This is a genomic window from Clostridium sp. cel8 (genome assembly GCF_014050525.1).
Classification (GTDB): Bacteria; Bacillota; Clostridia; order Clostridiales; family Clostridiaceae; genus Clostridium_B.
In genome coordinates, this window is sequence record NZ_JACGAG010000001.1 from 245,515 (window position 1) to 303,185 (window position 57,671).

Here is a 57,671-nt window from a genome sequence, read left to right on the forward strand (position 1 = left end):
CCCTATCTCCTGTAACTATATAAACCTCTATATCTTTATCTTCAGCATATACAGCTAATGTTCCCATTATGTCATCAGCTTCAAAACCATCAACTTCAAATATATTTATACACATAAGCTTTAAAATTTCTTTTAGTGTAGAAAACTGCTCTGCAAGTTCAGATGGCATTTTCTTCCTTCCCGCTTTATAAGCTCCATATTTTTTATGTCTAAAAGTAGGTACACTTCTATCAAATGTACAAACTATGTAATCAGGAGTTATTTCTTCTTTTACCTTTAAAAGCATATTTATAAAGCCATAAATCGCATTTGTATGAAGTCCCTCACTATTTGTAAGATCTGGTAGCGCATAAAATGCCCTATTCATTAAACTATGTCCATCTAATATCAATAATTTTTTATTAGTCATTTAACTACTCCTTTTTTTTCAATGCTTTAACTAATAATATTCTATCACAATACCTTTTTTCATTGTAATGCAGTATATTTTGTTATATACTATATTTACACAATTTACACAATTTTATTATATTTAATTTGGTTTAATACTATAATCAATTCATTTAATACCAATACTTCTCATTTTCGCTACAATTACACATTTTAAAAATTAAAATTAAAGTACTAAAATTACTATAAGTAAAGGTGGTAATTTTATGATTTTAAGTTACAATTATTATAATAATATACCAATATTTAAATGCAATCTATGTGGAAAATGCTCTGGTATTATTGAATCAACTTCATATACAAATATCAAAAATCGAGGATGTTGTTGGTATTTTCCCGAATACAGATTAATAGACATAAAAAATATTGTAGACTGTGGAAAGGAAAACTTTATTCATTATTTATCTTAACTTTCAAATTCTAAAATAGAAAATTACTCTATAAGAGTATTTGGAACTTTCTTTAAAGATAAATATAACAAATTTATGAAAAGTGCTAAAAAGTCTAGTGATTTTAACTTATCACTATTTTTTAAGTTGTGTCCATTCTTAGGTGAAAAAGGATGTACTCTTAATTTTACTTTAAGACCTCATCCATGCAATTTATATCTATGCAGAACTATAATCGCATACTGTGGTGAATCATATAGTTTTTATTCAAGAGAGAGAAAAGACTATTATGCATACTGTAATTATATAAATGAATGTCTAAAACAGGACCTTATAGAAAACAAAGTTAATCTATCTACAAATTTGTACAAGTCAATTGATATAATAAAAAAATCAAATATACCTAAATTCTTTCAAAGAAAATTAAAACCTATACATTTCTCTTACTCACACAATTGATATTTTAAACTTTTCTTAATTTTCTATTGAGATAGCCATGTATATTTGATAAAATTAACGTGGTTACTAAATGTTTATACCTATATTGGGATTATTTTAGTCCCAGCGGGATAACTATTAGGTTATATGCAAATTATTTATAAAATAATTATAAATCAAGAAAGGGAGATAAAATATGATTTATTCAACAGAAGTAGACAGAATGTGCTGCGTAGCTAAAGGGCCAAATCACGGGCCAGCTCCAATTCCAGAAGAAGGAAAATGGGTACAAGCTAAGGAAATAAAAGATATATCAGGATTAACTCATGGTGTAGGTTGGTGTGCACCTCAGCAGGGAGCATGTAAATTAACCTTAAATGTTAAAGACGGTGTTATTCAAGAAGCTTTAGTTGAAACTATAGGATGTTCTGGAATGACTCACTCAGCTGCCATGGCATCTGAAATACTTCCTGGTAAAACTATACTTGAAGCTTTAAATACTGACTTAGTATGTGATGCTATAAATGTTGCTATGAGAGAATTATTTTTACAAATAGTATACGGAAGATCCCAGACTGCATTTTCAGAAGGTGGACTTCCAATAGGAGCAGGACTTGAAGACTTGGGAAAAGGTCTTAGAAGCCAAGTTGGTACTATGTATGGTACAAATAAAAAAGGAACAAGATACCTTGAAATGGCAGAAGGATATGTAAACCATATAGCTCTTGATAAAAATAACGAAGTAATAGGCTACGAATTTATAAACCTTGGAAAAATGATGGATTTCATAAAAGACGGTATGGATCCTAAAGATGCAATGAAAAAAGCTACAGGTACTTATGGAAGATATGACGAAGCTGCAAAAATTATAGATCCAAGACAAGAATAGAGTATAGGAGGAGAAGATTGTTATGGCATTATTTGAAGGTTATGAAAGAAGAATAGATCAAATCATACCTGTACTTAAAAAATATGGTATGAATTCAATAGAGGAAGCTAAGGCAGTTTGCGATGAAAAAGGTGTAGACGCTTATAAAATAGTTAAAAATGTTCAACCTATCTGTTTTGAAAATGCTTGTTGGGCATATACTGTAGGTGCTGCAATAGCTATAAAAAAAGGCTGCACAAAGGCTTCAGATGCTGCAAAAGCTATTGGAGAGGGTTTACAATCATTTTGTATTCCTGGTTCTGTTGCAGATGAAAGAAAAGTAGGACTTGGTCATGGAAATCTTGCATCAATGCTTTTAAGAGAAGAAACTAAATGCTTTGCATTTCTTGCCGGTCATGAATCTTTCGCTGCTGCTGAAGGTGCAATAGGCCTTGCTAATTCAGCAAATAAAGTAAGAAAAGAGCCATTGAGAGTTATATTAAACGGACTTGGAAAAGATGCCGCTTTTATAATTTCAAGAATAAATGGTTTTACTTATGTTCAAACAAAATTTGACTACCATACAGGAAAATTAAACATAGTAAAAGAAACTGCATACTCAGATGGAGAAAGAGCAAAAGTAAGATGTTATGGTGCTGATGACGTTAGAGAAGGTGTTGCTATAATGCACAAGGAAGGCGTTGACGTATCAATAACAGGAAATTCTACTAATCCAACAAGATTTCAACATCCAGTTGCAGGAACATATAAAAAAGAATGTATTGAACAGGGAAAGAAGTACTTCTCAGTTGCATCTGGTGGTGGCACAGGTAGAACTCTTCATCCAGACAATATGGCAGCAGGCCCTGCTTCTTATGGAATGACTGATACCATGGGAAGAATGCATTCAGACGCTCAATTTGCAGGATCTTCATCAGTTCCAGCTCATGTAGAAATGATGGGACTTATCGGTATGGGAAATAATCCAATGGTAGGTGCATCTGTTGCAGTTGCAGTTGCAGTAGAAGAAGCAATGAATAAATAATAGTTTAAACATAATAAAAGGAGTCCTATATTTACTTATAGAACTCCTTTTTTATTATTAAACTGTACATAATTGTGCTAATGGCACAACTTTTCCCATATATAATCTGTAAGGATGCATTTGATATGACTTTTCAATAATTTCATCATCAATAAACTTCTTTCTATTTACATAGTCCTCAAAATCATATGCACATATAACAGAAGATTTACTATTTGCTATAATGCTTGTAATACTAAAGTCAACATCTAAGAAATCATTTTTTGATGTCATAGATATAAAATTACTTACATCTATTATAAATCTAAGTCCACTATATCCACTTTTAATAGCTTTACATTGATACTGATTTAATATTCTTTGAATTCCATCTCTGCCTAATGACTTGTATAAATCAACTATTTTATTAAAATTTTGAATACACATACTGTTCTTATCATTTATATTTGTGCCATTTTTAATATAATTATATAAATTATCTCCTATAAGTAAAATAACAAATTCTCCACCTTTTAATCCTGAATTTATATAATTATTCATATTTATACATAGATGATTGTATCCAAAGTAATAAAATGCAGAATGAAACCCAAAAATATCCTTAATTTTCATAATTATTATCCTCACAATTAAATTTATTATTTATATTCTATTAATATTCAAATACTCCTTCTAATATTATTTATTTTTTGTTATTTATATATATTATATATCTTTCTTCTCAATTTTTATATATTAAATCCATCTTTTATACTTATAATAAATATTATACTATAATGTACCATTAATTTCCATATAAAAATCAATAAAATACATATATTTATCATATTCTCATAAAATATAAAATTTTCTCTTGACTCAAAATATCCTATATGATATTATAGTTTATGTCGTTAGTTACTTGTAAATAGCGTATTTTATATGCCGATGTGATGGAATTGGCAGACTTGCTTGACTCAAAATCAAGTGTCTTCGGGCGTGTCGGTTCGAATCCGACCATCGGCACCAAAACTAGAGTTGAAGTTTTGCTTCATCTCTAGTTTTTTATTACATTTTAAACTCTATAGAAAAAGTTCACTAAAATTTATTAAATTTATTGAAACCTATCTATATTTCATTTACAAACTTATTTATATGTAGTAAAATTGGACATAAAGAAGAATATATTTTGTAGGGGTGCTTTTTTAAAGCTGAGAGGACTTATGTTCAACCCTTTGAACCTGATCCAGATAAAGCTGGCGTAGGAAACATACTATTCTTTAGAAATTTAATCTTTAAGAATTTAAGGTATGTTGTTTATTTAAATCAGCATACCTTTATTTTTATTTTATTATGTTTATTATGAACCTAATTTACTATGATTAAAAATTAAAAATCATGCATAAATAAAAAGGAGGAATTCAAACCTATGAATTCAAATTTAGAAAAAACTTCAGATATACTTACAAAAGTAAGACAATCATCTCCTCTAGTACACTGCATTACAAACTATGTCACAGTAAATGACTGTGCAAACATACTACTCTCTTATGGAGCCTCACCTGCAATGTGTGAAGCCTACGACGAGGTATTCGATTTTGCAAAGATTTCAAATGCACTTTATATAAATTTAGGAACACTAAACAGAGAACAAGAATCCTCAATAATACTTGCAGCAGAATCTGCTAAAATACACAATATACCAGTAATATTGGATCCTGTTGGCTCTCCTGCTATCCCAAAAAGACTAAGTGTAATAAAGAGAATAATGGAAGTTGGAAAAATTGACATCATAAAAGGAAATATAGGTGAAATAAATTTTCTGGCAGGAAAACCTTCAAATGTAAAAGGAGTAGATTCCCTAGATAACACAACAAGTGCACTGGAAAGCTGCCTTATTGTTGCAAATAAATACAACTGTACTGTAGCAGCTACAGGAGTAGAAGACTTTATAACAGATGGTAAACGCAGTGCCATAATAAAGAATGGTACAAGTATGCTTACAAAAGTAACTGGTGCAGGTTGTATGCTTGGAGCCTTATGTGCTGCAACAGCTGGAGTAGAAAAAGATAAGTTTATATCAACTGTGTGTGCAGTTCTTTCCATGAACATAGCTGGAGAAGAAGCCTTTAAATTCGCAAAGTCACCTGGAAGCTTTAGAGTGAAATTAATTGACTCAATATATGAACTAACTGAAGAAAAATTGAAAAAAGGTGGAAAAGTATTATGGAAATAGATTATAGTTTATACCTTGTAACAGATAGGAGATTTATAAGAGATAAGCCCTTAAAACAAGCTGTAGAGGAAGCAATTATAGGTGGCGTAACTCTAGTTCAAATAAGAGAAAAGACTGCAACTACAAGAGAATTTTATAAAATTGCACTTGAAGTTAGAAGCGTTACATCTAAATACAAAGTTCCCTTAATTATAAATGACAGACTTGATATAGCTCAGGCAATCAATGCAGATGGTGTCCATTTAGGGCAAAGTGATATGCCTCTCTATGAAGCTAGAAAAATACTTGGAAAAGATAAAATAATAGGCATATCCGTTGGAAACGTTGAAGAAGCTATATCTGCCCAAAAAGGTGGTGCAGATTATTTAGGAATAGGAACGATATTTAATACTGGAACAAAGAAAGACATAGATATGCCTATAGGAATAGATGGCCTGCAAAAGATATATAGTAGTATAAACATACCTGCAGTTGCCATTGGAGGAATAAACCAAAATAATTTCAAAGATGTACTTTCAACTGGAGTTGATGGAATATCAGTTATTTCGGCTATACTTGGAAAAGACAATATAACAAAAGCCGCAAGAAACCTCAAAATAAATTGATAATAGAGAGGTCTGTCATCTCTCACTGACAGATCTCTTTTTTTCATCATCATCTAAATTTTTATCTTCAAAACTTCCCTTTAGACACTCTTCTATTACATCTTTAGTTAATACAAATTTATTTTCCAATTTAAACTCCCCTTTCATAACAAACATATATCATTTTTTATACTAACTTTAATATACTATGCCTCATAGCATACTATTATTCCATAAATATAAAATTAGTCATGTTTTAATATATTCATCTATCCCCATAGATGTTAAAACTTTTATCTATAAATAATATTATTATAATTGTGCCGTTAATTTTACTATATTCACTATAACTTCAACTGCCTTTTCCATGGCAAACACAGGAATAAACTCATATCTTCCATGGAAATTTGAACCTCCAGTAAATATATTTGGAGTAGGAAGACCCATAAAAGAAAGCCTTGCACCATCTGTTCCACCTCTTATAGGCAATACCTTTGGCTCTACATCCGCCATAGATATAGCTTTTTTAGCCATATCTACTATATACTTAACTGGCTCTATCTTCTCTTTCATATTATTGTACTGATCATTTATATTAATCTCTATAATATTATTTCCATATTTCTTTTTAATAACTTCGCCGCAATTTTTAATAAAATCTTTTCTTTTTTTGAAATTATCACTGTCAAAATCCCTTATTATGTAATCTAAATTTGTTTCTTCAATTCCACCATTTATTGAAATAAGATGATAAAACCCTTCATATCCTTCTGTAGTTTCAGGTGTTTCATTCTTTGGAAACATACTCATAAATTCATTTGCTACAAGCATGGAATTTATCATTTTATCCTTTGCAGAACCAGGGTGTACACTTCTACCTAATATTTTAATTTTTGCACTAGCTGCATTGAAATTTTCATATTCAAGTTCTCCTATTTCTCCACCATCTATAGTGTATGCAAATTTAGCACCAAATTTTTCAACATTAAAATTATCTGCACCTTTTCCTACTTCCTCATCTGGAGTAAATCCTATCTTTACATCACCATGTTTTATCTCAGGATGATTTATAATATATTCTATAGCCGTCATTATTTCTGAAACACCAGCTTTATCATCTGCTCCAAGCAATGTATTCCCATCTGTAGTTATTAAAGTCTTGCCTTTGTATTTTTTTATTTCTGGAAAATCTTCAGTTTTTAAAACTATGTTATTTTCCTTATTTAACACAATATCATTTCCATCATAATTTTCAACTATTTGTGGATTAACATCTTTACCTGAGATTTCAGGACTTGTATCCATATGAGATATAAAACCTACAGCAGGTACCTCTTTATCAATATTTGAAGCTAAAGATCCCATTACATAGCCGTTTTCATCACAGCATGCATTATCTATTCCCATTTCTCTTAATTCTTTTACAAGCTCTTCTGCTAATTTGAGCTGTTTTTCAGTTGTTGGTGATGTATTTGACTCTTCACTAGACTGCGTATCAAATTTCACATACCTTAAAAACTTATCTGTAACTTTTTCCAATTTGACTCCTCCTTTTAATGTAAATTATTCTACTTTTACAGATACATTCTTATTAAATAAATAAAGATATTTTTCCTTTACTCTCATACCTGTTATTTTTTCAAGTGCCTTGGAATAGTATTTTATTTGTATTTTATATTTTTCTTTAATCTCTTCAATATCCTCTACATAATCCGTCTTATAATCTAGAATAACAATCCCATCGTCCTCTTCAAAGTAACAATCAATTATTCCCTGTAAAAGTATCTTTTCACTAGCTACATGATCAGGAAGATTATCATATATATCTCCACTGTACACTTCTATATAAAAAGGCACTTCTCTGTGAACTTGATTTGATTTTTTCATTCTCTTTCCTAACTCGGAGTTAAAAAATTTAAATATTTTATTTATAGAAATAACTCTACTCTCTTTTTCAGTAATAAACTCTTTTGTTACAAGGTTTTTTATCTGATCTTTTATGCTATCTTTAGAATCAGTATTTTGTATATCAATATGCTGCATGGCAAGATGCATAATTGTTCCTCTATCTGCAGCAGAAATAGTTTTATTTTCTTTAATAAAGTTAGGCTTTTTTACATTTATTATATCAATTGACTTTGCAGCATCCTCATCATCTATAGGTGAAAATTTCCGTTTTAACTCCGATACAGAAAATTTAGCTGGTATTTTTACTGCATCATAATACTTGTATTTCCAGTTAAATCTTCTATTTATCTCATCAAAGTATTTACTCCTATCTTCATTTAAAGATCTAGCTTTAATTTCCGTTATAAAATCATACTTATCCCTTTCATCTGATAATTTAGATAAGTCATCTCTATTCCAAAATACTATATTCCATTTTGAAAGATTGAAAAACTGAGATTGATTTATATGACTTTCAGGTGAAGCTTTCCTTATAATTTCTCCATCTTTATGCCTTGCTAGTGCAAATCCAATCCAATCTAAATAACTTTTAGCCTCTAAAAGAGCATATTCAGGAACTTTTCTTCCCTCTGCAATACCTTCTTCACACCACTTTTTACAAGTTTTACTTAGATCCTTCACCATACCTGTTATAATGAGCTTCTCCTTTGCCCTTGTAAATGCAACGTATAATATTCTCATCTCCTCAGACAAAGTTTCCATTTTAGTCCTATTTCTAAATATCCGTTTTATAATAGTTGGATACTTTATTCTCCTGTTGCAATCTATATAGTCAGGTCCAATTCCCAATTCCTCATTGTAAAGTATTTGTTTATTCATATCAGTTAAATTAAAATTTTTCCCTGCTCCAGCAAGTATTACAACTGGAAACTCAAGACCTTTACTTTTATGTATGCTCATTATTCTAACTACATCTTCATTTTCACCTAATATTTTAGCACTTCCCATATCTCCACTTGTAACTTTGAGTTTATTTATAAAATTTATAAAATTAAAAAGTCCCTTATAACTACTTTTTTCATACTCTTCAGCTTTTTGAAAAAGCATCCTTAAATTAGCCTGCCTTTGCGTGCCTCCAGGCATAGCTCCGACAAATCCATAATAACCCGTATCCATATATAAATACCATAAAAATTCATCCATAGGCATATGTACTACCTTTTTTCTCCAGGTGTTAAGTCTTGATATGAATTTAGATATTTTATTTTTAAGCTCATTATCTATATGATCAGTAGAATACAACTCAGATTCATTTGATATGCAGGCACATAATGCTTCATAAAATGGTACATTTCTATTTACAATTCTTATATCTATAAGCTCTTCTGGTGAAAAGTATTCTATAGGTGAACGAAGTACAGCAAGTAGAGGTATATCTTGAATTGGATTATCTATTATTTGAAGTAGACTCATTATTGTCTTTATTTCAATTGTTTCAAAATATCCTGTTGAAGTATCTGCAAAAACTGGTATCCCAAAATTATTAAACTGTTCTACAAAATATGGTGCCCAATTTTTTGTAGATCGCATAAGAACTACTATGTCTTTATAAGTTATATTTCTATAGCTATCCAAATCTTTATCATAAACATATTTAGATGAATTAATAAGTTCATTTATTTTATTTGCGACAAGCCTTGCCTCTATTTGGATATTATCTAGATTTTCTTCACTTTCATCTTTCTCTTCACTTAATTTATCTATTAAATTAAGCTCTATACAATCATTTTTAAATGTTGACTTATCAAATTCCGGATACATAGCTTCACTTTTAAGCTCTTCTTCCTCATTATAATCAAGCTCCCCAACCTGGCTGCACATTACCTGGCTAAATAAGTAGTTAACACTGTCTATTATATTTGACCTACTTCTAAAATTTTTAAATAATTTTATTCTTCTATTCTTTGATTTCTTTTCATCTGAATAGCTCTTATATTTTTTAAGAAACAGCTCCGGTTTTGCCTGTCTAAACCTATATATGCTCTGTTTCACATCTCCAACCATAAATACATCAGAAAAATCACTTTTTTTACTTATCATATTTATTATGACTTCCTGAACTGAGTTTATATCTTGATATTCATCTATTAATATCTCTTCAAAAAAATCTCTATAATAAAGCGCAATATCAGATGGAATAATTTCCCCTTTTTTATTTTTCTTCGTCAATATTTTAAGACAAAAGTGTTCTATATCATTAAAATCTACAATATCTTTTTCCCTTTTCTTCTGAGAATACCTATCTTCAAAATCATTTACAACATTAGTAAGACACTTTATAATAGGATACATATGTTTTATACTCTTATCTATATTTTTAGTATGACTCAGTATGTTTTCTTGTATATCTTTAACTGCTTTTTTTACACCATTTCTAGTTTTTACAACTTTTTTCTTTACATTTTCATTACAATTTTCATTTTTTAGTGAAGGAAGTTTTAAAAATTTAAACTCTTCAAGTGAAGAGTTTATCTCATTCCATAAATTTAACTTAAGTAAATCCTCAAATTTAGATATATCAGAAAGAAACACATCTATATAAGCTTCAAAACCTCCACATGAATTCATCAATTCAATAGAAACCTTAAGCTTATGTATTAATCTCTTTATTTCCTTCTTTAAGTCCAAAATAATAATATCTGCCCATTTTGAAGTAGCAAAGTCAAAATCATTTTTTAAATTAAAATTCTCTGAAGCATCATAGAGCCATTTTTTTGGCCAAGGTAGACTTTGAACAAATTCATATAAGTCCATAACTATATCTTTTACCTTGGAGTCATCTTTATCTCCAAAAGAATCAACTAGTAATAGAAAATTCTCATCTTCATTGTTGTATCTCTCTTCAAAAACTTCAGAAATTGATTCTTGCTTAAGTAAAATACTTTCTTCACTATTTGCCACTCTAAAATTAGGATCAAGATCAATTACCTGAAAATTTTCTTTTATAACTTTTAGACAAAAAGAATGCATTGTCATTATATTTGATTGATTCAAAAGAGTAAGCTGTTTCTGAAGATTTTTTGATTGAAAGTTTTCCTCTAAACTCTTTTGGATTTCATTCCCTATTCTTTCTTTCATCTCAGATGCCGCTGCATTAGTATAGGTTACAACAAGAAGTTTATCTATATCTACCTGTGAATTTTTATCAATTATCTTTCTGACTATTCTATTTACAAGTACTGCAGTTTTTCCAGCTCCAGCTCCTGCTGCCACCAAGATATTACCAGTTTCTGTATATATTGCTTCTCTTTGTTCATCTGTCCACTTTGTCATATTTTATCACCTTTTAACAAACTACTTTATCTTTTCCTGAATTTTTTGCCTTATACAAATTCATATCAGCTTCTCTTATAAGTTTTTCTACATTTTCATCTTCTTTATTACTGCCTTTAACAGATATACTTACGCCTACGGATACTGTAACATGAGAAGATATTTTTCCATAGCTTATGGGTGTATTTTTTATTTTGTCCTTTATATCACACATTCTATTATAAACATCAATCTTTGAATTAATATCATACATATAAATTATAATTTCCTCGCCACCATATCTTGCAGCGATATCATAACTTCTGATATTTTTTTTAATTATACTTCCTACTGTTCTAAGTACTTCATCTCCATATTGATGTCCAAAAGTGTCATTACATTTTTTAAAGTTATCTATATCTATCATTACAATGGCGAATCCTCTTTTTGAATCCTTTACTTTTTTATTTATTATTGAAAAGAAGTAACTTCTACTAAATAGTTTAGTCAAAGAATCCCTTTCAGAGTTTTCCCGTATTTTATTATAGAGCCTGTTATTCTCTATACTCATAGCAATCTGATTACTTATTGTTGTTAGCAACTTTATATGTTCATTACTTAAATAATTATATAACTTATGCTCAACTACAATGGCTCCAAGGAGATCATCGTTTAAGTATATTGGAATATATATAAGAGAATGGATTTCTAAATTCTCTTTTCCCTTATATATATTGCACTTTGAATTTATTAAATGTGTTTTTAACTTATCAATATTTCCGGAATTAAATTCATGTATACTAACATGATGGCTTGTATCTTTCAAATTGGATACCTTTAACTTCAATTCCCCATTCTCAACTAAATATACGCTAGAGTAAGTTACTCCTAAAATTCCAATCATTATATCATTTATAGTAGAAACTATTTCCCCATTTCTAAGATATTTATTTACATATTGGCTTATCTCCACAATTAATGACATCATATCTAACTTTCTATCAAGTTCTGTAATCTTTACACTCTGTTCTTGCATAGTTTTTTCAGCCATTTTCTGGTAATCTTCATATTCTTTTTTTAATTTATTATACTTTTCCAATAACGACATAACCATAAAACTTCTCCCCTATTAAAACACTAGTAGGCATTTAGTAAAAGTATGTAATCAAACTCATATAATTATAATTAACAAGCCTTTTTAATTTTTAGACAAGAGAAACTTTTCAATTTCATGTTTCATTTCCTGCTGTTTACATGTAGTTTTATGCAAAATATCATCATATCTTAATCTCTCTATTGCATATGGAATATTTAGCCCAGAAATTTCACTCATGATATTTACAAGTTCCATATCATCATAATCTTTATACTTGTCATTAAGTGCCATCATTACAGATTTCGTAAACTTAAATGGACTTGCAGTTGAAGCTATTATAGTTTTAGTTTTATCTCCAGTACATTTAACATATTTACGATAAACTGCATGTGCCACTGCAGTATGGGTATCAATTAAATAATTATACTCTTTAAAATTACTCCTTATGGAATCAACTGTTTCATCTTCAGTTGCAAATCCTCCATAAAACATGCCTAACTTGTTTTTTATATCTTTATTTATATTATATTTACCTGTTGTTTCCAAATTCTCCATTAAACTTTTCACCATATCTGTATCTCCAGAACTTAAATCATATATAAGTCTTTCAAGATTACTTGATACAAGTATATCCATTGATGGAGATATAGTCACAATGAATTCTCGCATTTTATCATATGTTCCAGTAGAGAAAAAATCAAATAAAACTTTATTTTCATTTGAAGCACATATAAGTTTTCCTATAGGAAGTCCCATCTTCTTTGCATAATATGCTGCAAGTATATTTCCAAAGTTTCCAGTTGGAACATCGAAATTTATTTTATCTCCAAAAGTTATTTCATTTCTTCTTACAAGCTCCATATATCCATAAAAGTAATATACAATCTGTGGAATTAATCTACCTATGTTTATAGAATTTGCTGAAGAAAACATATATCCATTTTCATCAAGTTCTTGTCTTAATTTAGTGTCGTTAAATATCCTTTTCACTTCACTTTGAGCATCATCAAAATTTCCTTCTATACCAATTACTTTAACATTTTTACCAATCTGTGTAATCATCTGCTTTTTTTGTATTTTGCTTACTCCATCTTTTGGGAAAAATACAACTATCTTTGTACCTTCAACATCTGCAAATCCTTGAAGTGCCGCTTTTCCAGTATCTCCTGAAGTTGCAGTGAGTATAACTATCTCTTTATCTAAATTTTGCTTCTTTGCAGAAACCTTCATTAGATATGGAAGAAGACAAAGTGCCATATCCTTAAATGCCAATGTAGGTCCATGGTACAATTCCATAAAAAAAGCTTCTTCTGTCTTTTTAATTTCCACTACACTTTTGGAGTCAAATTTATTATCATATGCTAAATTTATACAGTTAATAAGTTCATCTTCACTTATATCTGTAAAAAACTTACCTATAATATATCCAGCTAATTCCTTATAATCTTTATTCAAACACTCTTTTAAATTATTTCCTATAAAAGGTATCCTATCTGGTACAAAAAGCCCTCCATCTCTCGCTATACCTTTTAAAATTCCAGAAGTTGCAGATACTTTTTCTTTAAGCCCCCTTGTACTATTATAACAAATTTTACTCAACTTTATCACTCTCCAACCTATAGTATAAAAATTCTATTTAATATATAATACCATAGCGAGATGTAAGTTCAAAATAAAATTTAGGTTGAAAATATTCATATACCTTTAGTATACTATATAAATTTCATAGTGTAAAATATTAACATAAACAATTTTAACTTGATTTTATTACAATTTATATTCAAATCAATTTTTAATTTTACATAGTATAAATAATAAAATAGTAGTAAACTATTTCTTATAATTATAACTTATATGAACACACAGGAGGTAAAAAATTTGGGTACATACTTAGATAACGCAGCAACATCATATCCTAAACCAAACTCTGTAATAGATAAGATGTATTATTTTATGAAACACATAGGAGCCACAGCAGGAAGAGGAGCCTATGCATCTGAGATTGAATCTGACAAATTAGTATATAACTGCAGAAAAAGTCTATGCAGACTTTTTAATTTTGACAGACCAGAAAATGTAATATTTACACACAACATAACCGAATCACTTAACTTAGCAATAAAGGGTATTTTAAAATATGGAGATCATGTAATTACAAGCAGTCTAGAGCATAATTCTGTAACAAGACCTTTAAATATATTAAAGAAAACACAAAATATAGAGGTATCCAAAGTTCCATGCAATAGATATGGGATAACAGATACAAGAAAGTTGGAAGAATTGATAAAACCTAACACTAAATTAATCGTATTTACATATGCATCAAATGTAATAGGAACTCTACAACCAATATCTGAAATTGGAAAGATTGCAAGAAAACATAATATACCTTTTCTTGTAGATAGCGCTCAAACAGCTGGAGCATATCCAATAGACATACAAAAAGATAATATAGATCTTTTAGCATTTACTGGTCATAAAAGCCTTTTTGGTCCAACTGGTACAGGTGGACTTTTAATAAATAGCAATGTAAAAATAAATCCATTAAAATCCGGTGGAACAGGAGTTGATTCAAAATATCCTTATCAACCAGAAAACATGCCAAATAAATTTGAAGCCGGAACCCTTAACGTGGTGGGAATATGTGGACTTTTAGAGGGAATAAATTATATAAATAGTATAGGTATATCTAAAATCAGAGAAAAGGAAACTATGCTCACAAGTTACGCCTTAGATAAACTTGAAAAAGTGCCAAATATAAATATATACGGTCCTAAAGATGCAAATAAGATAGTTGGAGTTATCTCATTTAATATAAAAGATATTCCCTGTGATGAAATAGGATTTGAATTAGACAAAAGGTATAATATAATGGTAAGAGTTGGATTTCACTGTGCTCCTACTGCACACAAAGTAATAGGAACTTATAATACTGGAACTGTAAGAATAGGAATCGGATATTTTAACACAAAGAATGATATAGACAAACTTGTAGAAGCACTTTTTGAAATCCAAAACAATAGATCAACAAATTAAATAAACTAATACTTATTTTCCTTACTTTTAATAGATAACAGAAGCTTGAACACTATAAGTATAATTGCCACTCCTCCAAGAGCAGATATAATATATCCTACCACTTCATTTGTTCCAGATATTGAATAATCTGCTGCTACTGCATTATAACTTAATCCATGCTGAAAAGCTTTTGGAATGTATCCAATAATGTTTTTCAGCTCTTCTGCATTCCACTCACCCCATGCAGTTCCTTGAGCTAATAATCCCACAGGGGTTAATACTATAAGTGCAATTAAAAGTAAATAAATTGGCCTTTCCCTAGATACTTTATCTTTATAAATTATACCTGGAGAAAGCTTTTTCACATATGCAAGGACAGCAGCAGTAATAGTACCTTCTATAAATCCAATTAAAAGATGAGGAAGCACCATAGCTGGTATTGATACTTTAAGTCCATAAGGACAATAAAGAGCCCTTCCACTTACATCTTTAAAGAGCATAGGCTGTATACCAAATTCTATACCTGCTGCAAATGCCCCAACTACAATACCTACATAAGCACCTATAAAAGCTGCTACATATTCAGATTTTCTACCTTTAAATCTTAACTTTATAAATTTGTAAACTGTATATCCAACAAAAGGCATTAAAAATGCCATATTAAAAGCATTGGCACCAAAGGCAAGTATGCCTCCATCTCCAAAGAAAAGCGCCTGAATTAGAAGTGCTGTTGTTACACATATTGTAGCTGCATAAGGTCCAAGTAGTATTGCTGCAAGTACAGCTCCTACTGCATGTCCTGTTGTTCCTCCTGGTATTGGAACATTAAACATCATTATGAGAAATGAAAATGCTGCACATACGCCAATTATTGGAAGTTTTCTTTTACTTATTTGTTTTTTCACTTTTTTAGAAACCCTTATCCAAATGGGAACCATAGCTGTAAACATAATACCACATGTAGATGGACTTAGATAATTATCTGGAATATGCATAAAACCCCTCCTAATTAAAACTATAATTTATAATCATAAAAATAATAAAAGCAAAATTCATACCATATTTTCAATATCTGATTTTCCTACATATAAAAAAATAGATTATCAAAATGATACAGTATTTGTTTCATTTTGATAATCTTATAAATTAAAGTTTCATTTTAATACTATATTATACTACACCTTTAATTTCCATTAACTTTGATTATCCTTATTGATTTTCTCCATAATTCCATTAGCTATGCCTTCTGCAGCTTTAGTTTGAAAATCACTACTATTTAAAAGTTTTTCCTCTGTAGGATTACTTATAAATCCAACTTCTACTAAAACTGCCGGAGCTTCTGTATACTTAATTACATAATAATTTGCAGTTTTAATTCCCCTGTCTATAGTGCCAATCTTATCTACAAGAGAACTTTGTATATATTCTGCAAGTTCCTTCCCATCTTTACTCGAACTATAGTAATAGCTTTCAGTTCCCTGTGCTGAACTAGCCTCTGCACTATTTGTATGAATTGCAACAAAGTAATCTGAATTTGCCTCATCTGATATATCACATCTTTTTTGCAAATCCTCACTTACATTTGCAGGCCAAGAAACATTATCACTCGTTCTAGTGTATACAACATTTATACCATTTTGACTGAGTATTTTCCCTATTTTTAAAGTTATAGCAAGAGTTATGTTTTTCTCCAATGTACCACTTGGACCTACTGCTCCAGAATCATAACCTCCATGTCCTGGATCTAATGTAACAGTTATAGACTTGCCGTTTATAACATTTCTTGCCAATACATCGCTAACTGCTCCTTGTCCACCTATTACTTTTACTGAAGATACTGATGATATATTTGATTTTATTATAGTCTGTTGAGTTATGCTATATGGGTTTGCAAGTACAATAGGAGAATTGCTATTAGCTGCAGCTGCAGATGCTGAAAGAGCATCTGGGAACTGTGCACCACTTGCAATGTAAACTGTATTCATATTTATGTAGCCCATATTTAAAAATTTCTCTATTACAGCAGTATTTGTTTCATACCTATTGTTTCCTGACAACCTTATGTAATTTCCAAGGTAATCAGAAGTAGCATCTGATATAACTCCCTTTCCTCCAATGACATAATAATTTTCTGTTTTATTTTCATCTACAAACTCTCTTACAGACTCTGACATTCCATTTGATCCCACAAGTATTATTGGAATTTGCTTTGCTCCTGCAATAGGAGCTATAGAAAGCGCATCTGCAAAGTTATTTCCTGAGGCTACAGCTATACCATTATCAGTGCCTACCTTTTTTGCTATTTCAACACTTGTTGCATATCTATCCTTTCCCCACAGTCTAGTTACATTTATTCCAATTTCTTCTAACTGTGATTTTACGTTATCTGATACAACACCTGATCCACCAACTATTGTTGCCTCTTTTGCACCAAGTCTTTTTATTTCAGAAATGGCATTATAACTAAGTTTATCCTTCTCGGTTATAATTATAGGTGCATTGTATTTTCCTGCAAGAGGTGCAGAGGAAAGTGCATCTGCAAAATCTTCTCCTGACGCTATTATCACATTTTCAGAACTTGTAAAACTATTTTTAGAAACTTCTACAGAGGTATCATATCTATCTTCTCCTCCATATCTTATTATATCTGGAGTTTTAGCATATGCCTTAAAATTAAATATGAAAACTCCACATAAAATTGCAAATAGTCCAATTATAATTCTCCTTTTTACATTCATTATTATACTTTTGTTACCTCCCGCCTTAAATTTTATATACAAATTACCCTTATCTACATATATCATATATGCACATTGTAAATGAATTTGTAGATGAATTTTACTTACACTATAAAAGACGTTACAACAACAAATATTGTTTCAAAAAATAATTTAAACTTTTTTGCAATGTAAAAATTTAATATATAATATATGATATAATATGATATAATATATTAAGTCTTTATTTAATAAGGGGGAATTTTTATATGGACGGCGGTCCGAGTAGAATTTTACTGGATCTTTTTTTGATAGTTATATTAATAGCACTAAATGCATTTTTCTCAGCAGCAGAAATTGCCATAGTTTCAGTAAATAAGTCCAAGATAAAAATAAGTGCAGATAATGGTAATAAAAATGCCAAACTGCTTCTTAACCTAATGAAAGAACCAAATAAATTTTTAGCAACAATTCAGGATGTTATAACTCTGGCTGGTTTCCTCGCTAGTGCACTTTCAGCTACATCTCTATCTAAACCTCTAGCTATACTGCTTGAAAGTTTTGATATACCATCCAGTGATGAAATTTCAATATTCCTTGGTACTATAATTTTATCCTATTTTACATTGGTTTTTGGAGAACTATTTCCAAAGAAAGTTGCTCTTCAAAATGCGGAAAAAGTATCATTATTCGTAGTAAAACCTCTTAAATGGGTATCAATAATAACTTTTCCATTTGATAAAATATTAACGTTTTCAATTAATATTCTTTCAAAAATAACTGGAATAAAAAATATAAATAAAAAAGACAATATATCAATAGAAGAGATACAACTTATGATAGATGTAGGAGAAGAAACAGGTATAATAAATGAAACAGAAAAAGAAATGATAAATGGAATATTCAAATTTGATGATACTTTGGCAAAAAATATAATGACTCCAAAGGTAAATGTATTTGCCTTAAATGTAGATACACCAGTTGATGAAATTTTAAGTGAAGTAGCTAAACACCAATATTCAAGAATACCAGTTTATGAAAATGCAATTGACAATATAATTGGTATATTGTATATGAAAGATTTATTCATAGAATTTCACAGTGGAACTTTAAATAATAAATCGATAAAAGACCTTATAAGAAGTGCTTTCTTTGTTCCTGAAACTAAAAATATAGATGAGTTATTTGAAGAAATGCAACTTACCAATAATCATATGTCAATTTTAATAGATGAATATGGAGATTTTACAGGAATTGTAACTATAGACGATTTAATAGAAGAAGTAATGGGTAATATTCCTGATGAACACGATAACTATGAGTGCAACAGTGAATGTATAAAAAAGATAAATAAAAATACCTATTTAGTTGGTGGTCTTGTACCCATAGATGATGTAAATGAAGAACTCAACATACAACTTCCATGTGACATATTTGACACTATTGGAGGATTTGTTGTAGATCTCTTAGGACATATTCCTAAACACAATGAAAACAAGACTTTAAAATATGACAATATATATTTTAAAATAAAGAATGTAAAACAAAAAAGAATTGATAAAGTTGAAATTACAATAGAAAATAGTTCCAATACAAATCAAGACATTGAAAATTAAATATTAAAATAAAAGTAAAAGACTGATATAGTTATAAAAAAACTATATCGATCTTTTATAATTAATTTTTTATCCAAAAGTGCAAAAATTATAATTTAGATATTAATAATTACTTACATGAAATGTATTCTTCTTTTTAATTTCTGAATGTGAAATCATTTCATGTACAATATCAAGATATTTTTGTGAAACGTCAGGACACACTTCTAATATACTATCAATTATAAAATCAATATTTCCATCGTTAACTTGTTTACCCTTTAACTCTTCTTCATCTATTAAAACTTCTTCAGTATTCATAGAATTATATATATTATCCACTACTTCAGCTTTCATAAAATCATTTGTATTGTCAAAATCATTGGAAAAATACAACATGTCTTCACTGCAGATAAATCTTCCATAAACATACTCTTTATCTGAGCTGTTTTCTCCGTTTTCTGACTTAGAATTGTATTTTATATGCTCTACATGCTTTATATCTACTACATACTTTTTATCTTTTCTCGTCAAAACACATCTTAAATCAATATCCATTAATCTCTTTTTAATGTGCTCTGAAAAACATTGTTCAAATTCTGAAATGAACATTTTTACAGATATTGTTCTCTTCATTCTATAATTTTTTTTCATTGAAAATTCCCTCACTTTATATTTTATAGAAAACATTAGATAGTATAAAATCACTATCTAATAAAAAACCACCTTGTGATAAGGTGGTGAAACATCTAGTGTTTATGTTAACGTTCAATTTAAATGTAAAATTATGAAAGTTTTACAACATTAGCAGCTTGAAGTCCTTTTGGACCTTTTTCTACATCAAATTGAACTTTTTGACCTTCTTCAAGATTTTTTCTTGGTTCATCGCTCTGTATAGCAGTGAAGTGTACAAAAACATCATTTTCGCCTTCAACTTCAATGAATCCAAATCCTTTCTCTGAATTAAACCATTTTACTGTTCCTATTTTCATTTATTATCCTCCTAAAGATAAAACACTTATAAATTGATATATTTATTTTTTATATCGGTGTTTATGATTATATTTTTATAACACAAAAGCATAAAATTAACAATCCAACAATATTTTTCTTGTCAATCAAATGTTTATTGTATTTATGTCTATTATACAGCAATTACAAGAAATAATCAAAAAATTTTAATAAATTCATCACTTTTAAAGAAATATTAGATACTTCTAATTTTTATTATCCTAGATTACTTACTTACAAAACTTGCAAAAACTGCAATTCCAATTGTAAGAATTATAATTCCAATATATATCGCCATACCAAGTGGTCTACCTGCATTTATCGTCCAACCTATTCCAAATCTTTTTTCAATAAACAGTGATGGATCCTCTGGATTATAATAAATAGTATTCCCAATTTTCCAATATTTATCATCATCCCTATCCGTTTCTTTAAATCTAGCTTTTTCTACTTCATTTGAAAGTTTTAAATTAGCTCCCCCCTGTCCAAGCTTTGTAGAAAGAACTATTGTGCTTGCAAATATTAAAATTAAGAAAACAATAGTTATACCTGTAGAAAGCTTATAACTTATATTGAATATATTTAATATCTGCATATTTCCCATAGTCAATATCATAACTACAAAGATACAGAAAACTACCATGTATATTGACCATACCCATCTAAATATCCTATTCTTCTTCAATGATATCTCTGGATTTTCTGAACTTATCTGCTGCTTTGACCAACCTATTCCCTTATATACAAGGAAAAATACAAGTGTACAAAATATCTGGGCAAGAGGCATGGTCCATATTAAAAACAGTGACTTTTTCTGATATCCAGTAATATTACCTGAAAAATCCCAATGGACAGGAACTTCATCTGGAAGAACACTATAATGTGAATATCCCAGAATCACATTAATTAAAATTATAAATACTGGAATTAGGAACAACCAAGGTGATACAAGCATGCTTTCTCTATCTCTTGAAAAACTTGTATCAATAGTTACAGATTGTTTTTTACCTTGAAACCATTTTTCCTTAGCTTTTAATTTTTTCATAGCCCTATTTGAAATCAGATATATTAAAAAATCTATAAATATAATGGCAAACGTAGTAAATAAAATCATACCAGTACTATTAAAATTATAGATAAGTATAACAAATATAATTATAATCGGAATTCCTATTATCAAGTTATTTATTATATATTGTTTCCTTATTTTCTTTATTTCATTCATATTTATTTTATCTTTTGGAACTTTTACTCCAAAAATAATTTCTTTTCTTGTAAAATTAGGAGTAAATATTATAATACCTTGCATTATTAAAAAAATAAACAACATATACAAAGATAAAAATACATTTTCATTCATAGTTCTCACTCTCCTATAATTCTAATTTTTTAAATATATTAATACACATATCAATAAATTCTTTCTCATTAACACCTTTCAAATGTGCATCTGAAATCAAATACATTAGCTCTTCTTTGAGTTTATCCCGAAATTCTTTACTAGCTTTTGGAAAAACTTCACTTATGGTTGTACCTTTTCTTCTATCTACATTCAAGTATCCCCATGTTTTCAATTCATTATATGCCTTATTTACAGTGTGAAGATTTATTCCTATATCTTCTGCCATTTGTCTAACAGATGGAAGAGTTTCGCCTTTTTTTAATTTTCCAGACGCTATGCCCTCTATTATCTGTCTTTTAAGTTGCTCATATATTGGTATTTCTGAATCAAAGTCAATTTCTATAAGCATTACTTCACCTCAGTTCTATTTGTTATATTATAAGTATAACAAATAGAACAAAATATTGTCAATAAAAATAAGGCTGTTCAATTATAAAACATGAACAAGCCTTATTTATCAATATTTAAAAAGCTTTAATTAGATAATCCTGCTGACAATATAAATAGAAGCATAATTGGCATTCCATCACACAAAATCCATAAAATTATAAGAACAATTAAATTAAGTATTCTATACTTATAATATACATATAAAATTAAATTATATACAAAAAACAGATTTGTAATTATAAATAACAATAACATTGGAACTGGATTTTGAGTTCCAGCTACTATTAATATATGTATTATTATAACTAAAACAAAAATAGAAGTTAAAATGGCAATTATTTTCAATCCATCTCTGTCTTTAATACATCTAAATGTTTTAAATCCACTATATATACACATTAAAAAAGCAAATCCAATTGCTATAAATTCAATTTTTCCTATAAAAAAATAGGCAGACATTACAAAAGCAGTAAACAACAATATCTCTATAGTAAAGTTCAAGTTTTTATCTTTATTATTCATATATTTCTCCTTTATTTATACAGGTAGAGTACTTCCTCCATAAGGTATAAATACTACATTTGGATTTTTTGAACTTAATTCATATGCCTTATTAAGCGCTTCATCTATTGATTTTACTGGTGTATATCCAAGCTTTTCAACTACCTTATCATCAATATTTGATAATAAAAATACCTTTCTGTTTTTTGCAGCATACATAGCTTTATATGCAACAAATCCAGGTACAGTAAAATTTTCCTTTAATCCCTTCTCAGTATCTTCCAGTGTATCATACTTAAACCACTTCATAAATTCATCAGCACCAATTCCCTCTCTACATTCAGCTGCAATAATCAAAACACTGTCTTTTGAACCTGCATAGACGCTATTGTCAATTGATTTTACGACTTGATATAAACTTATATCTTTTGGATATCCACCTGCAGATGCAATTGTAATATCTGCCTTATCTTTAATTTTTATTCCGTACATATCTCTAGTTGTATTACATCCTTTTAACCATGCATATTCAAAATCTCCAGATACAAACTCCACAAAATTCCCATTTTGATCAAGAACAGCATTAACTAAAAAATCTGGAGAAACTTTTCTGCATATTTCAGTAATATCTTCACGCATTGGATTACCTTTAATCACATTTGACCTTGCATTTAAATTCAATCCACCATCACCTTTTTTGAATACAAGCTTATGATTTTTCTGTATTGTTTCAAATCCTGCAACTCCAGGAACCATGCTTTTAGCCCCTCCACCAAATCCTGCAAATACATGAAAAGTAATTCCACCTGTTAGTATTACTCTATCAGCTTCCAGTATCTTTTTATTTATGTAAGCTGGAGTGCCGTAACTTGACGTTCCCACATATTCTAAACTATCTTTATCCTTACTATCATGATTATATATATTTATCCTATTGTAAAGTTCTTCACCTACTATCTTTTTCTTTTCTTCCTCTGAAGCTCCCCTATGTGTTCCAACTGCAACTATAACTGAAATATCCTCATCTTTAACCCCAAGAGAATTTAAATAATTTACAATGTGAATCAAAAACTTGTCCGTTTTTATCCATAATCTTGTAATATCTGAAACTACAAATAAAACTTTTTCTCCAGGATTAACTATCTTGGAAAGTGGCTTAGAATTTATTGGATTTTCAATAGAATTAATTATACATTTTTCTATATCCTTATCCTCTATAACCTTAGTTTTTTTTGGAATAAGACTAGTTACATCTCCTTCTATATCAAACTTAATACTTTTATCTCCATATTTTAAACTATAAGTACTCATAAAATATGCCCCCCCTTAAAATATATTTTTTTAATTCATAATGCACAGTTCTCAATTCACAGTTCTCAGTTCACAATTCACAATGATTGTTGGTTTCTTCAGCTTTGCTTCAGAAAACCTATATTTTAGATTTTTCCAAAGAAAAATCATCCTTCTTATTCAGTTCACAGTGAACAGTGCATAATTCACAATGATGGTAGTTTTTCTCCACTTTGTTTTGAAAAACTATATTTTAGATTTTTCCTAAAGAAAAATCATCCTTCACTGTGATTTGTGAATTCTTAATTGTGCATCATTATCCAGTTCACAGTTCTCAGTTCACAATTCACAATGATTGTTGGTTTCTTCAGCTTTGCTTCAGAAAACCTATATTTTAGATTTTTCCTAAAGAAAAATCATCCTTCATTGTGCACTGTGAATTGTTAATTCTTAATTGTCATTGTGCATTGTGAATTCTTAATTCTTAATTGTCATCGTGCATTGCTATTCAGTTCACAGTTCTCAGTTCTCAATTCACAATGATTGTTGCTTTTCTTCGCTTTGCTTCAAAAACCTATATTTTAGATTTTTCCAAAGAAAAATCATCCATCACTATTAATTCTTCATTCTTAACTATTAACTCATTTTTAGATTTTTCCCAAAGAAAAATCATCCTTCATTGTGCACTGTGATTTGTGAATTCTTAATTCTTAATTGTCATCGTGCACTGTGAATTCTTAATTATTAATTGTTTCGCATTGTGATTTGTGAATTCTTAATTGTTAATTGGTAAATATTCTTGTTATAATAATACTTGAAAAGTAAATTTTATTCAATACATAGGAGATGATGTTTTGTCTATAATAACTTTAAACATTCTGCTTATATCTATTGTAGCAGGTATAGTTGGTTCTATTCTTGGCTTAGGCGGTGGTACAATAATAACTCCAGCTCTGACCCTTTTATTTGGAATTGACATAAGATATGCCATAGGTGCAAGTATAATTTCTGTAATTGCCACATCAAGTGGTGCTGCTGTTGCGTATGTGCGTGATGAATTGACCAATATAAGAGTTGCCATGTTTCTTGAAATAGCTACTACAGTAGGTGCTATAACAGGAGCATTTTTAGGAGGAATTATAAAAGCTGACTATCTTTATATAATATTTGGAATATTTCTTCTCTACTCTGCTCTTGCTATGTTAAAAAAAGGAAAAAGTGAACTTCCTCAAAATGTTATTGAGCATCCTCTTGCAGAGAAATTAAAATTGAACGGTGAATACTATGATGATGTATTAAATAAAACTATAAAGTATAAAGTTTCAAATGTACCTTCTGGGTTTTCTGTAATGTATGGAGCAGGAATAATGTCTGGACTTCTAGGAATAGGTAGTGGCAGTTTTAAGGTAATGGCAATGGATTTATTTATGAAGCTTCCAATGAAGGTATCAAGTGCTACAAGCAACTTCATGATGGGAGTAACTGCTGCTGCAAGTGCGGGGGTATTTTTTTTAAGAGGAGATATAGATCCTAAAATTGCAGGGCCTGTAGCTCTTGGAGTGCTTGCCGGTGCCACTTTTGGAACTAGAGTAATGAAACGTATGAAAAATAAAACTATAAGAAAAATATTCATACCTTTTTTAATATATATAGCTCTTCAAATGATGTATAAAGGAGTGATATCATTATAATGGAAAATAAGAATTTGAAAAAGAATATAAGGGAAATGGAAACTGTGATAAGCACATTTTTGCTTGTAGGAGTTTTAGTTAGCTCTGCTATAATTATAACAGGACTTTTAATGTTTCTTATTTCAGGTAATAGTGGATACCCAAAAGATTTTTATCCAACTCAACCTCTAGATGTACTTAAAGGTTTTATAGCTTTAAAATCCTACTCAATCATACTCACTGGATTGATGCTTCTAATATCAATTCCTATATTGAGAGTCGGAATTTCTATAATAGTATTTTTTAAAGAAAAAGATTTCCTATATGTAAAAATTACAAGTACCGTATTTATAATACTCATAATAAGTTTGCTTATGGGAAAGGTAGGTTAAGTACAATTTAAGCTTAACCTACCTCTTCAAAAATATTTCCTAGAACAAGTGCTTTTCCATTTAACATTTGAATATACAAATATTCATTTTCAACATAAAAACCATATAGTTCTGTTTTTTCACTTACTTCACCACATTCTCCTATAAACTTTTCAAAAGAATATCTACCAAACTTTACAGGTAGTTTTATGGAACTTTTTTCACTGTTTATGCCTATAATATCACCTTCGAAAATCTTTTTACCACATTTGTCATAAAGTCCCGTAAACTCCGTTACTACAAATCTATTATTCCCCTTTGGAAAGCGTTCAGAATATGGATTATCCTCTAAATAAAAGCACCTATTTTCCTTGTCCCAAATTCTGAACTCCAATTTTCTCATTTTATTTCCCCCAAACCAACTATACTAATTTTTTATTCAATTCCTCAAAACCTATCCTATCTATCATATCTGCAATTCTTTCGCCTTTATTTGCATTTTCCACATAATAATTTGTTATTTTTTCTACAATAGTTTCCGCTTCTTCAGGAGAAAATATCTTATTAACCCTATTTCCAATTCTATATTTTCTTCCAAATTTTCCACCTACAAATACTTGCATTCCCTCTTTTTCAGTTGTCATTCCACCAAAATGACATGCATTTATGCACTTTCCACATCCTACACATTTTTCAGCATCTCTTACAATTTTGCCATCTTCCTTTGTTATAGCACCTGCCCTGCATACAGATACGCATAATCCACAACTTTTGCAGTTTTCTTCTTGAAACTTAGGTATCTTCTGTCCCATAAATCCTATATCATTTATTGATGCTTTAGCACAATTGTTAGGGCAACCTACTATTCCAATTTTAAGTTTGGATGGCAATTTAGTTGCAAAATACTTTTTGTGAAGTCTTTCAGCTATTCCCTGTGTATCAATCAATCCATGAGGACACACAGTACCTTTACATGCAACAATTGGTCTTACAATCTTGCCTGTTCCCCCTGAATACAGTCCGCATTTTTTTAAATCTGATTTAACATTTTCTATATCTTCTTCCTTGATCCATGGAATTTCAATAGAAAGCCTTGTTGTAAAACTTATGTATCCTCTACCATATTTATTAGCTATCTCATTTACATATTTCATTTTTTCTACTGACATCTTTCCAGCTGGAGCTATAATTCTAAGTGAAAAATAACCAACATTTTTTTGACTTATAAATCCATCAAGCTTTAACTCTTGCAATCTTTTTTTTATTCATTCTAAGTCCTCCAAAATCTATTATTTTAATCATTGTTTAAATAATATCAAAAAAATATAGATTATTAAAATTATAATTCTTTATAGTTTTATAAGCTAAACTTATATATAAGTTTAGCTTATAAAGAATAAATATTTAGTTTAAATTGTTACTTCCCTAAATTTACTGAGTTAATTGTCTTTTTGATACTTTCTGCACTTTTTTTAAGTTTTTCAACTTCATCTTCAGATAGAGGAACTGGAACTCTTCTTTCAACTCCTTCATTTGTTATAATACATGGAATACTAAGTGCAACATCTGTAAGTCCATATTCTCCTTCAAGAGTAGTAGAAACAGGAAGTACACTTCTCTCATTTAAAACAACTGCCTTTGCTAGCCTACATGCAGCCATTGCAATGCCTGAATCTGTCCATCCTTTCAAATTCAATACATCATATGCAACTTGTACCACTTCTGAAGCTATTTTTTCGCGATCAAGTGGTTCCTTTGAAGTGAAATATTTATCTAAATCATCACTATGTACTCCAGCAATATTTAATCTACTCCATGCAGGAAATGCAGAATTCCCATGTTCTCCAAGCATATACCCCTGTACGCTTTTAGGATCCACATCATATTTATTTGCAATAATTCTTCTAAAACGTGCAGAATCCAAACTTGTTCCTGTTCCAAATACCTTATTTTTTGGATATCCAAAGAAATTTTCTGCATAATATACCATTACATCAAGTGGATTTGTAATTATTATAATTACAGCATCTTTAGTGTATTTTGATATTGAACTCATTACATCTTTCATAACTGGAACATTTCTTTCTGCAAGTATTAGCCTGTCAGCTTTATCATCTGGCATTATACTTGGACCTGCAGATATTATAATTACATTAGCATCTGCACATTCTTCATAACCTCCAGAATAAACTCTTGTGTTTGGATTGTACTCAAAAGGAGTACTGTGACTTACATCAAGTGCTTCACCTTTAGCTTTATTCTTCTTTTTATCTATAGTAACTATTTCTGAAAATAAGTTAAGAGATAAAGCAGTGTTTATTACAGTAGATCCAACATGTCCAGTTCCAACTATTACAAGTTTGTTTTTCATAATGTATGCCCCCATTAATTATTTATTTTTTAATAAATATTGGTTTAAATTATTTATAATTATAATATACCATTTAATTTAGAATAGTAAAGTGTTTATTATAGAATACTTATTTTTATGTATTCTAAACATTTATATTTTGCAACTATAGATAATAATTTAATTTTTTATATTTACAAGTTATTATTTTATGGTATCCTATAACGATAAGATTAAAAATATTATAAATATCTACAAAATATATAAAAAACTTAAGAATAATTAGGAGGATTACAATATGGACAATATAAAGGCATTAACCCAGAAGTATTATCCAGAGATTATAAAGCTAAGAAGGTACTTTCACAAGCATCCTGAAGTCAGCAAAAAGGAATTTAATACTCAGAAAAAAATTATTGATATATTAAGTACTATGGACTTAGATATAAGAATAGCAGGTAAAACAGGTATCATAGCAGATTTAAGAGGTAAAAATCCAGGAAATACAATAGCAATTCGCGCTGATATAGATGCATTAGCTATAGATGAAGAAAGAGATAGCCCATATAAATCTGAAAATAAAGGTGCCTGTCATGCTTGCGGTCATGATGGTCATACAGCAATATTAATTGGAGTTATAAAAATTCTATCTGAACTTAGAAGCCAAATAAATGGCACAATAAGATTTATATTTCAACCAAGTGAAGAGGAAGTAGCAGATGGCTCTGGAGCCCATGCAATTATAGAAGATGGTGGTCTTAAAGATGTAGATGCCATTATAGGTTTGCATCTTTGGCAATCATTACCAATAGGTACAGCAGGTATATCTTCAGGTATTAACTGCATCTCAAATAGTAGTTGCATTAAACACAATTGTAGGAAGAGATATAGATCCAATGAAACAAGCCGTAGTATCAGTTGGAATGTTTCAATCCGGCGAAGTTTACAATTCAATAGCAGGCAAAGCTCTGCTTAAAGGAACTATAAGGTCCCTTGATGAAAATGTACGAGAAGATATATATTCTCATATTAAAAAAATTGTTGAAGATATCTGTGACATGGCTGGAGCAAAATGTTCAATTAAAAGAGAACCTTGCACTTATGTTCTTGAAAATGACCCTAAAGTTACAAGTATAGTTTTAAAAGCAGGAAAAGAAGTTCTCAATGATAACGCACATGAAATACAACCTTTTATGAGCAGCGAAGACTTTTCATACTACTTACAAGAAATCCCTGGATGCTTCATATTTATAGGAATAAACAATCCTGAAAAAGATATAATATATCCACAGCATCATCCTAAATTTGATATAGATGAGGATTCCCTTGCCTATGGAATGGAGATTTTATCAAAATCTGCATTGAAACTTCTATCTGAATATAAACCTAAAAAAGTAGACTAAATTAATAGTCTACTTTTTCTTAAATAATATTTAATAATTGTATTACTTGCTTTCAACCTTTGCAAGTTCTTCTTCTTCTAAAGACTTCTTATCTTGTGCCTTTAAAAATGGTAAATAAACTAAAGCTGCCATTACAATAAGTACTGCTTGTAATAATGCTGCTCTCCAACCACCAACTATAAATCCGGATATAATAGGTGGAGTTGTCCAAGGAACTTGTACCGCTGTAAAAGCAGGTATCAAATGAATAGCTAATGAAAAATAGGTAATAATTCCTGATAGTACTGGTACAAGAACAAATGGTATAAACATCATAGGGTTCAACACAATTGCAAAACCAAATAATATTGGTTCATTTATATTAAATAATCCTGGTACTAATGACAATTTCCCTAAAGTTTTTAAATGAGATGACTTTGCTAAAAGTACCATTGATATAACAAGGCCTAATGTCATTCCTGATCCACCAAATGTTATAAATTGATCCACAAACTGCTGAGTTACTATATGTGCATTTTGTCCTGCTACTAAGTGAATTCCTTTATTAACAAGTTCCTGATTAGCTAGTCCATTAGCTTGAAGTAATGGTCCCATTACACCACCTATTAGTGCTGCACCATGTATACCAAACCACCATAAGAATGAAATTACAAAAGGTATGATTATTGCAGCTCCCAAGGAGTCAGTTAACCCCTGTAGTGGTATTTGTAATACTGCATATATTACTTCTATAAGAGTTTTTCCTACAAAGTACTGGAAAAGAGCATATGCTAACATAGATATTGTTATAATAACAAAGCCTGGAATCAATGCTGAAAAAGCATTAGAAACACCTTCTGGAACACCTTCTGGCATCTTAATTCTTATATTTCTCTTTATAAACCAGGAATAAACATATCCAGTAAATAGTCCTACAATTATTGCAGCTATCATTCCTTTTCCACCAGTCCAATTTTTAATAATAACTCCACCTATTGAATCTCCAGCCTTTCCAGTAACTGTAGATGGCATGATTATTAAAAATGATACTATACTTAATATTCCTGCCGATATTGGTTCACATTTTTCTTTTTTTGCATAATTATATGCGATACCAAATACAGATACTAAAGCCATAATATCAAAAGTTGCTCCTGAAACTTGATTTAAAGGTACCGCCCAATTCTCACCAAAAATACTTGTCATTAATGGTGCCCAACCATCTAAAGGTATATTAGCAAGCAACAAAAATATGGAACCTATTAGCGTTAATGGCATTACTAGCATAAGACCATCTTTAATTGCAATTATTGGCTTGGCATTAGCAAACTTCATCAACTTAGATGAAATTTTATCTAAGTTTGTTTCAATTTTTCCCATCATAAAACCTCCTCTTAAATTTAACTTTAACATCTATTACAAAATCCCATGATTTTTAAAGGTTTTCCCCTCTCTCTTGAATTATTTTCTTGTACCAATAAAATGATGCTTTTTTCTTCCTCTTTAAATTATCTTTGTGATCCACATAGATAAATCCATATTGCTTTTTATATCCATTTAGCCAACTCAATAAATCTATTGCCGACCAAGCATAATAACCTTTCAAATTTATACCTTCTTGAATAGCCTTTTTTACTACTTTTAAATGTTGTTCTATATATTTTATTCTAGGTATATCTACTATTTCCCCTTCAATTATTGGGTCTTCATCTCCAAGACCATTTTCTGTAATATATATCTTTATATCCCCATAATCAGCCTTTATCATCCTAAGTCCTTCTAAAAATGCATCTGGAGCAATCTCCCAACCCCATTTAGTGTACTTTTTTCCATCTACTTTTACAGTTTTGTATACCTTATCAAAAGATACATTTCCAGGTGCTCCAGTTGACTTTTCTCTAGTCATTTCTTCATTCTCACATTCACTATCATTTTTCATAACTCTTTTAGGTTGATAGTAATTTAAACCAACGAAGTCATTTAGAGGTGCAGAAGATTTCAATAATTCTAGTTCTTCTTCAGTCCAATCAGGTTTATAGTTCTTTTCTATTAACTGATCTACTACATATTTTGGATATGTGCCCTTGAGTATTGGATCGTAGTAAAGTGCAATTTCATATTGGTTTGCATGATATGCAGCAAATTTATTATCTGAACTATCATCTACACTAAATGCAGGTGAAAATACATGAGTTATACCTATTTCACCAAATTGCCTCAACTCCTTATAATCCTTTACAGCCTGAGCATGTGAAATAAATACATTGTGTATAGCCTGAAAATATTTTTTAGGCTGATTTTTTATTCCTGGTGGGTGTCCCCCTGTTAAATATCCTAAAGAGCAAAAGACAATAGTTTCATTAAATGTAATCCAGTGTTTTACCCTATCTCCAAATGCCTTAAAACATGTATTTGCATATTTCCTAAAGGCTTTAACAGTCCTCTTACTTGTCCATCCACCATCTTCCTCTAATGTTTGTGGTAAATCCCAATGGTATAAAGTAACAAATGGAACAATACCATATTTTAAACATTCATTTATCAAATTATTGTAAAAGTCTATACCTTTCTGATTAATTTCTCCATCCCCATCTGGTATTATTCTTGGCCATGATATGGAAAATCTATAGGACTCCAGTCCCATTTCAGCCATGAGTTTAATATCTTCTTTATATCTGTGATAGTGATCTACTGCAACATCTCCATTAGTTCCTTCAAATGTCTTTCCTGGAATTTTAGAAAATACATCCCAATTTGAAATGCCTTTTCCATCTTCATTCCATGCACCTTCTACTTGATATGAAGCTGAAGCCGCTCCAAATAAAAAATCATGTGGAAATTTCATGTCTTTTACCTCTTTTCTCTGTAATTTTTTATTTCACTAAATCTATTTATTTTAAAATATTGTACTTTAAAAAAATAAATTTGTATTATACTTATATTAGTTATAAATTTATTATAGGTACCTCTACTATTACTGTTAATTTAAGGATCATCCCTACTTTCCCTATAATGGTAATAAGGGGTACTTATAATTAAAATTATTGTTTTGCTAGTTTCAATGCGTGTTCTAAAACTTTGGCTCCATTCATCATTCCATAATCAACTGAATTAATAACATCTACTGGAACACCCTTTGGCTCGCAAATAGACTTTATTTTTTCTAATAAAAACTTAATCTGAGGTCCAAGCAGTACTACAGATACTCCTTTCTCAAGTTGAGCTTCTAACTCTGCTTCTGGATATGCTTCAATACAAACATCTTCCATTCCCTTATCCTTAGCTGCCTTTTGCATTTTTTTAACTAACATACTAGTTGACATACCAGCATTACAAAATAATGTAATTTTCATCACAATTATTACCTCCTATTTATTTGTATATTATAGTTTAAATTCTTTATTTATTTATTAAAGAATTTACTACCTTTCTTAAATCAATTATCTCTTTAATTAGATTTTTTTCTGATATAGCTGTCATTATATGATCTTGTGCATGTACAAATAAAACTGACACATCCAATTTTTCACCATTTGCTTCTTTTTGAATAAGAGAAGTTTGTACATTATGTGCCTTACCAATTTCTTCATTAGCCTTTTTCATTAAATCATCAGCTTCGTCATACTTTCCTTCATTTGCCTTATGAAGCGCTTCATAAGCAAAAGCTCTAGCCTCTCCTGCAGAAATTATTATATTCATTATTACTTCCTCTAGCTCCATTTTCCTCACTCCCAAATATATTCTTAGTGTGCCTTTAAATATTTACACTAAATTATATAGCAAGCTCCATGCCAAAACACTAAAATACATCATTCAATGCCATTTTTCTTTAATCAAAAGCAATTTTAGCCTATAGTGTTTTAATATTTAATAGTGTTTCAATTAAATTTAACTAGTGTTTTACAGTTTTGTTTTTACTTCTGTATAAATTAAATATAGTGTTTTATTTTTAAAACTCTATGTGGAAATTTTTTTCTTTAATGTATATAATATAATTAATTTAGTTTAAGGAGAGATTGTATGAAAAGGAAAGATATTATATACAATAAACTTTTAGAATTACATGATGAAAATGGAATTGATGCTAAAACACTTTCCACTATTTTAAATATATCTAGAGCAAATGTAAGTCACGAACTCAATATATTGTGTAAGGAAGGTAAACTATATAAATCTTCTGGAAGACCAGTTTTATTTTTTATTAAAGATAATAAAAAAAACTTGAACAAAAAATACGAATTAGATAAATTAGTTGAAAATTGTACTAGCTTAAAACAGCCTGCTGAACAAGCAAAAGCTGCAATTTTATATCCACCAAAGGGAATGCCCTGCTTAATATTAGGTGACACTGGAGTAGGAAAATCAATGTTTGCATCATTAATGCACAAGTATGCAGTAGAAACTGGGATAAAACCAAAGGACTCCCCCTTTATAACTTTTAATTGTGCAGACTACAGTAATAACGCTCAACTTCTAACTTCTCAACTATTTGGTGTCAAAAAAGGAGCCTATACTGGTGCAGAATCCGATAAAATAGGATTAATAGAAAAGGCAAATGGAGGCATACTTTTTTTAGATGAGGTCCACAGACTTCCACCTGAAGGACAAGAAGCACTTTTCACTTTTTTAGATACAAGCAAATTTAGGCGCATGGGAGATGATGAAACTAGAACTTCTGATGTACTTATTATTTCTGCTACTACTGAAGATCCTAATTCTGCACTATTAAAAACATTTACTAGAAGAATTCCAATGGTTATAAAAATTCCATCTTTAAAAGACCGTTCTTTAGAAGAAAGACTTTATTTGATCAAAAACTTTTTTAAAATGGAGAGTATAAAATTAAATAGATGTATATATGTATCTTCAAACTCTATAAGAGCCTTCTTATCCTATGATTGTCCAAATAATATAGGACAATTAAAAAGTGATATACAACTTGCCTGTGCTAAAGCTTATTCTAAATTTCTAACTAAGGTAAGAAATGATGTAAGAATATGTAGCAGGGATCTTCCTGCCTATATTCAGGAAGGACTTTATAAAAAGAAAGAGCACAGAATTTTATGGAATAAACTTTTGGGAGAAGAAGTTGAATTCTTTAAATTTTCAAAGTCTATAAATTCTAAGCCCAAAAATTCTTATAACAAAAATAACACTATATACAAATTCATAGAGCAGAAATTAAATACTTTAAAGTCCCAAGGAATATCAGATATAGCAATAGAAAATATTCTAGGAAATGATGTCATAAAATACTTTGAAAAAAATACTAATACTACCTCATTAGAAATTAACAAAAATAATCTTTTAAGTATTGTTGGTGAGGATATATTAAATTGTATTAATAAAGTTTTATATTTTATTTCAAATGAACTTAAAATTAACTTTAGCAACAATATGTATACTGCATTAGCTTTACATATAAACGCATTAATCAACAGAGTAGAATCAAATAAAGTTATTCCTAACAATAATCTAAGCAAAATAAAAACATTATATCCTTTAGAATTTAAGGTGGCTGTTAAAGCAAAAAAAATTATTGAAGATTATATACACAGACCTATTCCTGATGAAGAAGCAGCCTATATAACAATTTTTCTAACTCAGGAAAATAAGTTTAATCATAAAAACAAAGTAAAGGTAATACTCATTTCCCATGGAGAATCTACAGCAACCTCTATGGCCAATGTTGCAAATAAACTTCTATGCGAAAACTGCGTAGTTGGTATTAATGCTCCACTAGATGTAAGTCCATCTGTAGTTTTAGATAAACTTAGAAATTTAGTAAAAAAAGACACCACATATGATGGATACCTGTTACTTGTGGATATGGGTTCTCTTATATCCTTTGCAGAAGTTATACAGGAAGAATTCAATGTTCCAGTTAAAATTATTCCACTTGTTTCAACTCTACATGTACTTGAAGCAGCTAGAAAATCTCTTTTAGGATTGCCATTAGATAACATCTACAAAGATGTCCTCCTTGTAAATTCATATTTCGAGGTTAATCCTTCTTTGAAAAAAGGAAAAAATTCTAAAAATAAAATAGCTATTATAACCGCTTGTCTGACTGGTGAAGGTGGTTCTGTTGCAATTAAAAGTTTTTTAAATAACAATCTTAAATATGACAGGGAATTATTTGAAATAATCTGTCTTAATTGTTTAGATAAAAATTACTTTATTAGAACTCTAAATAAGATACAGAAGAAAACAGAAATCTTGTTTATAATATCTTCATTTCCAGTAGATATAGATATAAAACAATACAATATGTATGATGTTATAAACATGAAAGTAATAAAAGAACTTCAAGAAAGCATTGATATTAAAACTACTCTTATAAAAATGCCTCTTATAATCAATGAAAATATAAGCAACTTAGATGGAGTTGAACTCTATAATAATATAATAGCTTTTATACAGACATTAGAATCAAAGTTATTCTTAAAACTTCGTGAAGAAAGCAAAATTGGTTTAATCCTTCATTTGGCTTTTTTAATGAGCAGATTAAAAGCAGGGGAATCTTCAGCTGAATATCCAGAAAAGGAAAAATATATAATAGAAAACAGAGAAACATACAATATTGTAAAAGAAGACTTTATATCTCTCTGCAATAAGTATTCCATAGATAAAGTAAGCGATAGCGAGATATGCTATATTATAAGAATTTTTTCCAATTAAACTTCTGTAATGCATTTATTATATAAGTATGTGGTATAATTAACATATATTACATTTTAAAAACAATATTAATCTTGAATTAAAATCATAGAGGAGTGAACTAATTGATTAAAAATTATATGGAAACTGTAATTGACACTTTACTTCCGGAAATTCTTAAAAATTATGATAATATATGTAAATGTCCTATATGTTTAAATGATATGAAAGCTCTAGTGCTTAACAGAATTCCTCCAAAATATTTTTCCACTGAAAAAGGTTTATTATATTCTAAATCAAATATGATATCAGAAGAATTTAGAACAAATATAATAAAAGAAATAGCTTTAGCCATAGATACTGTATCTAAAAATCCGTCACATGATATTCACAAAACAATTTAAAAAAATGAGCAAAGATTTTTAACAAATCTTTGCTCATGCTCTAAATCTATTTAATTGTACTAAGAAGATATTTCTCAGCTTCAGCACTCCAAAGTCCATTGTGTTTCTTTGTTATCTTAGCAAGTTCTGCAAACAGTGGATCTGTTTCTCCCTTCTTTTCAAAATCATCTATAGCTGTAAGTTCCATATCTATATTTGTGTATATTAGCTTTTTACCACCAGGAATTTTAGGAAGATTCAATGTAGTTTCTGGTACACAATTAAGTCCACCTATATGTGTTACCATAACTGCAGGATTCATTAAACCACTTTCTGTCATCTTCAAAGATTCTTTAAGGTCATCTGTATTTCCTCCAGTTGTACCTATTACATGAGTTGATCCATAGTGAACATTATAGTAATTTAGTTCCCCACTGAAATTCTTATCTGTAGGTCCTGCAAAGAAATTCAAACATCCATCTCTTCCAAGTATTTTATCAGCTTGCTCAACTACCTGTCTAACAGGTGTATAAGCATAAACATCGTCAAATCCTGTTCCATCTGTAAGGTTTATCAAATATTCAGTAGAGTTTTCTATTTTTCCTGTATTTACAAATATTAAGTCTACTCCCTTTTCTTTCTTTACCTTATCTCTATTATATATCTCTTTTGCTCTTTTTATTCTACTTTCATCTATGTCAGTTACAACAAGTAGTGATGGTCTTCTATCACAATTTATTACATATTCTACAGCTCCAAGTCCCATTGGGCCTGCTGCAGCAAGAAGTGCAAGTTTTCCTCCTTCTTTTATACCCATCTCATGATGATATGATCCCATTTTTGTGTGGAAACATGCATGATATCCACCTATTATACATGACATTGGCTCTGCAAGAGATGCTTCGTAATATGACTCTCCATTGTAATTTAAAAGGCACCCAATCTCCATTACTTCGTGAGGTATTATCATATATGTTGCATCTCCACCAAAATATTTATAAGAATATCCAGGTGATGCCATACTTCCTTTGTAATTAAGTGCAGGCTGCTGTGCAAACTTTCCACCTTCTTTAAATTGACCTTTCCACTTTGCACCTACTTTTACTATATCTCCTGCAAATTCATGTCCAACTATTACTGGATTTTTATCAACATCTTTTGGAACTCTCTTGTGATCAGGTCCTTGAATAGCAGCTTTATAAGTTGACATACATATGCTGTCAGATACAACTTTAACAAGTATTTCATCATCTTTTATTTCAGGTAGTTCAAACTCCTCTAATCTTAAATCATTTTTTCCATAAAGTCTTACTGCTCTTGTTTTCATAAAATATTACCCCTTTTCTAAATAAAATAGTTTGATTTTTACTAATCTTCTTCCAAAATTAAATCTATTATTTCCTGTTTATTACTTGTTTTAACTAATTTTTTTACATTCTCTTCATACTGGCATGTAAGTGCTATTTTCGAAAGTATTTCCATATGATCGTCATTTTTACCTGCAATTCCTATTACGAGATATGCTATATCTCCATCACCAAAATCAACTCCATTAGGATACTGTGCAATTACAATTCCAGAATGTTTTATACATTTTACATATTCATTCATTCCATGGGGAATTGCCACTCCATTACCTATATAAGTACTTACATCTTCATTTCTCTTTATCATACCTTCTATATATTTTTCATCTACATATCCATTGTCTACAAGAAGTCTTCCCACTCTTTTTATAGCTTCATCTTTAGTTTCACTTTCAACATTTAATAATATATTATTTTCACAAAGTATTTCTGATTTCATTATATATCCTCCTTACAAAGTATTTTTCTAATTTCTCTACTGAGTTCATTAATATTTGAATTTCTTAAAATTTTACATAATCTTCTATTTTCTATAAGGGACATACTTATTTTCCCCATCTGTTCAAGTACATAAGACTTCTCTTTTTTCCTTGCAAGTAATACTACAAATGTATCAACATATTCATATGCAAATCCAACACTTCTCAATTTCATATTATTCTTTATTCTGTATACTCCTACAAAAGGAATTACTACACAATCTGATCTAGTATGAAGAAGTGCTATATGAGAATTTGGTACAACTACATTACCTAACTTTTCCCTGGCAATTATAAGCCTTTCGACTTCCTCTCTACTACTTAAAATACCATTTTCATAAGCATTTTTTGTAATGATTTTTATTAGATCATCAACTGATTTAGTGTCTATTGTTTCAACAATTATATTATCTATAATAGAATCTATACTATTATTATATTTATCTAAATTTAGATCATTTTCTTTTTCTAAATTTTCACTTTTAACATCATCTGAAATTAATTTAGACTTGTTAAAATTCATTCTATTTTTGCTTAACTTTGAAATATATTCATTTATATTTTCTATATCATCCTTTTTCAAAAAAGGTGACACTACAATTACATTTTCATGATTTTTTTTCGTATTTGGATCAACATTTACAGTTGAAATAACTATGTCATATTTTTTACTTTCTTCCTGCCAATCTTTGAAAGACTCAATTTTTATACTTTTTATATTTTGTATTGCAGATTTAAGTTTATTTGCAAGTATTTTAGCAGTTCCTATACCATTTGGACATATTATAAGAAAAGAAAATTTATTGTTTAAACTATTAGTTTTTTCTATAAATAGACCAATGTGCATAGTTATAAAACCTATTTCATCTAATGTCATACTTATATTGTATTTAGAAAATATTAATTTACATGCATAAGTTACAGCTTCAAAAATATCACTGTAATATTCTTTTATTTCATCTAAAATAGTATTTTTAACAGGCATATCCATATTTACTCTATAAAGTGCAAAATTTATATGCTGTGATAATCCTGCAATAAGCTGTCTATCATATTTGATTTCCATATGAAGTTTTTTCCCTACTTCATATAAAAGCTCTTTTGATATATCTTCAAAGGAAACCCCAAACTCCTGGAACTTACCATTTTCTTTGTAAATGTACTTAGAACCAAGAAGATGAATTACAATATAAGTAAGTTCACTATCTGTAATAATTATATTCTCAGATTCAAGATATTCTTTAATTTCAGTTAAAAAGCCAAATTTTTCTGATGAAACTACATCTTGAATCAAATAATCAGGAAGTTCAATAGAATTCCCAAGTTCAGTTTTTTTCAAAGATATAAGCACATGAATAAGTGAGCTCAGATAAATTGTGTCATCCATTTTAAATACATTGTTTTCAAAAATATCAACTAGATTCTTTGAAATTGAAAACAGTCTTTTACCAAACAGTATTTTGAAAAACATATCTATAACTTTATTTTTTTTATTCCCATATACATAGGCACACAACTCATCTATAGGCTTTAAGTCATATATGAGTTCTACAATTGAATTTCTCTTTATCCATTCAGATCCCTCTACGCTTATGCCATATCCTCTTTTTCTTTTCAGAGTAAGATACCTTACCCTTAGCCAATATTTTATCTTATCCATATAAAGGCTTATGCTTCCCTCTGTCACATTGAGCTGATAGCTGAAAAATGCCAATTTATATGGCTCATCTGTTAAAAGAAGCTGGGCTGTAATTATAAGTAATCTCTGATCCTGACTAAGCAGCCACTGAAGTGGTATCCCATCTAAAGACTTTTCAAGGTAATCTATGTCTTTCTTTTTTCCCATTATGCTTAAGTTTGAATTATTATCATATATACTTATCTTCTTAGGTTTAAGCATATTGTTTATAGCATTTACCTCTCTTAGTATAGTACGGTCGCTTACATCAAATTGTTTTGAAATCTCCTTAACACTTAAAGAATTTTCTTCTAATATAGCATTTATAATAAATTTCTGCCTAGCAGTAAATTTACTTAAATTATCCACAGCACCACCTACTCAATTATTTTTTTAAAAATTTTATATATTCATCATAAACTTTATTATCTAAGAAATTTTTAACAGTTACAATTTTAGCCTTTGGTACTACCATAAGAGCTCTTTCCTTTAGACTTTCCTGAGTAAATACAACCTCAGCATCTTCAGGTATTTCATTTACAGCTGCATGTTTTACTTTAATTTCAAAGCCAGCATCTTTCAACTTCTTCTTGAGTATTGACTCTCCCATTGCAGATGATCCCATTCCTGCATCACAAGCAAATACTATAAGACTTGGAATATCATTTGAAGCTTCAATTGTATTATTATTTCCAATTTTATTTCCTTTGCTCTCAGCCTTCATCTCTCCAACAAGTTCTTTTGCATTATCGAAAGATTCACTATCTGATGCACCACTCATCTTCAATATAGGACAGCTTACCAAAAATGAAACTACTGTACCTACTAGTATACCAAATAATATAGGAAATAGTCCTCCTTTAGGGCTCATTGCAATTTCAGCAAATATACTTCCCGGTGATGCTGAAGCCACAAGTCCAGCGCCTGTAAGTACAAATGTTAAGTCTGCAGCCATTCCACCTGCTATTACAGCTACAAGAAGAAGTGGTGTCATAAGTACATATGGGAGATATATTTCATGAATTCCACCAAAGAAGTGGATTATTGCAGCACCAGGTGCAGACCTCTTTGCATCTCCTTTACCATATATACAATAAGCAAGCAATATTCCAAGTCCAGGTCCTGGATCTGCTTCAATTAAGAAAAATACTGACTTTCCAATCTCTTTAACTTGTTCTATCCCTAAAGGATCAAATATTCCATGATTTATTGCATTATTTAAAAATAGTACTTTAGCAGGTTCTACAACTATTGCTATAAGAGGAAGAAGCTTAGCTTCCGTTATCCACTTTGCACCTTGTCCAAGTACAACAGTAAATGCTCCAACTACAGGTCCTATTATTGAAAACCCTATTAGTGCAAAAATTCCTCCTAAAATCCCAGCTGAAAAGTTATTAACAAGCATTTCAAATCCTGTAGGAATCTTATCCTTTACAAGGTTATCAAATTTCTTTATAAGATATGCTCCAAGAGGTCCAATGATCATTGCTCCAAGAAACTGGACTACAGAAGATCCAACGATAACACCAATTGTTGCTATTGCACCAACTACTCCACCTCTTGTACCATACACCAACTTACCACCTGTATAACCTATAAGTAAAGGTAACAGATAAGTAATCATTGGTGTTACAAGTTTATTAAAATTTTCATTGGGAATCCATCCTTTTGGAATAAATAATGCTGTTATAAGTCCCCAAGCTATAAATGCTCCTATATTTGGCATTACCATTCCTGCTAGGAATCCACCAAATTTTTGCACTTTAGCTTTTACGTTGTGACTTTTTTTAGTAGTAGGACTTTTTTTGTAAGTTTCCATGTCAAATACCTCCCTGTCTTTTATAGTTATAATATAGTATGCGGTAAACGTTGTTACAAGTCCCACTACTTCAATTATGACAATCATCTTTCATGACAAATTTAAAATTGTCTGTGAAATCTATGCTCAGATGCATTTAATTTATATAAAATATTAAAATTTATTTTCTCAATCTTTTTTTAGAGATTTTATATATTCATCATAAACTTTATTATCTAAGAAATTTTTAACAGTTACAATTTTAGCGTTTGGTACTACCATAAGAGCTCTTTCCTTTAGACTTTCCTGAGTAAATACAACTTCAGCATCTTCAGGTATTTCATTTACAGCTGCATGTTTTACTTTAATTTCAAAGCCAGCATCTTTCAACTTCTTCTTGAGTATTGACTCTCCCATTGCAGATGATCCCATTCCTGCATCACAAGCAAATACTATAAGATTTGGAATATCATTTGAAGCTTCAATTGTATTATTATTTCCAATTTTATTTCCTTTACTCTCAGACTTCATTTCTCCAACAATATCTTTTGCCTTATCAAAAGATTCATCATCTGATACACCGCTCATCTTCAATATAGGACAGCTTACCAAAAACGAAACTACTGTACCAACAAGTATACCAAATAATACAGGAAGTAGTCCTCCTTTAGGACTCATTGCAATTTCAGCAAATATACTTCCCGGTGATGCTGAAGCCACAAGTCCAGCACCTGTAAGTACAAATGTTAAGTCTGCAGCCATTCCACCTGCTATTACAGCTACAAGAAGAAGTGGTGTCATGAGTACATATGGGAAGTATATTTCATGAATTCCACCTAAAAAGTGAATTATTACAGCACCAGGTGCAGATTGTTTGGCATTTCCTTTACCATATATACAATAAGCAAGCAATACTCCAAGTCCAGGGCCTGGATCTGATTCAAGTAAGAAAAATACTGACTTTCCAATCTCTTTAACTTGCGCTATTCCCAAAGGATCAAATATTCCATGATTTATTGCATTATTTAAAAATAGTATTTTACCAGGTTCTACAAATATTGCTATAAGAGGGAGAAGCTTAGCTTCCGTTATCCACTTTGCACCTTGTCCAAGTGCAACAGTAAATGCTCCAACTACAGGTCCTATTACTGAAAATGCTATTAATGCAAAAATTCCTCCTAAAATCCCAGCTGAAAAGTTATTAACAAGCATTTCAAATCCTGTAGGAATCTTATCCTTTACAAGGTTATCAAATTTCTTTATAAGATATGCTCCAAGAGGCCCCATTATCATAGCTCCAAGGAACTGAGTTACAGAAGATCCAACAATAACACCAATTGTTGCTATTGCACCAACTACTCCACCTCTTGTACCATACACCAACTTACCACCTGTATAACCTATAAGTAAAGGTAACAGATAAGTAATCATTGGTCCTACAAGTTTATTAAAATTTTCATTAGGAATCCATCCTGTTGGAATAAATAATGCTGTTATAAGTCCCCAAGCTATAAATGCTCCTATATTTGGCATTACCATTCCTGCTAAGAATCCACCAAATTTTTGCACTTTAGCTTTTACATTTCCACCCTTTTTTTGAGTAGAATTTTTTTTATGAATCTCCATATAAATACCTCCTTATCTTTTATAGTTATAATATAGTATTGAGTAAACGTTTTTACAAGCCTTAATACTTTAATTTTGACAGACACCTTTCGTGACAAATTTAAAATTGTCTGTAAAATCTATGCTCAGATGCATTTAATTTATACAAAATAAATGTTAGAATATAAAGTAAACCACTAAATAAATTTTAAGATAGAGGCGAGTGATTTGATAGATATAAAAACGAAAAAAGAAATAGGTTATATGAAAGAAGCAGGTAAAATACTTGCATCTTGTCATAAAGAAATAAGCAAAATGATAAAGCCTGGCATAACTACCATGGAAATAGATGAATTTGTTGAGGATTATCTTAAAAAAAATAATGCTACACCAGAACAAAAAGGTTATATGGATTTTCCCTATGCCACATGTGCATCAGTAAATGACGAAATTTGCCATGGATTCCCAAGTAAAAAGCCTCTAAAAGAAGGAGATATAGTAACTATAGACATGGTTGTAAACTTAGATGGTTGGCTAGCTGACTCTGCATGGTCCTATGCAGTAGGCAAAATATCAAAGCAAGCAGAAGACCTTATGAAGGTTACAAAGGAGTGTCTTTACAAGGGAATAGCAAAGGCAACTGTTGGAAACCACATAGGTGACATAGGTCATGAAATTCAAACTTATGCAGAATCTTTAGGATATTCTGTAGTTCGTGATTATACCGGTCATGGCATAGGTAAAGTTATGCATGATGATATAGCAGTTCCTCACTATGGTAGACCAGGAAGAGGCATTAAGCTTAGAAATGGTATGGTAATTACAATAGAGCCTATGATAAATATAGGTTCTTATGAAACTATTACAGATGAAAATGGCTGGACAGCTCGTACAGTTGATGGAAGTCTGTCAGCTCAATACGAACATACCATTGCAATAACAGAAGACGGTCCATTAATTTTAACAGATCAAGACAATATATAACTTTAAGATCATTTTACAAATCAAAAAGAGTACTTGATAAAATTTTATCAAGTACTCTTTTTATATATTAAATACAGCCACTTAAAAACAATTTTTAGAATTTACATGGATGTATATGCCATATTTTATCTGCATACTCTTTTACACTTCTATCGCTGCTAAATTTACCTGCATTTGCAATATTAATCCAGCACTTTCTTGCCCAGGACATTCTGTCTTTGTATGCTTCATTTACCTTTGACTGAGTATTCCTATAATCTTCAAAATCTTTAAGCACAAAATAAGTATCTGCTCTATCTGTTTTTGTACTTTCAAGTAAAGAATTATAGAGATCTTCAAACATTCCAGTATCATTATCATCAAAAGTTCCATCTATTAATGTATTTACTACTCTTTTAAGTCCTGGCACAGTATTATAATATTCCTTAGGATCATAATTTTCCTTTATTTTCTCAAGCTCCTCAAAACGAGCACCGAATATAAAATTATTTTCCATACCTGCTTCTTGTACTATTTCTATATTAGCTCCATCGTAAGTACCTATAGTTGGACTTCCATTTAGCATAAGTTTCATATTTCCAGTGCCTGATGCTTCCTTACCTGCTGTTGAAATTTGCTCAGAAATATCTGCAGCTGGAAATAATTTTTCTCCATATGATACACCATAGTTCTGAATAAAAACTACTTTAATTTTCCCACTTATTGAAAAATCTTCATTTATGAGTTTAGCTATTTCATTGATATATTTTATTATAGCTTTAGCTCTAACATATCCCGGTGCTGCTTTTGCTCCAAAAATAAATGTCCTTGGTACAATATCCATTTCAGGATTTTCTTTTAATCTATAGTATAAATCTAAAATAGCAAATGCATTTAAAAGCTGCCTTTTATATTCATGTAATCTTTTAGCTTGAACGTCAAATATAGAATCAGGATCTATATTAATATTCTCATGAATTTTGATGTACTCTGCTAGCTGAACTTTTTTTATTCTTTTTATATCTAAAAATCTTTTTAACACTTCTTTATCATCTGCATATTTTTCAAGATTTTTTAACAATGGAAGATTTGTAATCCAGCTATCACTTTTTAACAGTTCCGTTATAAATGATGATAGTTCCCTATTGCAAAGCACACTCCACCTTCTAGGAGTAATTCCATTAGTTATGTTTAAAAATCTTTTACTATATAATTCATTCCAATCCTTAAGTTCTCTATTTTTAAGAATATTTGTGTGTATCTCTGCCACACCATTTGTATTATGAGAACTGTAGATTGCAAGATATGCCATTTTTATCTTTCCATTATATATTATTCTCATGGAATTTATTTTATCGTATCCATATCCTGCTGATTGAAGTTCTCTAATTAATCTTCTATCTATTTTTTTAATTATATTGTACACTTCTGGCAATAAATTTTTATATAATTTAGTATCCCATTCTTCAAGAGCTTCTCTCATTATAGTGTGATTTGTATATGAAAATGTATTTACAGTTATATTCCATGCATCTTCAAAATCTATACCCTCTTCATTTGTAAGTATTCTTATAAATTCAGGTATAGCTGAAACCGGATGAGTATCATTTAGTTGAATTGCATTGTATTTTGGGAATAATTTAAAATCGCTACCATGATATTTTTTAAATTTCTTAATTATATCTTTTAAAGCTGCACTTGTAAAAAAGTACTGTTGTCTAAGCCTTAATATTTTTCCAGCATCTGTAGAATCATTTGGATACAATACTCTTGATATATTATCTGCATTATTTTTTTCTTCAACTGATTCGTCATATTTCTGATTATTAAAAACATTAAAATCAAATTCATTTATAGGCTCTGCCTTAAAAAGTCTTAGTTTATTGATATTCTTTGTGCCATAACCAATAATTGGAGTATCATAAGGTACTGCTTTTACGCTGTAATCTGAAAAATCTACAGTTACAATATCCTCATCACATCTTATAGACCATGGGTCCCCATATTTAAGCCAATTGTCTGCACTTTCAACTTGAAATCCATCTTTAAAACTCTGCTTAAAAAGTCCATGACTATATCTAATTCCATATCCTGTAACAGGTAAATTTTGTGTAGCTGCTGAATCCATAAAACAAGCTGCTAATCTTCCAAGGCCTCCATTTCCAATCCCTGCATCTTCTTCTATTTCTTCAATATCATTTATATCTATGTTCATATCATTCAAAGCTTTTTTTATGTCTTCATAAATTCCTAGATTCATTAAATTATTTCCAAGTGCTCTGCCCATTAAAAATTCAGCAGAAAAATAATGAGATTGTTTATTTTTTGAATAAACTTCACAGGTTTTATTCCAATCATCAATTATTCTTATCATAATAGATTTAGAAATTGCATTATACTTTTGATAAGTTTTTGCATTGTCTAAATCTACTGCATAATCTATTTTAAGAAATCTCTGTACATCCTTTTTAAATTCATTTATATCTATCAAATTAATTACCTCCCATACAATTTTGTAATTCTATTAATTTTCCTTGCAAGTTTAATGTCAATATCACCTTTTTTAAGCCTCCACTGCCAGTTTCCACCTATTGTAGAAGGTATATTCATTCTGGCTTCATTACCAAGTCCAAGATAATCTTGAATTTGTATAATGGCTAATTTAGCCACAGAACTCAATGCTCCTCTTATAAATCCCCAATTATATCCTTCATCTTCAGTTAGTTTCAAATATCTTTTAGAAAATTCCACATCTTCTTTACTGGCATTTTCAAACCAGCCCATAATAGGTTCATTATCGTGAGTACCTATATATACCACACAATTCTTATCATAATTATGAGGGAGATAATCACTCTCTTCTCTACTATCAAAAGCAAATTCCAGTACTTTCATGCCAGGATATCCTGTAGCAATCCTAAAATTTATTACATCTTTAGTTAAATATCCAAGATCCTCTGCTATTATACTTACTTTTCCCAATTTGTCTTTAACTGCGTTAAATAATTTCATTCCAGGACCTTTTACCCACCTACCATCTATAGCTGTATTCTTACCATAAGGAATTTGCCAGAAAGATTCAAAACCTCTAAAATGATCTATTCTGATTACATCATATAAAGTAGCATTTTTTCTAATTCTCTCTATCCACCATTTATACCCGGTGCTTTCTAGATAATCCCAATTATATATAGGATTGCCCCATAATTGTCCCGTTTTTGAAAAAGCATCTGGTGGACACCCTGAAACTACAATGGGATCTTTGTTTTCATCTAATAAAAATACATCACTATTTGCCCAGGTATCTGCACTATCTGTAGCTGCATAAATAGGAATATCCCCTATAATTTTTATTCCCTTTTTATTAGCATAATTTTTCAAAGAAGTCCACTGCTTAAAAAATTCATATTGTAGAAATATCCAGTACTCTATTTCATGTTTAAGTTCTCTTTTATAATGAGAAATAGCAGATTTTTTTCTAAACTTAATATCATTTTCCCACATTTGCCAGGGCTTTAAATTAAACTTTGATTTTAAAGCCATATAAAGTGCATAATCTTCTAACCACAATTTATTTTCTTCTCTAAATTTATTTATAAAAGTATCATATTTTCCTATAGAATTCTCATAGGCAATTCTCAAAACTCTCATCTTATTTTTAAATATCTTATTATAATCTACTTTTTCAGCATCACTTCCAAAATCTACATTTTCATATGCTGACTTATCCAAAATTCCATCTGAATTTAAAATATCTAAATCTATAAAATAAGGATTCCCAGCAAAAGATGAAAAGGATTGATAAGGAGAATCACCTTCTCCTGTTGGTCCTAAAGGCAGAATTTGCCAATATCTTTGTCCTGCCTTTATTAAAAAATCTACAAAATTATATGCTTCTTTTCCAAAAGTTCCAATTCCATAGCTTTCTGGTAAAGACGTAATATGCATTAATATCCCACTGCTTCTCTTACTCATATCTAAAATTCTCCTTGCATAATTGATTCTAAATATATATTGTTTTCCTGCTTAAATTCCCTTCTTGATCTATTATTTCAAAATTCAGTTTATTCAATAAACTATTTTTACTATTTTCAACATCTATATTATAATCATTTCTTATTTTTTCAATTTTAATTGTTACCTTAGAATAATTTCCTTTTTGATAATCAAAACTTATTCCATCATCGTCATAATAAATATATTCAGCTTTATTTTCCACAAAAGCTATTACATCTAACTCTCTATTATCCAAACTATCTACATTATTAGCAGCATTTCCTATAATAAGCATACTATCTTTCCTTATAAAAATAGGTATCTCATCAAGTTTAACATCTAAATACATGTGTCCTTTTTTAACTACATTAAATTTTCTACTTTTAAAATCCGAAACCTTCCACAAAAGCATATCTTCAGGACAATATACATATCTTCCTGTAGAATTTTCCTCATATACTGGAGCTATCATAATAGATCCACCTACTAAAAGTTGATTTTCTATTCTCCTAGACATTTTATCATCATATTCAAAACAGATAGGCATAAAATACATATCATTATTTATAACAGACTTCATATATTCTGAATATATATAAGGTATTAATGCATACCTGAATTTTATTACATTTCTCAATATATCAGTAGTTTTATCATCAAATGAAAATGGTTCCTGATTCCTCGTTCCCATAGAAGAATGATTTCTAAAAAGTGGTGTAAATATACTAAATTCTGTCCATCTTATAACAAGCTGTGAATTAGCATCTTCATTAAATCCACCTGTATCTGCCCCAATATATAGAAATCCACACATATTTAAAGATGGCATCATTTTTATATTTAAAAGTATATGATCCCACCAGGAATGGTTATCCCCAGTCCATATTCCACCGTATTTATGCATTCCAATGTATGATGCTCTTGAAAAAAGCAAAAATCTCTTATTGTTGTATACTTCTCTAAGTCCTTCAGATGCACTCTTTAACATATTATATCCATACATATTATGCACCTTATAGTGATTAACTACATTTCCATCTACATTATGATATATAGACTTATAATCTTCATCAGCATTTGATATATTTAAAAATTTGCTTTTTAAATTAAAGAAAGAATATACATCTAAATTTTTTCCTTCACATTTTTTTGCTTCATTTAAAGCTTCTTTTAATCCTCTTTTAGTATAAAATAAAGTTGGTTCATTCATATCATTCCAGAAACCTTCAATTCCAATATCCGCAAGTATTTTATACTTAAGTCCAAACCATCTTCTTGCTTCTTTATTCAAAAAATCTGGGAAATGGCACAACCCCGGCCAAACTGCTGCAGTAAAATTTTTTCCTTCACTATCAGTGCAAAAATATCCTTTTTCAATTCCTTCCTCATAGACATTGTAACCTTTTTCTATTTTCACTCCTGCATCAATTATCGGGACAAGTCTAAATCCCTTATTTTTCATTTTCTTTATAAAGTTCTTAAAATTCGGGAAATTATCTTTATCAATAGTAAAATCTTTAAACTTATCCATATAATCAATATCTAAATAAATTGCATCGCAGGGAATATCATTTTTTATAAAACTATCTGCAATATTCAAAACTGTACTTTCATCTTTATAGCTCCACCTTGATTGTTGATATCCAAAAGCCCATTTTGGTGGAACATAGCTCTCACCTATTAACTTTAAAAACTTTCTTACAATAGATCTAGCACTATCACCATTTATTATATAAATATCAAAATTTTCTTCATCTAATGATATTCTTAGCTCATTGCTATTTGAAAATCCTACATCAAATACAACTTTTCCCGGGAAATCAACAAATACTCCAAACTTTTCCTCACCATCTAAAACTATAAAATTGTGAGCTCCATATAATGATTTCTTATTTGGAGTATGATTTGCATCATCTGTGCAAAAAGATTCGTATATTCCTCCTCTTTTATTTATTCCTCTCTGATTTTCACCAAGTCCAAATACAATTTGGGAATCGTCCATATTGTATATTAAATTAAATTTTTCTTCTTTACTTATTTTAAAAAATTCTATATCTTCTCTTGCAATTTCACTGCCTTTTAAAACTACAGTTTCTGTATCAAAGGGCTTTCCAAAAGTATACTTAGTTATATTTTCATCTAATTTGAAAGTTTTCATATTTAACACCACCTTATTTTATAGATCCTTGAGTTATACCTTTAACAATATGCTTTTGAGCTAAGAAGTAGAATACAATCATTGGTATTATTGATATTACAAGTCCTGCTAAAGCCAAGTTCCATTTCTTAGCGTATTGTCCGAAGAAATAAAACATTTTAAGTGGTATTGTTTGCCATTCAGGTTTATTTATTACAAGCTGAGGCAGGAGAAAATCATTCCATATCCACATTGAATTCAAAATACTTACTGTAACTGTTATTGGTTTTAAAAGTGGAAAAACAATAAACCAAAATATCTGAAATTTATTGCATCCATCTATGGTAGCAGCCTCTTCTAGTTCAACAGGTATACCTTTAATAAATCCATGATAGAGAATTATAGACAAACTTGAACCAAATCCAATATACATAAATATAAGCCCTCCAGGATTTAACAAGTGAAGTTTACCCATTATATGTACAAGAGGAAGCATTACAGCTTGAAATGGTACAAGCATTGCAAGTGCAAATAAGAAAAATATAAATTTACTCATCTTTGTCTTTTGTCTTACAAGAACCCAGGCTGTTATGGATGTGAAAATTATTATAAGCACTGTACTTATAACTGTTATAGTAAGTGAATTCAAAAATGATTTAAAAAAATTCAAATCTATAAATGCCTGTACATAATTTTCTAAAGTAAATACAGCTTTTGTTGGTAGCCCAATTGTATCCATATACAATCCTTTTTGGGTTTTAAAAGAATCTGTAACTGCTATATAAATTGGAAGTAAAAATATAATAGCTATAATAGTAGAAAATACATACCAAAGTATTTTCTTAAGAGTCTTCTTCTTCATTACATCTCTACCTCCTTCTTCTTACTAAAACTAAGCTGTGTTAAAGTTATAGCTGCAACTGTAATTAAGAATACTACTGCTTTTGCCTGAGCTATACTGAATTTATTATATACAAAAGCTGAATTATATATATTAAGTGCTAGCATTTCAGTAGATGAATAAGGCCCCCCAGCTGTAAGTGACAAGTTCTGATCATATAACTTAAAAGAATTTGAAAGTGTTAAGAAAAAACCTACTGTAAATGCTGGAGCTACCATTGGAATAATTACTTTTGTAAGTTTTTGAAAACTATTTGCTCCATCTATTTCAGCTGCCTCTATTAAATTTTCAGGAATACCTTCAATAGCCGCTATATAAACTACCATCATATAACCTGACATCTGCCACGACATAAGTATAACTAGTCCCCAAAATCCTGTACCTGTAGTTGACAACCATCCTTTAAGAAAATTCCACCCCAAAGCCGTACCTATAGAATCAAAAGCCTTAGTAAAAATAAATTGCCATATAAATCCTAGTATAAGGCCACCTATCATATTAGGCATAAAAAATATACTCCTTAAAAGAGAACTTGTCTTCATACCTCTTGTAACTAAAAGTGCAAGCCCAAATCCTATTAAATTTATTAAAACAACAGATACTATAGAAAATTTAGCTGTAAATATAAATGCTGATAGAAAATCACTATTGCCTTTAAAAATTGCTACATAATTTGATAGCCCCACAAATTTTGCATTGTTATCTATACCATTCCAATCAGTAAAAGAATAATATATTCCAAGAATTGCCGGTATAACAACAACTAGGAAAAATGCAATTAATACAGGTACCATAAAAAAATACATAGTCTTAGATTTTTTCATATTGCTCCTACCCCTTTCACCAATACTTTAACATGTTTAATAAGAAATTGATTATAATCTAAGGAGAGAATATTCTCTCCTCAACATCTTTATTTTCTCATTTCCTCCCATTGTGCTTGTGAATTGCTTATAACTTTGTCAAAGCTTTCTTGTCCAGCTAAATATTTTTGAATTTCTTTTCCTAAAACATCCTGGCCCCAACCACTAGGATATCCCATGAATACCCATGGTGTTGTCTTTCCTTCTTGGGCATATTTCTGTACATCTTGTCCAAGAGAGTCCTTTGGCTTCATATCACTATATGATTTTAGTGGTCCTATGAAAGAGAATTTGTTTACTACAATATCTTTACCTTCATCTGAAGTATATAACCAGTTTAAAAATTTCTTAGCTGCAGCCTGCTGCTCTTTTGAAGATTTACTATTAATTGCCCAGTACATAGGAACACCTACTGGAATTACATCTTCTTTTGCTCCTTGAATTGGAATTGGTAGTATACCAAGGTTACTAGCAACTTTTTCATCAACTTTTTTAACATCGTTTATTATCCAGTTTCCCTGTTGAATCATAGCAACACGCTGAATAGCAATTCCTTGTCCAACTTGAGTTGCATAATCAACTGCATTTAATTTTCCCTTTGAAGCAGCATTTGGTGAATAATTAGCTTCAAGGTCTATTATTTTTTTAAATCCATCTTTATATTTAAAGTCAACTTTCTTAGCTTTGTATGCATTTTCAGCACTCTTAAATTCAGGTGATAGAGCTGCATTTGAAGCATGAAGTCCTGTTACCCAAGTTTCCTTAGCTGGCATTTCAAATACTGCTTCTAACTTAGGATATTTAGATTTTAATGCTCCTGATTTTATCTTAGAATCCAATGTTTTAACTGCACTTTCAAGACTTGCATAATCTTTAATAGCGTTTACATCTATTCCAGCATCTTTAAAGATTGCTTTGTTATATACAAATCCATAACCTTCAATTGACATTGGCATTCCATATATCTTATTGTCCTCTGTAACTCCCTCAAGTAAACCATCTACACAATCTTTTACCCATGGTTCTGCTGATAAATCTGTAACTCTTGACTTCCAATCCTGAACATCTTGTGGTCCACCTATGTTAAATATTGTAGGTTCTTCACCAGATTGAACTTTTGCCCTTAGGGCAGCACCATAATCGTCTCCACCACCTACAGTTTGTATGTTAATCTTTACATTGTTGTTCTCGTTTTCATATTGCTTAGCAGCAGCTTCAAGTTCCTTTGCATTTTCAACTTTAAATTGAAACATGTCAATAGTTACCTGTTTGCCATTACCTCCAGAACTTGAACTACTTGATTCTGAATTCCCACAGCCAGCTAATGTTAATGATGACATAATCATAACAGAAGACATGGCCATTACTGCTAGTTTTTTAATTTTCAAAACAATCTCCCCCTAATAATTTTTTTATAAAATTTTATAAAAACAGAACTAATAAATTATATTAATCTTTTACAAGAATCTCTCTTTATTAATTCTGTATTTATCACTATATGCTTATTTCCAGATTTTCCTTTAATAATATTAAATAATATATCTACGCTTTTTTCTCCCATATCTTCCACTGGCTGTCTAATTGTAGTTATAGATGGATGAAAGTATTTTGCGTATTCTATATCATCAAAACCTATTATAGAAATATCCTCTGGAATTCTAAGTCCTCTCTTTAATATTGCCTTAGATGCTCCAATTGCCATAATATCACTTGATGCAAATATAGCAGTAATATTTAAATTCTTATCTAAAAGTTTATTTGCTGCATTAAAACCGGCTTCAAAAGTATACTCACCTTTTTCTGAAAAGGCTTCATTGTATTCAATGTTGTTTTCACGAAGAGCTCTTTTATACCCCTCAAGTCTAAGCCTTCCTACACTAGTACCTTTTTCACCACTGGTTATAACTCCAATATTTTTATGTCCTAAACTACATATATAATTTACCGCATCAAATGCTGCTTTTTCATTTTCTATAGTTACACTGGAAAAAAGTTCATTATCTATATTTTTTATACTATCTATAGATGTAAAAACTATTGGGGTATTCAAATCTTTAAGCTGCTTTTTACTCAAGTTATTAAAATATCCCCCTAAACATATAAGTCCTTTTAATCTTTTCTCCTTTATAAATTCCACAGCAGTTTCAAAATCATTTGGATTTTTATCATTGTAATGAAGAATCATTGAATATTCTTTTTCAGCTACTCTTTCTTCTATAATTTTTATCATCTTAGAAAAAAATGGATTATGGATTCCCTTAATTAAAACTCCTATATTATTTGATGTATTTCTCTTTAAATTTCTAGCACTGTTATTAGGCACATAATTTACTTTATTCATTACATTTAAAACTTTCTGTCTTGTTTCATCCTTTACATCAGGATGATTGTTTAATACCCTTGATACAGTACTAACTCCAACTCCTGCCATTTTCGATATATCTTTTATTGTTAAATTTGCCATTTACACCATCTATCCTTAACTTAAATTTTTCATTTTAATAACTAATTGACAACTTATGTATGGTAACGTTACTGGTAACGTTACCGAACTTTATAGTTATATTATACCACATTCCTCAAATTTTGAAATATGTTTTTTAAAAATATTTGTTATTTTTCTCTTTCCAAAGGTAAAATATTACTATAAATATTACTGATTCATGAAAGTTTCTTATATCAAATCCAGTATCTTTCTTAATCTTATTAAGCCTGTATATCAAAGTATTTCTATGAATATAAAGCTTTTTTGCTGTATTAGTTATATTGAGTTCACATCTAAAAAACTCCTGTATAGTAAATATCATATCTTTATCAAATTTAGATAACTTGTTTTCATATTTATACATCAATTCATCTTTTATATCGCTTTTTAAATTATTAATTATCTTTGTGAGCAATATATTTTTATAATAATATATATCACCTTTTATACAAAACTTTTTGCCAAGATCCATATTTTCTAAAGCTTCAAAGTATGATTTTCTTATATTTCTATAATCATTTATAGAATTTGATATACTAATATAGCACTTGCAATATAGATCACATATTATAGATTCTCTAATACCCTTTGCGTGTTCCTCTACCTCGTCAAAAGAACCTATTATTACAATATCATCTTTGTATATAACACTTATCATTTCAAAATCTTCATAAAGCTTGTTTATTATATCTAGAGCTTCAATTTTATTTCCATCCACATTAACAATAAAAAGATTACACTTTTGTGATATAAATGGTATTGCATTTTTAATACTATTTATATCAACTTTCTTTCCATCTAATATATCAACTATCACTTTTTGATTACTACTTACTATGTTCTTATATTTATCTGTAATAATATATTCTAAAAGTCTTGAATTATTCTCATATTGTTTAGGTATATACAGTCTTACCTTCTTATTATTTAATGATAAATTTAAAGATACAACTTCGCAATTTTTCACATCAAATCCTTTAAATATTTCACGTCCATTATTTTCAATTAAATTAAATTTACTTCCTGTAGTTTTAGATAATTGCTTTAAAAAATTAGTGAAACTATCCATTTTATTTCTCCCAAAATAAGTTATGAAATTGCAAGTTTAGTATCTTTATCAAAAGCATAAATTTTAGTTGGATCAAGTGCTACATTTATACTTTCCCCTATTTTAACATTAGATGTTCCATTTACCCTTGCTGTTATTTTAATACCATTTTTAGATAAATATATATAAGTTTCTGCACCCATAAGTTCAATTAAATCAACATTTAATTTTATTGTAGAATTTTTAAATTTATTAATACTTTCTTCTGTATCACTTATATTTTCAGGCCTTATCCCCAATATTATTTCTTTTCCAATATATCCTTTTTCCTTTAAAATTTTAGACATATTCTCTTCCAAAAGTATTTCGTTTTCTCCAAATACAGCTTTAATTCTTCCATCTACATCTTCAAGTTTTGCATTAATAAAATTCATTTGAGGACTTCCTATAAATCCAGCTACAAATACGTTTACAGGATTGTTATATATATTTTGAGGCGTATCAACCTGCTGAATAACTCCATCTTTTATAACTACAATTCTACTACCAAGTGTCATAGCTTCTGTTTGGTCATGTGTAACATATATAAAAGTTGTTTGTAATCTTTTATGCAATTTTGATATTTCTGTTCTCATTTGCACTCTCAACTTGGCATCCAAATTTGACAATGGCTCATCCATCAAAAATACCATTGGATTTCTAACTATTGATCTTCCCATGGCAACTCTTTGCCTCTGACCTCCTGATAGTGCTTTTGGTTTTCTATCTAATAATTTAGTTAAATCAAGAATTTCAGCTGCTTCTCTTACTTTTCTATCTATTTCATCTTTAGGTACTTTTTTAAGTTTAAGTGCAAAAGCCATATTATTATAAACAGTCATATGCGGATACAATGCATAATTTTGAAAAACCATCGCTATATCTCTATTTTTAGGAGATACATCATTCACGAGTTTGTCCCCTATATAAAGTTCTCCTTTTGTTATTTCTTCAAGTCCAGCAATCATTCTAAGTACAGTAGACTTACCACATCCTGATGGTCCTACAAATACTATAAATTCTTTATCCTTTATTTCAAGATTGAAATCCTTAACTGCTTCTACATTACCTGGATATACTTTCCATATATGTTTTAAAGATACCTTTGCCATTTAAAACTCCTCCTATAAAAATATTTATATGATTATTTTAACATTACAGTTTTTAATTTTCTATTTACAGAATCTCCAAATTTTATATATTTTTTTTGTAAAAAAATACAACACATAACCTTAAACATTATTTTATAAATAGAAAAAGTACCTAA

50 protein-coding genes, 1 tRNA gene and 1 riboswitch (1 of these 52 running past the window's edge) are annotated in these 57,671 nt (G+C 29.7%); of the genes, 16 read left to right on the forward strand and 35 right to left on the reverse strand.

Annotation, left to right across the window (positions count from 1 at the left end; genetic code table 11):
- Nucleotides 1-409: the 5' portion of a DNA polymerase I gene (polA, locus tag H2684_RS01220; protein WP_182087532.1), read on the reverse strand. 2,228 nt of this gene lie to the left of the window's left edge; 409 of the gene's 2,637 nt are visible here — the first part of the coding sequence; it begins with the start codon at nucleotides 407-409; its stop codon lies off the left edge, out of view.
- A 247-nt stretch (nucleotides 410-656) separates the two neighbouring features.
- Between polA and H2684_RS12275 the strand changes: the two genes are divergently transcribed.
- The 4 genes from H2684_RS12275 (at nucleotide 657) to H2684_RS01235 (ending at nucleotide 3,190) form a co-directional block, all read left to right on the forward strand.
- Nucleotides 657-860 (forward strand): hypothetical protein, encoded by a 204-nt coding sequence (locus H2684_RS12275; RefSeq protein WP_243159239.1) that lies wholly within the window; start codon nucleotides 657-659, stop codon nucleotides 858-860.
- A 75-nt stretch (nucleotides 861-935) separates the two neighbouring features.
- Nucleotides 936-1,298 carry a hypothetical protein gene (locus H2684_RS12280; RefSeq protein WP_243159240.1) on the forward strand — a complete coding sequence of 121 codons (363 nt, stop codon included), beginning with the start codon at nucleotides 936-938 and terminating at the stop codon, nucleotides 1,296-1,298.
- A gap of 175 nt (nucleotides 1,299-1,473) precedes the next feature.
- The gene (locus H2684_RS01230; protein ID WP_182087533.1) at nucleotides 1,474-2,166 is read left to right on the forward strand and encodes a hypothetical protein; all 693 of its coding nucleotides are present in this window, start codon (nucleotides 1,474-1,476) and stop codon (nucleotides 2,164-2,166) included.
- 22 nt (nucleotides 2,167-2,188) lie between these two features.
- Nucleotides 2,189-3,190, forward strand: coding sequence for a GGGtGRT protein (locus H2684_RS01235; RefSeq protein ID WP_182087534.1), 1,002 nt, complete (start codon nucleotides 2,189-2,191; stop codon nucleotides 3,188-3,190).
- A gap of 57 nt (nucleotides 3,191-3,247) precedes the next feature.
- Here H2684_RS01235 and H2684_RS01240 read toward each other — a convergent pair whose 3' ends face one another.
- Entirely contained in the window at nucleotides 3,248-3,802 is a 555-nt protein-coding gene (locus tag H2684_RS01240; RefSeq protein WP_182087535.1) for an MEDS domain-containing protein, read from the reverse strand.
- A 311-nt stretch (nucleotides 3,803-4,113) separates the two neighbouring features.
- Between H2684_RS01240 and H2684_RS01245 the strand changes: the two genes are divergently transcribed.
- The 3 genes from H2684_RS01245 (at nucleotide 4,114) to thiE (ending at nucleotide 6,010) form a co-directional block, all read left to right on the forward strand.
- A tRNA-Leu gene (locus H2684_RS01245) sits at nucleotides 4,114-4,198 on the forward strand.
- A gap of 154 nt (nucleotides 4,199-4,352) precedes the next feature.
- A riboswitch (TPP riboswitch) is annotated at nucleotides 4,353-4,454 on the forward strand.
- 144 nt (nucleotides 4,455-4,598) lie between these two features.
- Nucleotides 4,599-5,405 (forward strand): hydroxyethylthiazole kinase, encoded by an 807-nt coding sequence (gene thiM / locus H2684_RS01250; RefSeq protein ID WP_182087536.1) that lies wholly within the window; start codon nucleotides 4,599-4,601, stop codon nucleotides 5,403-5,405.
- Entirely contained in the window at nucleotides 5,396-6,010 is a 615-nt protein-coding gene (thiE, locus tag H2684_RS01255) for a thiamine phosphate synthase (protein WP_182087537.1), read from the forward strand. Before thiM ends, thiE begins: the two co-directional genes overlap by 10 nt.
- Before the next feature lie 291 nt (nucleotides 6,011-6,301).
- Here the strand turns inward: thiE and pepT are convergent, their stop codons facing one another.
- The 4 genes from pepT to thrC form a co-directional block, all read right to left on the reverse strand.
- Nucleotides 6,302-7,528 carry a peptidase T gene (gene pepT / locus H2684_RS01260; RefSeq protein WP_182087538.1) on the reverse strand — a complete coding sequence of 409 codons (1,227 nt, stop codon included), beginning with the start codon at nucleotides 7,526-7,528 and terminating at the stop codon, nucleotides 6,302-6,304.
- A 24-nt stretch (nucleotides 7,529-7,552) separates the two neighbouring features.
- Nucleotides 7,553-11,230, reverse strand: a complete 3,678-nt coding sequence (gene addA, locus H2684_RS01265; protein ID WP_182087539.1) for a helicase-exonuclease AddAB subunit AddA — start codon at nucleotides 11,228-11,230, stop codon at nucleotides 7,553-7,555.
- A gap of 13 nt (nucleotides 11,231-11,243) precedes the next feature.
- Nucleotides 11,244-12,323, reverse strand: a complete 1,080-nt coding sequence (locus H2684_RS01270; RefSeq protein WP_182087540.1) for a sensor domain-containing diguanylate cyclase — start codon at nucleotides 12,321-12,323, stop codon at nucleotides 11,244-11,246.
- A gap of 84 nt (nucleotides 12,324-12,407) precedes the next feature.
- Nucleotides 12,408-13,904, reverse strand: coding sequence for a threonine synthase (gene thrC / locus H2684_RS01275; RefSeq protein ID WP_182087541.1), 1,497 nt, complete (start codon nucleotides 13,902-13,904; stop codon nucleotides 12,408-12,410).
- A 279-nt stretch (nucleotides 13,905-14,183) separates the two neighbouring features.
- On the opposite strand from thrC, the gene H2684_RS01280 reads away from it, so the two are divergent.
- Nucleotides 14,184-15,341: an aminotransferase class V-fold PLP-dependent enzyme gene (locus tag H2684_RS01280; RefSeq protein WP_182087542.1), complete on the forward strand. Its 1,158-nt coding sequence runs from the start codon at nucleotides 14,184-14,186 to the stop codon at nucleotides 15,339-15,341.
- A gap of 5 nt (nucleotides 15,342-15,346) precedes the next feature.
- On the opposite strand, the gene cbiM is transcribed toward H2684_RS01280, so the two are convergent.
- Both cbiM and H2684_RS01290 read right to left on the reverse strand, forming a co-directional pair.
- The gene (gene cbiM / locus H2684_RS01285; protein WP_182087543.1) at nucleotides 15,347-16,318 is read right to left on the reverse strand and encodes a cobalt transporter CbiM; all 972 of its coding nucleotides are present in this window, start codon (nucleotides 16,316-16,318) and stop codon (nucleotides 15,347-15,349) included.
- A gap of 198 nt (nucleotides 16,319-16,516) precedes the next feature.
- Nucleotides 16,517-18,061 (reverse strand): cell wall-binding repeat-containing protein, encoded by a 1,545-nt coding sequence (locus tag H2684_RS01290; protein WP_182087544.1) that lies wholly within the window; start codon nucleotides 18,059-18,061, stop codon nucleotides 16,517-16,519.
- 248 nt (nucleotides 18,062-18,309) lie between these two features.
- Between H2684_RS01290 and H2684_RS01295 the strand changes: the two genes are divergently transcribed.
- Entirely contained in the window at nucleotides 18,310-19,656 is a 1,347-nt protein-coding gene (locus H2684_RS01295; RefSeq protein WP_182087545.1) for a hemolysin family protein, read from the forward strand.
- 102 nt (nucleotides 19,657-19,758) lie between these two features.
- Here the strand turns inward: H2684_RS01295 and H2684_RS01300 are convergent, their stop codons facing one another.
- The 6 genes from H2684_RS01300 to larA form a co-directional block, all read right to left on the reverse strand.
- Nucleotides 19,759-20,289, reverse strand: coding sequence for a hypothetical protein (locus tag H2684_RS01300; protein WP_182087546.1), 531 nt, complete (start codon nucleotides 20,287-20,289; stop codon nucleotides 19,759-19,761).
- A 131-nt stretch (nucleotides 20,290-20,420) separates the two neighbouring features.
- Nucleotides 20,421-20,627, reverse strand: a complete 207-nt coding sequence (locus H2684_RS01305) for a cold-shock protein (RefSeq protein ID WP_182087547.1) — start codon at nucleotides 20,625-20,627, stop codon at nucleotides 20,421-20,423.
- A 245-nt stretch (nucleotides 20,628-20,872) separates the two neighbouring features.
- Nucleotides 20,873-22,006, reverse strand: a complete 1,134-nt coding sequence (locus tag H2684_RS01310; protein WP_182087548.1) for a DUF1648 domain-containing protein — start codon at nucleotides 22,004-22,006, stop codon at nucleotides 20,873-20,875.
- A gap of 13 nt (nucleotides 22,007-22,019) precedes the next feature.
- Nucleotides 22,020-22,397, reverse strand: a complete 378-nt coding sequence (locus tag H2684_RS01315) for a GntR family transcriptional regulator (protein ID WP_182087549.1) — start codon at nucleotides 22,395-22,397, stop codon at nucleotides 22,020-22,022.
- Nucleotides 22,398-22,522: 125 nt separating this feature from the next.
- A complete protein-coding gene (locus H2684_RS01320; protein WP_182087550.1) occupies nucleotides 22,523-22,960 on the reverse strand; it encodes a hypothetical protein in 438 nt (145 codons plus the stop codon).
- Between the two features lie 15 nt (nucleotides 22,961-22,975).
- Nucleotides 22,976-24,250, reverse strand: coding sequence for a nickel-dependent lactate racemase (larA, locus tag H2684_RS01325; RefSeq protein ID WP_182087551.1), 1,275 nt, complete (start codon nucleotides 24,248-24,250; stop codon nucleotides 22,976-22,978).
- 833 nt (nucleotides 24,251-25,083) lie between these two features.
- Between larA and H2684_RS01330 the strand changes: the two genes are divergently transcribed.
- Together H2684_RS01330 and H2684_RS01335 are read left to right on the forward strand one after the other, a co-directional pair.
- Nucleotides 25,084-25,920, forward strand: coding sequence for a sulfite exporter TauE/SafE family protein (locus tag H2684_RS01330; protein WP_182087552.1), 837 nt, complete (start codon nucleotides 25,084-25,086; stop codon nucleotides 25,918-25,920).
- The gene (locus H2684_RS01335; protein ID WP_182087553.1) at nucleotides 25,920-26,291 is read left to right on the forward strand and encodes a DUF1634 domain-containing protein; all 372 of its coding nucleotides are present in this window, start codon (nucleotides 25,920-25,922) and stop codon (nucleotides 26,289-26,291) included. Before H2684_RS01330 ends, H2684_RS01335 begins: the two co-directional genes overlap by 1 nt.
- A gap of 13 nt (nucleotides 26,292-26,304) precedes the next feature.
- Here the strand turns inward: H2684_RS01335 and H2684_RS01340 are convergent, their stop codons facing one another.
- The 3 genes from H2684_RS01340 to H2684_RS01350 all read right to left on the reverse strand — a co-directional run bounded on the left by H2684_RS01340 (nucleotide 26,305) and on the right by H2684_RS01350 (nucleotide 28,641).
- The gene (locus H2684_RS01340; RefSeq protein ID WP_182087554.1) at nucleotides 26,305-26,673 is read right to left on the reverse strand and encodes a YopX family protein; all 369 of its coding nucleotides are present in this window, start codon (nucleotides 26,671-26,673) and stop codon (nucleotides 26,305-26,307) included.
- A gap of 19 nt (nucleotides 26,674-26,692) precedes the next feature.
- The gene (locus H2684_RS01345) at nucleotides 26,693-27,535 is read right to left on the reverse strand and encodes a 4Fe-4S dicluster domain-containing protein (protein ID WP_182087719.1); all 843 of its coding nucleotides are present in this window, start codon (nucleotides 27,533-27,535) and stop codon (nucleotides 26,693-26,695) included.
- A gap of 152 nt (nucleotides 27,536-27,687) precedes the next feature.
- Nucleotides 27,688-28,641: an L-lactate dehydrogenase gene (locus H2684_RS01350; protein WP_207719344.1), complete on the reverse strand. Its 954-nt coding sequence runs from the start codon at nucleotides 28,639-28,641 to the stop codon at nucleotides 27,688-27,690.
- A 277-nt stretch (nucleotides 28,642-28,918) separates the two neighbouring features.
- Here H2684_RS01350 and H2684_RS12285 point away from each other — a divergent pair, with 277 nt between their 5' ends.
- Together H2684_RS12285 and H2684_RS12290 are read left to right on the forward strand one after the other, a co-directional pair.
- Nucleotides 28,919-29,596 carry an amidohydrolase gene (locus tag H2684_RS12285; RefSeq protein ID WP_243159241.1) on the forward strand — a complete coding sequence of 226 codons (678 nt, stop codon included), beginning with the start codon at nucleotides 28,919-28,921 and terminating at the stop codon, nucleotides 29,594-29,596.
- Nucleotides 29,517-30,023 carry a M20/M25/M40 family metallo-hydrolase gene (locus H2684_RS12290; protein ID WP_243159242.1) on the forward strand — a complete coding sequence of 169 codons (507 nt, stop codon included), beginning with the start codon at nucleotides 29,517-29,519 and terminating at the stop codon, nucleotides 30,021-30,023. Before H2684_RS12285 ends, H2684_RS12290 begins: the two co-directional genes overlap by 80 nt.
- 42 nt (nucleotides 30,024-30,065) lie before the next feature.
- Here the strand turns inward: H2684_RS12290 and H2684_RS01360 are convergent, their stop codons facing one another.
- The 4 genes from H2684_RS01360 to H2684_RS01375 form a co-directional block, all read right to left on the reverse strand.
- Nucleotides 30,066-31,382 carry a PTS sugar transporter subunit IIC gene (locus tag H2684_RS01360; protein ID WP_182087556.1) on the reverse strand — a complete coding sequence of 439 codons (1,317 nt, stop codon included), beginning with the start codon at nucleotides 31,380-31,382 and terminating at the stop codon, nucleotides 30,066-30,068.
- Nucleotides 31,383-31,437: 55 nt separating this feature from the next.
- Complete coding sequence (locus H2684_RS01365) at nucleotides 31,438-32,847, reverse strand: GH1 family beta-glucosidase (protein WP_182087557.1); 1,410 nt, start codon at nucleotides 32,845-32,847, stop codon at nucleotides 31,438-31,440.
- Between the two features lie 196 nt (nucleotides 32,848-33,043).
- The gene (locus H2684_RS01370; protein WP_182087558.1) at nucleotides 33,044-33,358 is read right to left on the reverse strand and encodes a PTS sugar transporter subunit IIB; all 315 of its coding nucleotides are present in this window, start codon (nucleotides 33,356-33,358) and stop codon (nucleotides 33,044-33,046) included.
- A gap of 43 nt (nucleotides 33,359-33,401) precedes the next feature.
- Complete coding sequence (locus tag H2684_RS01375) at nucleotides 33,402-33,722, reverse strand: PTS lactose/cellobiose transporter subunit IIA (RefSeq protein WP_182087559.1); 321 nt, start codon at nucleotides 33,720-33,722, stop codon at nucleotides 33,402-33,404.
- Between the two features lie 300 nt (nucleotides 33,723-34,022).
- Between H2684_RS01375 and H2684_RS01380 the strand changes: the two genes are divergently transcribed.
- Both H2684_RS01380 and H2684_RS01385 read left to right on the forward strand, forming a co-directional pair.
- Nucleotides 34,023-36,683: a sigma-54-dependent transcriptional regulator gene (locus tag H2684_RS01380; RefSeq protein WP_182087560.1), complete on the forward strand. Its 2,661-nt coding sequence runs from the start codon at nucleotides 34,023-34,025 to the stop codon at nucleotides 36,681-36,683.
- Between the two features lie 104 nt (nucleotides 36,684-36,787).
- Nucleotides 36,788-37,066 (forward strand): late competence development ComFB family protein, encoded by a 279-nt coding sequence (locus H2684_RS01385; protein WP_182087561.1) that lies wholly within the window; start codon nucleotides 36,788-36,790, stop codon nucleotides 37,064-37,066.
- Nucleotides 37,067-37,112: 46 nt separating this feature from the next.
- On the opposite strand, the gene H2684_RS01390 is transcribed toward H2684_RS01385, so the two are convergent.
- From H2684_RS01390 to H2684_RS01410, 5 genes are all read right to left on the reverse strand, one after another.
- Entirely contained in the window at nucleotides 37,113-38,372 is a 1,260-nt protein-coding gene (locus H2684_RS01390) for a zinc-binding dehydrogenase (protein ID WP_182087562.1), read from the reverse strand.
- 41 nt (nucleotides 38,373-38,413) lie between these two features.
- A complete protein-coding gene (locus tag H2684_RS01395; protein ID WP_182087563.1) occupies nucleotides 38,414-38,851 on the reverse strand; it encodes a PTS sugar transporter subunit IIA in 438 nt (145 codons plus the stop codon).
- The gene (locus H2684_RS01400) at nucleotides 38,851-40,938 is read right to left on the reverse strand and encodes a BglG family transcription antiterminator (protein WP_182087564.1); all 2,088 of its coding nucleotides are present in this window, start codon (nucleotides 40,936-40,938) and stop codon (nucleotides 38,851-38,853) included. The genes H2684_RS01395 and H2684_RS01400 overlap by 1 nt, the downstream gene beginning before the upstream one ends.
- A gap of 16 nt (nucleotides 40,939-40,954) precedes the next feature.
- Complete coding sequence (locus H2684_RS01405) at nucleotides 40,955-42,388, reverse strand: PTS mannitol transporter subunit IICB (RefSeq protein ID WP_182087565.1); 1,434 nt, start codon at nucleotides 42,386-42,388, stop codon at nucleotides 40,955-40,957.
- Between the two features lie 168 nt (nucleotides 42,389-42,556).
- The gene (locus H2684_RS01410; RefSeq protein ID WP_182087566.1) at nucleotides 42,557-43,993 is read right to left on the reverse strand and encodes a PTS mannitol transporter subunit IICB; all 1,437 of its coding nucleotides are present in this window, start codon (nucleotides 43,991-43,993) and stop codon (nucleotides 42,557-42,559) included.
- Nucleotides 43,994-44,200: 207 nt separating this feature from the next.
- On the opposite strand from H2684_RS01410, the gene map reads away from it, so the two are divergent.
- Nucleotides 44,201-44,956, forward strand: coding sequence for a type I methionyl aminopeptidase (gene map, locus H2684_RS01415; protein ID WP_182087567.1), 756 nt, complete (start codon nucleotides 44,201-44,203; stop codon nucleotides 44,954-44,956).
- Between the two features lie 94 nt (nucleotides 44,957-45,050).
- On the opposite strand, the gene H2684_RS01420 is transcribed toward map, so the two are convergent.
- From H2684_RS01420 to ugpC, 9 genes are all read right to left on the reverse strand, one after another.
- Entirely contained in the window at nucleotides 45,051-47,423 is a 2,373-nt protein-coding gene (locus tag H2684_RS01420) for a glycogen/starch/alpha-glucan phosphorylase (protein WP_182087720.1), read from the reverse strand.
- A gap of 8 nt (nucleotides 47,424-47,431) precedes the next feature.
- Nucleotides 47,432-48,919: a 4-alpha-glucanotransferase gene (gene malQ / locus H2684_RS01425; RefSeq protein ID WP_347707503.1), complete on the reverse strand. Its 1,488-nt coding sequence runs from the start codon at nucleotides 48,917-48,919 to the stop codon at nucleotides 47,432-47,434.
- Between the two features lie 19 nt (nucleotides 48,920-48,938).
- Nucleotides 48,939-51,089, reverse strand: coding sequence for a TIM-barrel domain-containing protein (locus H2684_RS01430; protein WP_182087569.1), 2,151 nt, complete (start codon nucleotides 51,087-51,089; stop codon nucleotides 48,939-48,941).
- 13 nt (nucleotides 51,090-51,102) lie between these two features.
- Complete coding sequence (locus tag H2684_RS01435; protein ID WP_182087570.1) at nucleotides 51,103-51,930, reverse strand: carbohydrate ABC transporter permease; 828 nt, start codon at nucleotides 51,928-51,930, stop codon at nucleotides 51,103-51,105.
- Nucleotides 51,930-52,793 carry a sugar ABC transporter permease gene (locus H2684_RS01440; RefSeq protein WP_182087571.1) on the reverse strand — a complete coding sequence of 288 codons (864 nt, stop codon included), beginning with the start codon at nucleotides 52,791-52,793 and terminating at the stop codon, nucleotides 51,930-51,932. Before H2684_RS01440 ends, H2684_RS01435 begins: the two co-directional genes overlap by 1 nt.
- An 89-nt stretch (nucleotides 52,794-52,882) precedes the next feature.
- A complete protein-coding gene (locus tag H2684_RS01445) occupies nucleotides 52,883-54,220 on the reverse strand; it encodes an ABC transporter substrate-binding protein (RefSeq protein ID WP_243159243.1) in 1,338 nt (445 codons plus the stop codon).
- A gap of 56 nt (nucleotides 54,221-54,276) precedes the next feature.
- Nucleotides 54,277-55,296: a LacI family DNA-binding transcriptional regulator gene (locus H2684_RS01450; RefSeq protein WP_182087572.1), complete on the reverse strand. Its 1,020-nt coding sequence runs from the start codon at nucleotides 55,294-55,296 to the stop codon at nucleotides 54,277-54,279.
- A 136-nt stretch (nucleotides 55,297-55,432) separates the two neighbouring features.
- Nucleotides 55,433-56,386 carry a helix-turn-helix domain-containing protein gene (locus H2684_RS01455; protein ID WP_182087573.1) on the reverse strand — a complete coding sequence of 318 codons (954 nt, stop codon included), beginning with the start codon at nucleotides 56,384-56,386 and terminating at the stop codon, nucleotides 55,433-55,435.
- 20 nt (nucleotides 56,387-56,406) lie between these two features.
- Nucleotides 56,407-57,516, reverse strand: coding sequence for a sn-glycerol-3-phosphate ABC transporter ATP-binding protein UgpC (gene ugpC, locus H2684_RS01460; protein ID WP_182087574.1), 1,110 nt, complete (start codon nucleotides 57,514-57,516; stop codon nucleotides 56,407-56,409).
- Nucleotides 57,517-57,671 lie beyond the last annotated feature (155 nt).

Excerpts from the sequence above, each read along its gene's own strand:
- H2684_RS12275 (WP_243159239.1), top strand. The coding sequence starts at position 657 with ATGATTTTAAGTTACAATTATTATAATAATATACCAATATTTAAATGC.
- H2684_RS12280 (WP_243159240.1), top strand. The coding sequence starts at position 936 with ATGAAAAGTGCTAAAAAGTCTAGTGATTTTAACTTATCACTATTTTTT.
- H2684_RS01230 (WP_182087533.1), top strand. The coding sequence starts at position 1,474 with ATGATTTATTCAACAGAAGTAGACAGAATGTGCTGCGTAGCTAAAGGG.
- H2684_RS01235 (WP_182087534.1), top strand. The coding sequence starts at position 2,189 with ATGGCATTATTTGAAGGTTATGAAAGAAGAATAGATCAAATCATACCT.
- H2684_RS01240 (WP_182087535.1), bottom strand. The coding sequence starts at position 3,802 with ATGAAAATTAAGGATATTTTTGGGTTTCATTCTGCATTTTATTACTTT.
- thiM (WP_182087536.1), top strand. The coding sequence starts at position 4,599 with ATGAATTCAAATTTAGAAAAAACTTCAGATATACTTACAAAAGTAAGA.
- thiE (WP_182087537.1), top strand. The coding sequence starts at position 5,396 with ATGGAAATAGATTATAGTTTATACCTTGTAACAGATAGGAGATTTATA.
- addA (WP_182087539.1), bottom strand. The coding sequence starts at position 11,230 with ATGACAAAGTGGACAGATGAACAAAGAGAAGCAATATATACAGAAACT.
- H2684_RS01270 (WP_182087540.1), bottom strand. The coding sequence starts at position 12,323 with ATGGTTATGTCGTTATTGGAAAAGTATAATAAATTAAAAAAAGAATAT.
- cbiM (WP_182087543.1), bottom strand. The coding sequence starts at position 16,318 with ATGCATATTCCAGATAATTATCTAAGTCCATCTACATGTGGTATTATG.
- H2684_RS01290 (WP_182087544.1), bottom strand. The coding sequence starts at position 18,061 with ATGAATGTAAAAAGGAGAATTATAATTGGACTATTTGCAATTTTATGT.
- H2684_RS01295 (WP_182087545.1), top strand. The coding sequence starts at position 18,310 with ATGGACGGCGGTCCGAGTAGAATTTTACTGGATCTTTTTTTGATAGTT.
- H2684_RS01300 (WP_182087546.1), bottom strand. The coding sequence starts at position 20,289 with ATGAAAAAAAATTATAGAATGAAGAGAACAATATCTGTAAAAATGTTC.
- H2684_RS01305 (WP_182087547.1), bottom strand. The coding sequence starts at position 20,627 with ATGAAAATAGGAACAGTAAAATGGTTTAATTCAGAGAAAGGATTTGGA.
- H2684_RS01310 (WP_182087548.1), bottom strand. The coding sequence starts at position 22,006 with ATGAATGAAAATGTATTTTTATCTTTGTATATGTTGTTTATTTTTTTA.
- H2684_RS01315 (WP_182087549.1), bottom strand. The coding sequence starts at position 22,397 with ATGCTTATAGAAATTGACTTTGATTCAGAAATACCAATATATGAGCAA.
- H2684_RS01320 (WP_182087550.1), bottom strand. The coding sequence starts at position 22,960 with ATGAATAATAAAGATAAAAACTTGAACTTTACTATAGAGATATTGTTG.
- larA (WP_182087551.1), bottom strand. The coding sequence starts at position 24,250 with ATGAGTACTTATAGTTTAAAATATGGAGATAAAAGTATTAAGTTTGAT.
- H2684_RS01335 (WP_182087553.1), top strand. The coding sequence starts at position 25,920 with ATGGAAAATAAGAATTTGAAAAAGAATATAAGGGAAATGGAAACTGTG.
- H2684_RS01340 (WP_182087554.1), bottom strand. The coding sequence starts at position 26,673 with ATGAGAAAATTGGAGTTCAGAATTTGGGACAAGGAAAATAGGTGCTTT.
- H2684_RS01350 (WP_207719344.1), bottom strand. The coding sequence starts at position 28,641 with ATGAAAAACAAACTTGTAATAGTTGGAACTGGACATGTTGGATCTACT.
- H2684_RS12285 (WP_243159241.1), top strand. The coding sequence starts at position 28,919 with ATGGACAATATAAAGGCATTAACCCAGAAGTATTATCCAGAGATTATA.
- H2684_RS12290 (WP_243159242.1), top strand. The coding sequence starts at position 29,517 with ATGAAACAAGCCGTAGTATCAGTTGGAATGTTTCAATCCGGCGAAGTT.
- H2684_RS01360 (WP_182087556.1), bottom strand. The coding sequence starts at position 31,382 with ATGGGAAAAATTGAAACAAACTTAGATAAAATTTCATCTAAGTTGATG.
- H2684_RS01365 (WP_182087557.1), bottom strand. The coding sequence starts at position 32,847 with ATGAAATTTCCACATGATTTTTTATTTGGAGCGGCTTCAGCTTCATAT.
- H2684_RS01375 (WP_182087559.1), bottom strand. The coding sequence starts at position 33,722 with ATGGAGCTAGAGGAAGTAATAATGAATATAATAATTTCTGCAGGAGAG.
- H2684_RS01380 (WP_182087560.1), top strand. The coding sequence starts at position 34,023 with ATGAAAAGGAAAGATATTATATACAATAAACTTTTAGAATTACATGAT.
- H2684_RS01390 (WP_182087562.1), bottom strand. The coding sequence starts at position 38,372 with ATGAAAACAAGAGCAGTAAGACTTTATGGAAAAAATGATTTAAGATTA.
- H2684_RS01395 (WP_182087563.1), bottom strand. The coding sequence starts at position 38,851 with ATGAAATCAGAAATACTTTGTGAAAATAATATATTATTAAATGTTGAA.
- H2684_RS01405 (WP_182087565.1), bottom strand. The coding sequence starts at position 42,388 with ATGGAAACTTACAAAAAAAGTCCTACTACTAAAAAAAGTCACAACGTA.
- H2684_RS01410 (WP_182087566.1), bottom strand. The coding sequence starts at position 43,993 with ATGGAGATTCATAAAAAAAATTCTACTCAAAAAAAGGGTGGAAATGTA.
- H2684_RS01430 (WP_182087569.1), bottom strand. The coding sequence starts at position 51,089 with ATGAAAACTTTCAAATTAGATGAAAATATAACTAAGTATACTTTTGGA.
- H2684_RS01435 (WP_182087570.1), bottom strand. The coding sequence starts at position 51,930 with ATGAAGAAGAAGACTCTTAAGAAAATACTTTGGTATGTATTTTCTACT.
- H2684_RS01440 (WP_182087571.1), bottom strand. The coding sequence starts at position 52,793 with ATGAAAAAATCTAAGACTATGTATTTTTTTATGGTACCTGTATTAATT.
- H2684_RS01450 (WP_182087572.1), bottom strand. The coding sequence starts at position 55,296 with ATGGCAAATTTAACAATAAAAGATATATCGAAAATGGCAGGAGTTGGA.
- H2684_RS01455 (WP_182087573.1), bottom strand. The coding sequence starts at position 56,386 with ATGGATAGTTTCACTAATTTTTTAAAGCAATTATCTAAAACTACAGGA.
- ugpC (WP_182087574.1), bottom strand. The coding sequence starts at position 57,516 with ATGGCAAAGGTATCTTTAAAACATATATGGAAAGTATATCCAGGTAAT.